This window comes from Amycolatopsis sp. NPDC102522 (assembly GCF_055584485.1).
Genome location: NZ_JBVJLY010000015.1, coordinates 142684 through 197752 on the forward strand (window position 1 = coordinate 142684; position 55069 = coordinate 197752).

At 68.9% G+C, this 55069-nt stretch carries 53 protein-coding genes; 23 read left to right on the forward strand and 30 right to left on the reverse strand.

The window, feature by feature from the left end:
- Positions 1–171 precede the first annotated feature (171 nt).
- The 3 genes from ACZ6YV_RS29825 to cofC are packed head-to-tail and all read right to left on the reverse strand — an operon-like array spanning position 172 to position 4095.
- Positions 172–1107, reverse strand: coding sequence for an NUDIX hydrolase (locus ACZ6YV_RS29825; RefSeq protein WP_465512762.1), 936 nt, complete (start codon positions 1105–1107; stop codon positions 172–174).
- A complete protein-coding gene (locus ACZ6YV_RS29830) occupies positions 1104–3407 on the reverse strand; it encodes an RNA degradosome polyphosphate kinase (protein WP_465512763.1) in 2304 nt (767 codons plus the stop codon). The genes ACZ6YV_RS29825 and ACZ6YV_RS29830 overlap by 4 nt, the downstream gene beginning before the upstream one ends.
- A gap of 58 nt (positions 3408–3465) precedes the next feature.
- Positions 3466–4095: a 2-phospho-L-lactate guanylyltransferase gene (gene cofC / locus ACZ6YV_RS29835; RefSeq protein WP_378241920.1), complete on the reverse strand. Its 630-nt coding sequence runs from the start codon at positions 4093–4095 to the stop codon at positions 3466–3468.
- 66 nt (positions 4096–4161) lie between these two features.
- On the opposite strand from cofC, the gene ACZ6YV_RS29840 reads away from it, so the two are divergent.
- From ACZ6YV_RS29840 to ACZ6YV_RS29850, 3 genes are all read left to right on the forward strand, one after another.
- Positions 4162–4905, forward strand: coding sequence for a lysophospholipid acyltransferase family protein (locus ACZ6YV_RS29840; RefSeq protein WP_465512764.1), 744 nt, complete (start codon positions 4162–4164; stop codon positions 4903–4905).
- Positions 4905–5918 carry an NAD(P)H-dependent glycerol-3-phosphate dehydrogenase gene (locus ACZ6YV_RS29845; protein WP_465512765.1) on the forward strand — a complete coding sequence of 338 codons (1014 nt, stop codon included), beginning with the start codon at positions 4905–4907 and terminating at the stop codon, positions 5916–5918. The genes ACZ6YV_RS29840 and ACZ6YV_RS29845 overlap by 1 nt, the downstream gene beginning before the upstream one ends.
- Before the next feature lie 260 nt (positions 5919–6178).
- Positions 6179–6658 (forward strand): cysteine dioxygenase, encoded by a 480-nt coding sequence (locus ACZ6YV_RS29850; protein WP_378241747.1) that lies wholly within the window; start codon positions 6179–6181, stop codon positions 6656–6658.
- 819 nt (positions 6659–7477) lie between these two features.
- Here ACZ6YV_RS29850 and ACZ6YV_RS29855 read toward each other — a convergent pair.
- The 6 genes from ACZ6YV_RS29855 to ACZ6YV_RS29880 form a co-directional block, all read right to left on the reverse strand.
- Positions 7478–8488, reverse strand: coding sequence for an asparaginase (locus ACZ6YV_RS29855; protein WP_378241746.1), 1011 nt, complete (start codon positions 8486–8488; stop codon positions 7478–7480).
- 88 nt (positions 8489–8576) lie between these two features.
- Entirely contained in the window at positions 8577–9401 is an 825-nt protein-coding gene (locus ACZ6YV_RS29860; protein WP_465512766.1) for a class I SAM-dependent methyltransferase, read from the reverse strand.
- Complete coding sequence (locus tag ACZ6YV_RS29865; protein WP_465512767.1) at positions 9398–9778, reverse strand: VOC family protein; 381 nt, start codon at positions 9776–9778, stop codon at positions 9398–9400. Before ACZ6YV_RS29865 ends, ACZ6YV_RS29860 begins: the two co-directional genes overlap by 4 nt.
- Positions 9779–9820: 42 nt before the next feature.
- Positions 9821–10558 (reverse strand): FAD:protein FMN transferase, encoded by a 738-nt coding sequence (locus ACZ6YV_RS29870; protein WP_465512768.1) that lies wholly within the window; start codon positions 10556–10558, stop codon positions 9821–9823.
- Positions 10555–10974, reverse strand: a complete 420-nt coding sequence (locus tag ACZ6YV_RS29875; RefSeq protein WP_465512769.1) for an FMN-binding protein — start codon at positions 10972–10974, stop codon at positions 10555–10557. Before ACZ6YV_RS29875 ends, ACZ6YV_RS29870 begins: the two co-directional genes overlap by 4 nt.
- 17 nt (positions 10975–10991) lie before the next feature.
- Positions 10992–12347 (reverse strand): ferredoxin reductase family protein, encoded by a 1356-nt coding sequence (locus tag ACZ6YV_RS29880; protein WP_465512770.1) that lies wholly within the window; start codon positions 12345–12347, stop codon positions 10992–10994.
- Between the two features lie 137 nt (positions 12348–12484).
- Here ACZ6YV_RS29880 and ACZ6YV_RS29885 point away from each other — a divergent pair, with 137 nt between their 5' ends.
- Positions 12485–13186, forward strand: a complete 702-nt coding sequence (locus ACZ6YV_RS29885) for a response regulator transcription factor (protein ID WP_465512771.1) — start codon at positions 12485–12487, stop codon at positions 13184–13186.
- Positions 13183–14619, forward strand: a complete 1437-nt coding sequence (locus ACZ6YV_RS29890; RefSeq protein ID WP_465512772.1) for a sensor histidine kinase — start codon at positions 13183–13185, stop codon at positions 14617–14619. Before ACZ6YV_RS29885 ends, ACZ6YV_RS29890 begins: the two co-directional genes overlap by 4 nt.
- Before the next feature lie 76 nt (positions 14620–14695).
- On the opposite strand, the gene ACZ6YV_RS29895 is transcribed toward ACZ6YV_RS29890, so the two are convergent.
- Complete coding sequence (locus ACZ6YV_RS29895) at positions 14696–15349, reverse strand: pyridoxamine 5'-phosphate oxidase family protein (RefSeq protein WP_465512773.1); 654 nt, start codon at positions 15347–15349, stop codon at positions 14696–14698.
- 90 nt (positions 15350–15439) lie between these two features.
- On the opposite strand from ACZ6YV_RS29895, the gene pdxR reads away from it, so the two are divergent.
- Positions 15440–16798: a MocR-like pyridoxine biosynthesis transcription factor PdxR gene (gene pdxR / locus ACZ6YV_RS29900; protein WP_465512774.1), complete on the forward strand. Its 1359-nt coding sequence runs from the start codon at positions 15440–15442 to the stop codon at positions 16796–16798.
- A 33-nt stretch (positions 16799–16831) separates the two neighbouring features.
- Positions 16832–17803 carry a zinc-binding dehydrogenase gene (locus tag ACZ6YV_RS29905; protein ID WP_465512775.1) on the forward strand — a complete coding sequence of 324 codons (972 nt, stop codon included), beginning with the start codon at positions 16832–16834 and terminating at the stop codon, positions 17801–17803.
- Between the two features lie 15 nt (positions 17804–17818).
- On the opposite strand, the gene ACZ6YV_RS29910 is transcribed toward ACZ6YV_RS29905, so the two are convergent.
- Together ACZ6YV_RS29910 and ACZ6YV_RS29915 are read right to left on the reverse strand one after the other, a co-directional pair.
- On the reverse strand, positions 17819–18361 hold the full coding sequence (locus tag ACZ6YV_RS29910) for a DUF3515 domain-containing protein (protein ID WP_465512776.1): 543 nt from the start codon (positions 18359–18361) through the stop codon (positions 17819–17821).
- Between the two features lie 19 nt (positions 18362–18380).
- A complete protein-coding gene (locus ACZ6YV_RS29915; RefSeq protein WP_020630788.1) occupies positions 18381–18614 on the reverse strand; it encodes an Lrp/AsnC ligand binding domain-containing protein in 234 nt (77 codons plus the stop codon).
- Positions 18615–18751: 137 nt separating this feature from the next.
- Here ACZ6YV_RS29915 and ACZ6YV_RS29920 point away from each other — a divergent pair, with 137 nt between their 5' ends.
- The 3 genes from ACZ6YV_RS29920 to ACZ6YV_RS29930 all read left to right on the forward strand — a co-directional run bounded on the left by ACZ6YV_RS29920 (position 18752) and on the right by ACZ6YV_RS29930 (position 21211).
- On the forward strand, positions 18752–19708 hold the full coding sequence (locus ACZ6YV_RS29920; RefSeq protein ID WP_465512777.1) for a thiamine-phosphate kinase: 957 nt from the start codon (positions 18752–18754) through the stop codon (positions 19706–19708).
- A 428-nt stretch (positions 19709–20136) separates the two neighbouring features.
- Entirely contained in the window at positions 20137–20607 is a 471-nt protein-coding gene (locus ACZ6YV_RS29925) for a GNAT family N-acetyltransferase (protein ID WP_465512778.1), read from the forward strand.
- 82 nt (positions 20608–20689) lie between these two features.
- Positions 20690–21211 carry a gamma carbonic anhydrase family protein gene (locus ACZ6YV_RS29930; RefSeq protein WP_465512779.1) on the forward strand — a complete coding sequence of 174 codons (522 nt, stop codon included), beginning with the start codon at positions 20690–20692 and terminating at the stop codon, positions 21209–21211.
- Here the strand turns inward: ACZ6YV_RS29930 and ACZ6YV_RS29935 are convergent.
- On the reverse strand, positions 21208–21468 hold the full coding sequence (locus ACZ6YV_RS29935; RefSeq protein WP_465512780.1) for a hypothetical protein: 261 nt from the start codon (positions 21466–21468) through the stop codon (positions 21208–21210). The two genes, ACZ6YV_RS29930 and ACZ6YV_RS29935, sit on opposite strands and share 4 nt — an antisense overlap.
- 272 nt (positions 21469–21740) lie before the next feature.
- Here ACZ6YV_RS29935 and ACZ6YV_RS29940 point away from each other — a divergent pair, with 272 nt between their 5' ends.
- The gene (locus ACZ6YV_RS29940; protein ID WP_378241730.1) at positions 21741–22418 is read left to right on the forward strand and encodes a uracil-DNA glycosylase; all 678 of its coding nucleotides are present in this window, start codon (positions 21741–21743) and stop codon (positions 22416–22418) included.
- 364 nt (positions 22419–22782) lie between these two features.
- Here ACZ6YV_RS29940 and rpmB read toward each other — a convergent pair whose 3' ends face one another.
- On the reverse strand, positions 22783–22974 hold the full coding sequence (gene rpmB, locus ACZ6YV_RS29945; RefSeq protein WP_007031450.1) for a 50S ribosomal protein L28: 192 nt from the start codon (positions 22972–22974) through the stop codon (positions 22783–22785).
- A 133-nt stretch (positions 22975–23107) separates the two neighbouring features.
- Between rpmB and ACZ6YV_RS29950 the strand changes: the two genes are divergently transcribed.
- The 5 genes from ACZ6YV_RS29950 to ACZ6YV_RS29970 all read left to right on the forward strand — a co-directional run bounded on the left by ACZ6YV_RS29950 (position 23108) and on the right by ACZ6YV_RS29970 (position 29888).
- Positions 23108–24691 carry a DAK2 domain-containing protein gene (locus ACZ6YV_RS29950; RefSeq protein ID WP_465512781.1) on the forward strand — a complete coding sequence of 528 codons (1584 nt, stop codon included), beginning with the start codon at positions 23108–23110 and terminating at the stop codon, positions 24689–24691.
- Positions 24692–24695: 4 nt separating this feature from the next.
- Complete coding sequence (gene recG, locus ACZ6YV_RS29955) at positions 24696–26849, forward strand: ATP-dependent DNA helicase RecG (RefSeq protein WP_465512782.1); 2154 nt, start codon at positions 24696–24698, stop codon at positions 26847–26849.
- 83 nt (positions 26850–26932) lie between these two features.
- Positions 26933–27313 (forward strand): hypothetical protein, encoded by a 381-nt coding sequence (locus tag ACZ6YV_RS29960; RefSeq protein WP_465512783.1) that lies wholly within the window; start codon positions 26933–26935, stop codon positions 27311–27313.
- Entirely contained in the window at positions 27310–29382 is a 2073-nt protein-coding gene (locus ACZ6YV_RS29965; protein ID WP_465512784.1) for a caspase family protein, read from the forward strand. The genes ACZ6YV_RS29960 and ACZ6YV_RS29965 overlap by 4 nt, the downstream gene beginning before the upstream one ends.
- A 2-nt stretch (positions 29383–29384) precedes the next feature.
- On the forward strand, positions 29385–29888 hold the full coding sequence (locus ACZ6YV_RS29970; RefSeq protein WP_465512785.1) for a GNAT family N-acetyltransferase: 504 nt from the start codon (positions 29385–29387) through the stop codon (positions 29886–29888).
- Here the strand turns inward: ACZ6YV_RS29970 and ACZ6YV_RS29975 are convergent.
- Complete coding sequence (locus ACZ6YV_RS29975; RefSeq protein WP_465512786.1) at positions 29878–30285, reverse strand: hypothetical protein; 408 nt, start codon at positions 30283–30285, stop codon at positions 29878–29880. The genes ACZ6YV_RS29970 and ACZ6YV_RS29975 overlap by 11 nt on opposite strands.
- 99 nt (positions 30286–30384) lie before the next feature.
- Positions 30385–31002, reverse strand: coding sequence for a TetR/AcrR family transcriptional regulator (locus ACZ6YV_RS29980; RefSeq protein WP_465512787.1), 618 nt, complete (start codon positions 31000–31002; stop codon positions 30385–30387).
- Positions 31003–31033: 31 nt separating this feature from the next.
- On the opposite strand from ACZ6YV_RS29980, the gene ACZ6YV_RS29985 reads away from it, so the two are divergent.
- The 5 genes from ACZ6YV_RS29985 (at position 31034) to ACZ6YV_RS30005 (ending at position 39066) form a co-directional block, all read left to right on the forward strand.
- Positions 31034–32218 (forward strand): erythromycin esterase family protein, encoded by a 1185-nt coding sequence (locus ACZ6YV_RS29985; protein ID WP_465512788.1) that lies wholly within the window; start codon positions 31034–31036, stop codon positions 32216–32218.
- A gap of 18 nt (positions 32219–32236) precedes the next feature.
- Positions 32237–33172: a S8 family peptidase gene (locus ACZ6YV_RS29990; RefSeq protein ID WP_465512789.1), complete on the forward strand. Its 936-nt coding sequence runs from the start codon at positions 32237–32239 to the stop codon at positions 33170–33172.
- Positions 33173–33260: 88 nt separating this feature from the next.
- On the forward strand, positions 33261–36638 hold the full coding sequence (locus ACZ6YV_RS29995) for a pyruvate carboxylase (RefSeq protein ID WP_465512790.1): 3378 nt from the start codon (positions 33261–33263) through the stop codon (positions 36636–36638).
- A gap of 118 nt (positions 36639–36756) precedes the next feature.
- Complete coding sequence (locus ACZ6YV_RS30000) at positions 36757–37551, forward strand: arginase family protein (RefSeq protein ID WP_465512791.1); 795 nt, start codon at positions 36757–36759, stop codon at positions 37549–37551.
- Positions 37552–37782: 231 nt separating this feature from the next.
- Positions 37783–39066 (forward strand): PucR family transcriptional regulator, encoded by a 1284-nt coding sequence (locus ACZ6YV_RS30005; protein WP_465512792.1) that lies wholly within the window; start codon positions 37783–37785, stop codon positions 39064–39066.
- Positions 39067–39156: 90 nt separating this feature from the next.
- Here ACZ6YV_RS30005 and ACZ6YV_RS30010 read toward each other — a convergent pair whose 3' ends face one another.
- Positions 39157–40536, reverse strand: a complete 1380-nt coding sequence (locus ACZ6YV_RS30010) for a DUF6801 domain-containing protein (RefSeq protein WP_465512793.1) — start codon at positions 40534–40536, stop codon at positions 39157–39159.
- Positions 40537–40605: 69 nt separating this feature from the next.
- Positions 40606–41232 (reverse strand): DUF6801 domain-containing protein, encoded by a 627-nt coding sequence (locus ACZ6YV_RS30015; protein ID WP_465512794.1) that lies wholly within the window; start codon positions 41230–41232, stop codon positions 40606–40608.
- Between the two features lie 345 nt (positions 41233–41577).
- Here ACZ6YV_RS30015 and ACZ6YV_RS30020 point away from each other — a divergent pair, with 345 nt between their 5' ends.
- A complete protein-coding gene (locus ACZ6YV_RS30020; protein WP_465512795.1) occupies positions 41578–42498 on the forward strand; it encodes an RCC1 domain-containing protein in 921 nt (306 codons plus the stop codon).
- 312 nt (positions 42499–42810) lie between these two features.
- Here the strand turns inward: ACZ6YV_RS30020 and ACZ6YV_RS30025 are convergent, their stop codons facing one another.
- The 12 genes from ACZ6YV_RS30025 to ACZ6YV_RS30080 all read right to left on the reverse strand — a co-directional run bounded on the left by ACZ6YV_RS30025 (position 42811) and on the right by ACZ6YV_RS30080 (position 54622).
- Entirely contained in the window at positions 42811–43470 is a 660-nt protein-coding gene (locus ACZ6YV_RS30025; protein WP_378241715.1) for a hypothetical protein, read from the reverse strand.
- Positions 43471–43532: 62 nt separating this feature from the next.
- Positions 43533–44135 carry a hypothetical protein gene (locus ACZ6YV_RS30030; protein WP_465512796.1) on the reverse strand — a complete coding sequence of 201 codons (603 nt, stop codon included), beginning with the start codon at positions 44133–44135 and terminating at the stop codon, positions 43533–43535.
- Positions 44132–44635, reverse strand: a complete 504-nt coding sequence (locus ACZ6YV_RS30035) for a hypothetical protein (protein ID WP_465512797.1) — start codon at positions 44633–44635, stop codon at positions 44132–44134. Before ACZ6YV_RS30035 ends, ACZ6YV_RS30030 begins: the two co-directional genes overlap by 4 nt.
- Entirely contained in the window at positions 44620–45813 is a 1194-nt protein-coding gene (locus ACZ6YV_RS30040; protein ID WP_465512798.1) for an MCE family protein, read from the reverse strand. The genes ACZ6YV_RS30035 and ACZ6YV_RS30040 overlap by 16 nt, the downstream gene beginning before the upstream one ends.
- Complete coding sequence (locus ACZ6YV_RS30045; protein WP_465512799.1) at positions 45813–46868, reverse strand: MCE family protein; 1056 nt, start codon at positions 46866–46868, stop codon at positions 45813–45815. Before ACZ6YV_RS30045 ends, ACZ6YV_RS30040 begins: the two co-directional genes overlap by 1 nt.
- Positions 46868–47860, reverse strand: coding sequence for an MCE family protein (locus ACZ6YV_RS30050; protein WP_465512800.1), 993 nt, complete (start codon positions 47858–47860; stop codon positions 46868–46870). The genes ACZ6YV_RS30045 and ACZ6YV_RS30050 overlap by 1 nt, the downstream gene beginning before the upstream one ends.
- Entirely contained in the window at positions 47857–48846 is a 990-nt protein-coding gene (locus ACZ6YV_RS30055) for an MCE family protein (RefSeq protein ID WP_378241709.1), read from the reverse strand. The genes ACZ6YV_RS30050 and ACZ6YV_RS30055 overlap by 4 nt, the downstream gene beginning before the upstream one ends.
- Entirely contained in the window at positions 48843–49850 is a 1008-nt protein-coding gene (locus ACZ6YV_RS30060; protein ID WP_465512801.1) for an MCE family protein, read from the reverse strand. The genes ACZ6YV_RS30055 and ACZ6YV_RS30060 overlap by 4 nt, the downstream gene beginning before the upstream one ends.
- A complete protein-coding gene (locus tag ACZ6YV_RS30065) occupies positions 49847–51112 on the reverse strand; it encodes an MCE family protein (RefSeq protein WP_465512802.1) in 1266 nt (421 codons plus the stop codon). Before ACZ6YV_RS30065 ends, ACZ6YV_RS30060 begins: the two co-directional genes overlap by 4 nt.
- Complete coding sequence (locus ACZ6YV_RS30070; RefSeq protein WP_378241706.1) at positions 51109–51972, reverse strand: MlaE family ABC transporter permease; 864 nt, start codon at positions 51970–51972, stop codon at positions 51109–51111. The genes ACZ6YV_RS30065 and ACZ6YV_RS30070 overlap by 4 nt, the downstream gene beginning before the upstream one ends.
- Entirely contained in the window at positions 51972–52766 is a 795-nt protein-coding gene (locus ACZ6YV_RS30075) for an MlaE family ABC transporter permease (RefSeq protein WP_465512803.1), read from the reverse strand. The genes ACZ6YV_RS30070 and ACZ6YV_RS30075 overlap by 1 nt, the downstream gene beginning before the upstream one ends.
- 1253 nt (positions 52767–54019) lie before the next feature.
- Positions 54020–54622 (reverse strand): transposase, encoded by a 603-nt coding sequence (locus ACZ6YV_RS30080; RefSeq protein WP_465512804.1) that lies wholly within the window; start codon positions 54620–54622, stop codon positions 54020–54022.
- A gap of 133 nt (positions 54623–54755) precedes the next feature.
- On the opposite strand from ACZ6YV_RS30080, the gene ACZ6YV_RS30085 reads away from it, so the two are divergent.
- On the forward strand, positions 54756–55069 hold a 314-nt coding region (locus ACZ6YV_RS30085; protein ID WP_465512808.1), incomplete at its 3' end, for a transposase.

Genomic DNA, 55069 nt, shown 5'->3' on the forward strand with positions numbered 1-55069 from the left:
GGTGGGTTTTATCATTTTGTGAGCCCCGGGGCCCGGTGTTCCTAAAACCAATTTTGCCAAACCAATAACCCCGCTATTGGGTCTACCCCGACACCCGAAACCGAGTTGCGTCGCCCTTAACGCATGAAGGCCCCCATCCCGAAGGAAGGGGGCCTTCACGCGAATCAAGCGTCAGCGATGCGCCGGAGCGGGCGTGGGCAAAGGCGACGCGAAGTAGTCCGCGGCCACCAGCACCGGCCCGTCCTCTTCGGTCGGAGCCCGGAAGGACAGCACCCAGAACGAGCCCTTCTTCGACGGCACCACACCGCCGCGCGCGGCGGGCAGGTCGACGCCGTCGCGGTCGGCCAGCGCGCTGACCACGTCCGGGATCACGCCGCCCTGGCTGGAGACCACCGGCGTCCCGCCGTCACCGGCGATGGCCAGCAGCCGCGCGACACCGAGCACCGGGTCCGGCCAATAGCCCTCTTCCGACAGCAGCGGCTCGTGCCGGACCTCGGACCCGAGATCCTCGGCGAGCCCGTTCACCGTCTGGACGCAACGAAGCCGCGGCGCCGAGAGCACCCTGTCCGGCGCGTAGTGCCGCAGCAGCGAACGCAGCGCTTCGGCCTGACGCTGACCCGCGTCCGAAAGCGGCCGCAGGTCGTCGTCGCCGTTCCACTCGTCACGCTTACCCGCTTTGGCGTGCCGCACCAGGATCACCGTGGTGAGCGCGGGCGGCAGCGCGGAGAACTCGCGCAGCACCCGGACGTCCCCGGGCCGCGTCAGCAGTTTCTCCGCCACCTCCGCGTCGAGCCAGCGCAGTTCGTCGACTTCCTCGTTCGGCGCGAAAGCGCCGGAAGCCGCGTGCGCGGAGAAGTAGTCGACGGTCTTCGGCGCTCCCGCCACGGTGTATTCGGTCCGCACCAGATACCGGCCGAGCACCGCTTCGAATCCGGTCTCCTCCGCGATCTCGCGGACCGCGGCCTCCGCGATGGTCTCGCCCGGATCCAGCTTTCCCTTCGGCAGCGACCAATCGTCGTAGCGTGGCCGGTGGACCAGCGCGACCTCGATCCGGTCCCCGGCACGGCGCCAGAGGACGGCGCCCGCCGCCCGCACGACCCCGCTCATCCGGCGGCTCCGTGCCGCTTCGCGAGCTCGACCTGGTGATCGCGGACGTCGTCCCCGGACGCGGGGAACGGGGTCCACTCGCCGGTGGCGGCCAGCACCCAGCAGCGGGTGGCCGGGTGCAGCGCGGATTCGAAGATGTAGTCCAGCTGCGCCGTCAGTTTCGGATCCTTGACCCGCACCAGCGCCTCGATCCGGCGATCCAGGTTGCGGTGCATCATGTCCGCGCTGCCGATCCAGTGCGTGCCGCCCGCGCGGAAGTTGAAGATGCGCGAGTGCTCCAGGAACCGCCCGAGGATCGAGCGCACGTGGATGTTCTCGCTCAGCCCTTCCACACCCGGCTTCAGCGCGCAGATCCCGCGCACCACGATGTCGACGGGCACTCCGGCCTGCGAAGCGTGGTACAGCGCGTCGATGATCTGCTCGTCGACGAGCGAGTTGCACTTGAGCCGGATCCCGGCGGTCTGGCCGGCGCGGGCGAGTTCGATCTCCTCGCCGATCGCGCGCACGATGCCGCGGCGGATCCCGTGCGGCGACGTGAGGATGTTGCGGTAGGTGTCCTGGCGGGAGTACCCGGTGAGCACGTTGAACAGGTCCGTCAGGTCCGCGCCGATCGTCGGGTCGGCGGTCAGGATGCCGAGGTCCTCGTACAGCCGCGCGGTCTTCGGGTTGTAGTTGCCGGTGCCGATGTGGCAGTAGCGGCGGATGGTCGAACCCTCCTGGCGCACCACCATCGACACCTTGCAGTGCGTCTTCAGCCCGACGAGCCCGTACACCACGTGCACGCCGGCGCGTTCCAGCGTCCGGGCCCAGGTGATGTTGGCCTGCTCGTCGAACCGTGCCTTGATCTCGACCAGCGCGACGACCTGCTTGCCCGCCTCGGCGGCGTCGATCAGCGCGTCGACGATCGGGGAGTCGCCGGAGGTGCGGTACAGCGTCTGCTTGATCGCCAGCACCTTCTCGTCCGCGGCGGCCTGTTCGATGAACCGCTGGACGCTGGTGGAGAACGAGTCGTACGGGTGGTGCACGAGGACGTCGCCCTCGCGCAGCGTCGCGAACACCGACTTCGGCGTCTCGCGCTCACCGAACGCCGGATGCGTCGCCGGGACGAAAGGGCGGTCCTTGAGTTCCTTCCGGTCGACACCGGACAACTGGTGCAGGCAGGTCAGATCCAGCAGACCGGGGACCTCGACGACGTCGCGCGGGTCGACCTCCAGCTCGCGCAGCAGCAGTTCGAGCATGTGCTCGCTCATGTCCTGCGCCACTTCGAGCCGCACCGGTGGGCCGAACCGGCGCTGGGCCAGTTCGCGTTCCAGCGCCTGGAGAAGGTCCTCGTCCCGGTCTTCCTCGACCTCGAAGTCCGCGTTGCGGGTGACCCGGAAGGCGTGGTGTTCGGTGACCTCCATCCCGGTGAACAGCTCGCCGAGATGGGCGGCGATCAGTTCCTCCAGCGGAAGGAAGGTGGCTGTGCGGACCTCCCTCGGCTGCTGCTCGATGCGCATCAGGCGCGGCACGTTGCTCGGGACCTTGACGCGCGCGAACCGCTCGGTGCCCGCCTCCGGGTCCCGGACGGTGATCGCGAGGTTGAGCGAAAGTCCGGAGATGTAGGGGAACGGGTGCGCGGGATCCACGGCCAGCGGTGTGAGCACCGGGAAGATCTGCTCGCTGAAGTAGTTGGACAGCCGGAGCTGGTCGGCGCCGGTCAGGTCGTTCCAGCCGACGATGTGGATGTCTTCGTCGGCCAGCTGCGGCCGCAGGTGCAGCTCGAAGGCGTTCGTGTGCCGCTCGACCAGGTCCTGGTTGCGCTTGGCGATGTAGGCCAGTTGCTCGCGCGGGGTGAGCCCGTCCGCGCTGCGGACCGGGAGACCGGTCTCGTCGCGGCGCTTCAGCCCGGCGACCCGAACCATGTAGAACTCGTCCAAATTGGACGCGAAGATGGCCAGGAACTTGGCGCGTTCGAGCAGCGGCTGCGACTCGTCCTCGGCCAGCGCGAGCACGCGCGCGTTGAAGTCCTGCCATGACAGCTCACGGTTGAAGTACCGGTCGTCGGGCAGCGTTTCGACGGCGGTGGGTGCCGACGTCACCGCGGGAGGCGCGCCCGGCAGCGAGCGGAACTCCTGGGCGGGACGGCTCGCCGAGCCGCCGCGGGTCGCCCGGATGGCCGCGCGCGGGGCCGAGCTGTTCGTCTTTCTCACCCGGGACGGTTTCGCCGTGCCGTTGTCCGGTTCCGGTTTCGCGGCGGAGGTCTTCCGCTTCCTTGCCGAGTTCGAGGTGCCGCCGTCGTTTGTGCTCACGGGCTTCATTGTTCACCACTCGGCGCGATTATGTGCGCCGCGCGCGGGTCCGCGGGGTGAACTCTCGTCACATCACCACGCAGGGTGTTCCCAACAGCGTTGAAGTGCGCTTTCCGACACCGAGGGTGCGGACGTGAGCGAGATCATCCGAGGTGTCCACGTCCGCGCGGAGTGATTCCGCGGCGATGGTGAGCGGGGTCGCACCGGACGCGGTGTGCGCCCGCGCGGAACCCTCGCCGAACCGGGGTGCCAGCGCGCGGCCCGCCCCCGCGAGCAACAGCGTCGTGCCCGTTCCCTGCCGGTCCGCGGCGAACGCGCGGCGTCCGGCGGCCTCGGCGAGGGCGGCGGTGAGGTCTTCGGTCCGCAGCGCGGGCAGGTCGGCCTGCAGGGCCCCGACGAGACCGGACGGCGTGTCCCGGCGTAGCAGCTCTTCGCCGTACCGCAGGGCCGCGTTCAATCCGCCCCCCGACGGCTCGGTGACGATCTCGACGCCCAGCTCGGTGAGCTCCGCCACCGACGCCGGGTCGGCGGCGACCACCAGCACCCGGCGGACCCCGTCCGCCGAGGTCGCCGCGGACAGCGTGTCGTAGGCCAGCGCCAGCACCAGTTCGGCGTGCCGCTCGGGCACGACCGCGCCGCGAAGCCGCGACTTGCCCTGCGCCGGGCGTTTCATCGGCACGATCAGGTCGGTACCCACACTGTCCACATCTGCATTCTTACCCGACCCTCCCTGGACCGCGCTCGCGTGCGCGCGGCAGGATCAGTGGCCTGGGACGACACGTGTGACTTCGAGGAGGACGAATTGGCCCGGCGTGAGAAGGGCGGCATCTGGGTGGGCATCGCCGCCGCACTGTTCTACCCGGCGACGGCCATCGGCAAGCGGGTCTACCGCAACGCCGGCCGGATCCCCCGCGAAGGCGGCGCGCTGCTCCTGCTCAACCACGTGTCCCACATGGACCCGGTGGTGGACGCGGTGTTCGTGCACCGTCAGAAGCGGGTGCCGCGTTTCCTCGGCAAGGAGAGCCTGACCAGGACGCCGCTGTTCGGCAAGATCTTCGTCGGGGCGGGGCAGATCCCGGTTTCGCGGGGTTCGAAAGCCGCGGGAGACAGCCTCAAGGCCGCTCACCAGGCGCTGGCGGACGGCAAGATCGTGGTGATCTACCCCGAGGGAACGATCACCAAGGACCCGGACGGCTGGCCGAAGAAGCCGTTCACCGGCGCCGCGCGGCTCGCGCTGGAGACCGACGTGCCGGTGATCCCGGTCGCCCGCTGGGGCACGAACCACATCTTCAACGGCTACACGAAGAAGTTCACGCCGTTCCCGCGCAAGAAGATCACGCATCTGGTCGGTGAGCCGATGGACCTCTCGGCCTACAAGGACGGGTCCACGCGCAGCGCGTCCAAGCTGCGCGAGGTCACCGAACTGATGATGACCGACATCACCGCCCTGCTCGCGGACATCCGCGAGGAGGAACCGCCCGCGAAGAAGCCGGGGGAAGACGCCTGATGGCCGAGGTCCAGCGGGTGACCGTGCTCGGCGCCGGATCGTGGGGGACGGCGTTCGCCAAGGTGCTCGGCGACGCCGGACGTGACGTGACCATCTGGGCCCGTCGGCCCGAGGTCGCGGCCGAAATCCGGGATCGGCATCTCAATTCGTCCTATTTACCCGATATCGAACTGCCGGAGCGGATCACCGCGACGGCGGATCCGGCCGAGGCTCTCGACGGCGCGCAGGCCGTGGTCCTCGCGGTGCCGAGCCAGACGTTGCGGACCAATCTTTCGGAGTGGTCCGGTCTGTTGCCGTCCGACGCGATCCTGGTGAGCCTCGCGAAGGGCGTCGAACTGGGCACGCTCAAGCGGATGAGCGAGGTCATCGCCGAGATCGCCCGGGTCGACGACGGGCAGATCGTGGTCGTGTCCGGGCCGAACCTGGCGAAGGAGATCGCGCTGGGGCAGCCGGCGGCGGCGGTGCTCGCCTGCACCGACCACGACAACGCCAAGGCGATCCAGCAGGCGAGCTTCAACCAGTACTTCCGGCCGTACACCAACACCGACGTCGTCGGCTGCGAGCTGGGCGGGGCGTGCAAGAACGTCATCGCGCTCAGCTGCGGCATGGCGGCGGGGCTGGGGCTGGGCGCCAACACCGCGGCCACGCTGATCACCCGCGGGCTGGCCGAGATGGCCAGGCTCGGCGCGAAACTCGGGGCCGACCCGCTGACCTTCGCCGGGCTGGCGGGCGTCGGCGATCTGGTGGCGACGTGCTCGTCGCCGTTGTCGCGCAACCGGACCTTCGGCGAGCGGCTCGGCCGGGGCGAGACGCTGGAGCAGGCGCTGGCGGCCACCGGCGGTCAGGTCGCCGAGGGCGTCAAGTCGTGCACGTCGATCCGGGAGCTTTCGCTGAGCCTCGGCGTCGACATGCCGATCACCGACGCGATGCACCGCGTCTGTTACGAAGGGGTCGACCCACGGCGTGCCGGAGCCGAGCTGCTCGGACGGTCGCAGAAACACGAGTGGTCCTAGAGGAAGACCGCAGGATCGCGACAGACGGCGTCCGATTCGTGCTGCGAGCATGGATCGCGGGTGCAGAACTCACGGTCCACGGTGTGAGATCGGTTGACCGCCGGGCTCCGCACTGGTTCGCTGAGGGCATGTTCGCACGTGGGATGACTGTGTCGCGGGGCCTCTCGGGTCTTGGTGCGGTCGCGTGCGCGTGTCTCTGTTGTCGGTGAACCCCGCCCCGGCCCAGATCGACACCTTCTTTCCTTTGCGAGGACTCCTTCATGTTCGCCGTCCCGGACAACACGCTCGTCATTCCCGAAAACCCCGCCCTGCGCCACCCGGTGCGCGTCGCGCTCGAATTCGCCGCGGATCGTGACCGCTGGCGGCACCTGCTGCGCTACGACCCCGAGGAGCGTTTCTCCGCCCTCGTCGAGGCCGACGAACTGCAGGAGATCTGGCTGATGAGCTGGCTGCCCGGCCAGTACACCGACCTGCACGACCACGAATTCGCCGCGGGCGCGTTCACCGTGGTCGGCGGAAAGCTGAGCGAGACCGTCGCCCGGCGCGCGTCCGACGGCCGGGCGGTGACGGAGCTGCATTCGCTGTCGGAAGGCCAGTCGCGCGTCTTCGGTCCGGGCTACATCCACGAAGTGCGCAACGACGGGCCGGACCCCGCCGTGAGCGTGCACGTCTACCGGCACCAGCCGCGCACCATGCGCCCGTACCACCTGGACCCCATCACGGGCCCGATCCGGGACTGACCCCTCCCTTCCCGCGTTTCGTCCTCTGAATGCGGTCCTTGGAGCGGCTTTCGCGATCCTCGGCCGTGTCGCGAAAGCCACTTTCGGGACATCAGACGTCGCGAAAGTGGCTTTCGCGACGCGCCTCACTCACGGACTGGGGCTGAAGCGCGCGTCGGTTGAGATGGTCGTGAGTGGCGATTCGGTCTGGAGCCAAGGATGTCTTAGGTACCTACTGGATTCTGGCTGCGGTCGAGCGCTGGCTTGCGGATCGCCACATGCGCCCCACGCGCACCAGCAGTCACGAAGGCTGCGCGTGAAGGCCCCCTTCCCTCGGCTCAGCCGAAGAAACTCGACCTTCACGTACTGCAGGCGACCAAAGCGGCGGTGAGGCGTGGGTCGGGGTGGTCGTGAGTGGCGATTCGGGTTAGGGCGGACCGGTATTTGCCTACCTGCCGCCGACCTGCGCGAAGGTGACGATCCCGGCGGACGCCCAGATCGACGGTGAAGGATTTGGGAGGTTCAACGTCCCAAATCCTTCACCGTCGCGAAGTCACCCGGCCATGGACCTCAACCCCTGCGGCCGACAACCGAGCAGGGAAGGTTCCGGCCATTCAACGTCCGGAACCTTCCCCCGTCGCCCACACCGACATCCAGCACGAGCCCCACCAAGGACACCGAGACGCGATCCGGGCCCAGTGGGCAGGCAAATACGGGTCCGCCAGAACACGAATCGCCACTCACGACCACCTGGACCGACCGCCCCCTTCCCGCTTTTCGTCCTCTGAATGCGTTCCTTGCGCGTGCGACTACCGCATCCAGAGGACGAAACGCGGGGCTTCAGGCGAGGTCGCCGCGCAGCCGGAATTCGGCCTCGACGCGGTCTCGCGAGGCACCGGTGGCGAGCAGGGTGTGCAGCAGGAGCCGCGATTTGCGCGGGTCCAGCCAGCCCGCCATCGTCGCGCCCATCGCGATCAGGTCGGACTCGGAACCGCGGAAGCCGTAGGTACCGCGGAACGTCGGCCCCGCACCGGTCCGGCCGGCGACCACGATCGGCACCTCCGGCAGCACGCGCTCGATCACGTCGGCGGACCCCGCCGAAACGTGCCCGGCGCCGTTCGCGGCGAGTACCACTCCCTTGACCCCGGCCTTGACCAGCGTCTCCAGGAGTTCGCCGGTGTCCTCGACGCCGCTCTCGACGATCGGCACCAGCCCGGAGAAGTCCGCGTTCTCCAACGGCAACGCCGCCGGGCGGGCGGCGACCGGGTGGAAGTAGTGCACCAAACCTTCGCTGACCAGCGCGAGCGGCCCGGCGGGATTCGAAGAGAACGCCTCGACATGGCTCGAATGCGTCTTGCGGACCCAGCGTCCGGCGTGGACGTCGTCGTTGAACACGACCAGCGAGCCGCGGCCCCGGCTGCGGGGATCGGCGGCGACGGTCAGCGCCGCGAGCAGGTTCCCCGCGCCGTCCGCGCTGGGCAGACTGGGGTTGCGCATCGCGCCGGTGATCACGATCGGGGCCTCGGAAGCCCACGTCAACTCGAAGAAGTACGCGGTCTCTTCGAGCGTGTCCGTGCCCTGGACCACGACAACGCCTTCAGCGCCTTCGTCGACGGCTCGGGCAGCCCAGTCGCGGGTCCTGATCAGGGTCGCGAAGTCCATCGACGCGCTGGAGATTCCCGCGAGCGTCTCCGCGCGGACGTCCATCTCGAGGTTCTCGCCCAGGTCGCCGAGCAGGTCGGCGGCGGTGAGCCGGGGGACGGCGTGGTCTTCACCGTCACCGGGGACCATGGAGATGGTGCCGCCCAGGGCGGCGACGGCGACCAACGGCCGTCGGGGATCACTCGACATACGGTCCATTCTCGTAGGTACGGCTCTAATCACGCGAGATCCGCCTCTAATCACGCGAGTGCGGGGTCTGATCACGCGAAATCCGGGCTCAAGCTCTCTTCACGGCCTCGATGGTGAAACTGGCCGCCAGCCGCTGCGGATTCTCCGAAAGCCGCCATTCCTCGGTCGCCTCGACCGGTGTCATGAACCCGGGCAGCGCGTTCCACGGCACGCTGTCGTGTTCCACCAGCCGCGTCAGCGTCAGTCCCGCGTCGAGCAGCGAAGTGACGATCTGGCCCAGCCCGTGGTTCCACTCGTGCGTCCGGGTGTTCTCGAACGCGACGTCGGTGTCCACATAGGTCCCCTGCTCGTCGAACACCAGCGGTTCGGCCTGCTCGAAGTACGGGTAGTGCGGCGTGATCCGCGGCTGCGTCTCGTCGAGGGTGCCCAGCATCGGGTGTATGTCCCGGATGAACAGCCGTCCGCCCGGCCGCAGCAGCTTCCCGACGACCTGCCCCCAGCGGGCGATGTCGGGCAGCCAGCAGATCGCGCCGATTCCCGTGTAGACGAGGTCGAATTCCCCGGCGCCCAGCACGTCGGCGGCACTGTACACATCGGACTCGTGGTAATCGATCTCCGCGCCCGTCTCGGCCGCGAGCCGTCGCGCGATCTCCAGCGAGGTCGGGGAGAAGTCGAGTCCGGTCATCCGCGCGCCGAGGCGGGACAGGGAAAGCGTGTCCGTGCCGATGTGGCACTGCAGGTGCACCCCGCGCGCACCGGAGACGTCGCCGAGCAGCGGTCGGTCGAAGGTGACCACGCCACTGAGGTGCGCGGGATCCGCGACGAACCGCTCGTAGCCGTAATCCGCCGAAGCGGCGTGGGCCGGCGCGCGTTCGTCCCAGTTCGCGCGGTTGACGGCGACGTAGTCCGTCACGAGGTCGCGGCCTTTTCCGCGGCGCTGCGCAGCACGCAGAATTCGTTGCCTTCGGGGTCGCCGAGGACGGCCCAGCCGGTGCCGTCCGGCTTGCGCCGGTCGTGCAGCAGGGTCGCGCCGAGCTTCAGCAGGCGTTCCACCTCTTCGTCGCGCGGGATGTCGGGTTCGAGGCAGAGGTGGATGCGGTTCTTCGTCGTCTTCGGCTCGGGGACCTGCCCGAAGAACAGCGTGACACCGTTGTCCAGCAAGATGATCGCTTCGGGATCGCCGGGTACGTCGTCGTCGGCCATCGGTTTGCCGACGACCTCACTCCAGAACCGCCCCAGTTCGTAGGCGTCGGCGCAGTCGAAGAAGAAGTTTTGCACTACAGAAGCCATGAGTCCGCAGTCTGCCCGAGCCCGCGAGCCCCTGCCACCGTTTTAGCCCAGCCGAAGGCCCGGCGACCGGTGCACCTGCCGGTTCGCGTCGACGATCAGTACCTGACAGTCCGGCTGCGACGCGATCCAGGCGATCCCCTCGGTTCCGAGCGCGAAAGCGGCCGTGGCCAGGGAATCCGCCGCGACGAGGTCGTCGGCGGCGACAGTGACGCTCAGCAGCCCGGTGGCCGGGCGCCCGGTCCGGCCGTCCAGGATGTGCGCGCCGCGCTCGTATTCCGCCGAAGTCGCGACGGCGCCGCCGGACGACTCCACCACCGCGCAGATCGCGTCGAACCGTTCGGGATGCCGGATGCCGACCCGCCACGCGCGGCCGGGTTCCGGTTCGCCGGAGGTGACCACGTCGCCGCCCGCGTTGACGCAGAAGACGTCCAGGCCCTCGGCCAGCAGCAAGGACGCCGCCCGCTGCACCGCCCAGCCCTTGACCACGGCGTTCGGGTCGAGCCGCCGTCCGGGGAGCCGGGCGCTGAACGCCCCGCCGGACAGCCGTTCGTAGTGGTCGCACAGCGAAAGCACTTCGAGCAGGTCGTCGCTCAGCTCCGAAGGCGCGAGTTCGCCACGGTCGTAACGGCAGACTTCACTACCGGCCTTGAAGGGACTGAACCGGGCGTCGACCTCCCGCAGCCAGCCGAAGACGCCGTCGATCGCGTGGTCGACGAGTTCGCCGCCCGCGCGGACGTCGACCGAGACCGGCAGCCCCATCACCTGCTCGACACGGTTCATCTCGCGTCCAGTGCCGCCTGGAGCGATTTGACGTACGACTCGCTCGTCGACGTCGCCCCGGAGACGGTGTCGATGTCGGCGCTCTGCGCGGTCAGCGTCTCCTCCTGCAGGACCGGGATCGCGTCGACGCCGCGCCCGCTGACCGGCCGCCGCAGCAGGCGGACCTCCGAGATCTTGTCCTCGGCCGAGATCACCAGCCGCACCTGCACGGTGCCGTAACGGTTGCTCTCCACCGAACCGTCGACGGTGCGCTCGGCGCCTTCGGACGCGCCACCGTCCGAAGAGGACACGGTGGACGGGGCGGGCGCGGCGACGGCCACGGTCTCGGAACCGAGCGGACCCGGTTCGTACAGCCAGACCCCGAGGAAGCCGAAGGTCGAAAGGGCGACCGTGGCGGCGACGATGGTCTTCTTCATGATCGGGACTCCCTGGTTCAGGCGGCGAGACTGAAGCGTTCGGCGTGGACCTGACTGCTCGGCACCCGCAGCTCCCGCAGGCTGCGTAGCGTCGCCGACGTCATTCCGGGCGGGCCGCAGACGAAGACGTCCCTGTCCTCGATGTCCGGCACCATCAGCCGCAGGCTGTGCGCGCCGAGCACCGGCCCGTGGGGACCGGCCTGATCGGACGGTCCACTGAGGACGTGGACGACGGCGCCGCGCGCCTGCGCCAAGCCCCGCAGCTCCGGCAGGAGGACGGCGTCGAGCTGGGTGCGGACGCGGTAGAGCACCACGACATGGCCGGAGATCTCCTCCAGCAGCGCGCGGATCGGGGTGATCCCGACGCCGCCCGCGACCAGCAGCGCGTCCGGTTTCTGTTGGTGCATCGTGGTGAACGCGCCATACGGACCTTCGGCGAACACCTTGGTGCCGACCTTCAGCGACCGCAGCGACGCGCTGCCGTCACCGGCGGCTTTCGCGGTCAGCCGCAGGGTGTGGCCGTCCGGCGCGGCCGAAAGCGAGAAAGGATTGGCCTGCCACCAGCGATCCCGGGTCATGAAGCGCCAGAGGAAGAACTGGCCCGCCCTCGCGGGCATCTTGTCGAGGTGCTTTCCGGTGATGTACACCGAGACGACGTCGTCGGATTCGGGGACCACGGCGACGACCTTCAGCCGGTGCCGCAGATTCCGCGCCAGCGGCAGCACCACGCGGCCGGCGAAGACCGAGCCGAGCGCGACACCCCACACCGCCCACCAGTAGGCCTGGGCCCCCGTCGACGAAGCGAACGATCCGCCCAGCGCGATCTGGTGGCTGAACGCCAGAACGACCGCCGCGTAGGTGTAGAGGTGCAGGAAATGCCAGGTCTCGTACGCCAGACGACGGCGGGCGAACCGCGCGGAAACGGCGCCGACGAGCAGAATCAGCGCGAGCGCGACGACCGCGCGCAGGATCCCCTCCAGTTTGGTCACCATCGTGACGAACTCGTCCACGACGCCGTTGTCCTCGACCTGCGAGTAGCCGAAGACGATGAAGACGAAGTGGGTGAGCAGTGTCCACAGGAGGCTGAACCCGGTCCAGCGGTGCCAGACGGTGAGCCGGTCCATGCCGAGGCGGCGGTCGAGCCACGGGAGCCGGGCGACCAGCAGCAGCTGGAACGCCATCGCCAGCGCCCCGTACAGCCCGGCGAGCCTGCCGACGCTGATGAGGACGTTGTCGGACGGCCCCGCGGCGAAGAAGAGCGCGGTCACGGCGGCCACGTTGGCCCCGATGAAGGTGAAGAGCCCGGCGCGTGCGGCGATCCTGGGACGGATCGCCGGGCGCGGTCTCACGGCGGTCTGCGTCATGGTTGTCACACGTGGTCCCTTCCTGTCTGGTTCAAGCGCCGAGCCTGCTGTGCCAACCTGTGACCTTTCTTGGCGGAACCTGTCGGCTTCCTGTCGTCTGCGCTCCCGCCTCGCTCTCGCGCGCGCGTTAACGGAGGATGGGCCTGGTGAACACCGAGAACCCCGTTCGCCTGCTGGTGGTGGACGACGAGCCGCATATCGCCGACCTGGTGGCCACCGTCGCCCGCTACGAGGGCTGGCAAGCCGTCACAGCCGGATCAGGCGAGGCCGCGCTCGCCAGGGCGGCCGAATTCGGGCCCGACATCGTCGTGCTCGACCTGATGCTGCCCGGTATCGACGGGTTCACCGTGCTGGACAGGCTCCGCGAGTCCGGGACGGCGGTCCCCGTCGTCTTCCTCACCGCGAAGGACGCGACAGCGGATCGCGTCGCCGGGCTCACCCGAGGCGGTGACGACTACCTCGTCAAACCGTTCTCCGTCGAGGAACTGATGGCGCGGTTGCGCGCGGTGCTGCGGCGAAGCACCAGCAGTCAGGCCAGGGCGGCCGCTCTGCTGCGGGTCGGCGATCTGACCATGAACGAGGACACCCGCGAGGTCGCCCGCGACGGCAGGCCCGCCGAGCTGACGCCGACCGAGTACGAACTGCTGCGCTACCTCATGCGGCGTTCGCCTTCGGTGCTGACCAAGGCGCAGATCCTCGACCACGTCTGGGAATACGACTTCGGCGGCCGGTCCAATGTGGTCGAACTCGTCATCTCGCACCTGCGGCGCAAACTCGACGCGGGCAAAGAGCCGCTGATCCACACCGTGCGCGGGGTGGGCTACGTGGTCCGGCAGGCCGCGAGATGACCGTGCTGCGCCGGTGGTACGACGCCTGGCGCCGCTCGAGGCTCGGGACCCGGCTGGCGCTCGGGCTCGGCGTGCTGGCGCTGGTGGTGTTCGCCGTCGTCGGCACCGTGATGGTCGGCATCATGAAGGGCTATCTGAACGACAGGCTCGACGAGCAGCTCGCCAAGACCCAGATCAGCCAGGTGCCGTCACTGCGCACCACGCACGGCGGGAAACCTCAGCAGGCCTACGGCTGGTTTTCCGCCGTTTTCGCGGTGCGGAACGGGGACGCGCTGGCGCAGGACGGCGGTTCCCTGCCGCCGGACACGAAGGAGCTGGCGAAGGTCGCCGAGGACGCGACGCGGACCGAGGTGCTGCGCACCGTCTACATCGAGGACAAGGGCACCTACCGCGTCCGGGCCTGCCCGATCGAGCCGAGCCGGAACATCGTGCTGGTCAGCGCCGCACCGCAGGCGGATCTGGACCGGACGGTCAGCCAGCTGGTGATGGTCGAGGTCGTCGCGTTCCTGCTGGCGCTGGCGGTGCTGGTGATCGCCGGACGGCTGGTGCTGCGGCGCGGATTGCGGCCGCTGAGCGACATGGCCGGGACGGCGCACGACATCGCGTCACACGACCTGACCACGAACGCCGATCTGCCGGTGCGCGCGCAGGCGAGCGGCGGCGGCGCCGAAGTCGAGGAGCTGCGGACGGCGTTCAACCTGATGCTGGCGCACCTGGATTCCTCCCTGGTCGCGCGCCGGGAGGCGAACGAACGGCTGCGGCGGTTCATCGCCGACGCCTCCCACGAACTGCGCACGCCGCTGACGTCGATCCGGGGATACGCCGAGCTTTTCCGCTACGCCGCGGCGAACGAACCCGCCGAACGCGAGGCGCATCTGTCGAAGATCCGCGAAGAGACGCAGCGGATGAGCGTGCTCGTCGACGATCTCCTGCTCCTCGCGCGTCTCGACGCGCCGGAGACCGAAGCGCCGCTGCGGCTGGTCGACGTCGACCTCGCCGAGCTGATCACCGACGCGGGGGAGGCCTTCACCGCCGGCCGTCCGGAGCATCCGCTGACCGTCGGCCCGCTCCCGGAAGGCGTTGTCCTGCAAGCAGATCCGGTGCGCCTGCGGCAGGTGCTGGACAACCTGCTCGCCAACGCCGCGGTGCACACGCCGCCCGGGACACCGGTCACGGTTTCGGCAGAGGCCACAGGGGCCGAGGTCGTCCTGCGGGTGAGCGACGCCGGGCCAGGGATCCCGCCGGAAGCGCGGGAGCGGATCTTCGACAGGTTCTTCCGGGTCGACACCGCTCGCACGCGTGGCAACGGCGGGACCGGGCTCGGGCTTTCGGTGGTGCTCTCGCTGGTCTCCGCGCACGGCGGGACCATCGAGGTTTCGAGCGTTCCGAGGGCGACGACTTTCACCGTGCGGCTGCCGCGAACGCACCCGTAATCGCCTTCCGGCGTGTTATGAATGGGACTTTCATCGCAAAATTTGCGATGAAAGTCCCATTCATAACACTGGAGACCTACCCGGCCCGCCCCTTCACGTGGTCCGGCACAGTCCACTCCGAAGCCAGGTCCACCGACGGCTCCGGCTCCCCGAACACCGTCCGTACCGGCAGCACCCCGGCCCACGCGAGATCGTCCGCGACCTCGTCCTCGGGATCGTCGGGACCTTCGCCGCGCATCTTCACCGACGCCTCGGTGAGGTCCAGTTCCAGCACCGAAACCGACGCGAACTCCTTCGCGTTGACGTCGCGCGCGTGCTCCCACGAGCCGGGCGCGAGGTGATCGGTCAGCACGCGGAGGCCGTGCATCTTCCGGTCGGCGTCGGTGACCGCGGCCGCCTTGCCCAGGATCACGGCGCTGCGGTAGTTCATCGAGTGGTTGTTGATCGAGCGCGCGTAGACGATGCCGTCGAGCAGGGTCACCGTGACGCAGATTTCGACGCCGTCGGAGTCGCGCATGCTCTTCGCCCCGGTGGATCCGTGCAGGTAGAGCGTGTTCCCGTCGCGGCCGTAGCCGGTCGGGATCACCAGTGGGACACCGTCGCGCACGACGCCGAGATGGCAGATCAGGCCCTCGTCGAGCACCGCGTACAGCGCCGAGCGGTCGGTGAGCGCGCGGTTCTTCTTACGGCCGAGGGTGGTCCGGTCGGTGGGAGAGAGCGGGGTGGACATGGGAGTAGTCTCACCCACGAGAGTGGCCTGTAATAACGGCCAATTCTCCTATACTTGAGAAGGCCACTTGTCGAGAGGGCGGAGCACATGATGTCCGACACCGCTCTGCCGGTCAGCCTCGACCGCGATTCGCTCGTCCCGCTCGCGGTCCAGCTGGCCGACGCGTTGCGCGCGGCCGCCGGCGACGGGCATCTGCGCGGCGGCGACAGGCTGCCCTCGACCAGGGCGCTCGCGAACCGGCTCGGCGTCAGCCGAACGGTGACATCGGCGGCGTATGAGCAGCTTCACGCGGAGGGCTGGATCGCGGGCCGCCACGGCTCCGGCACCTTCGTCACCACGACACCGCCCGCGGACAGGCCGTCGAAAGGCCTCGCGCCGGGCAAGCCGGCCGCTCCGCCCACGCTGATCGACCTCACGCCGGGAGTCCCGTGGGCCGACGGCGTCGAGAGGGCCGCCTGGCGCCGCGCGTGGCGGGCCGCCGCCGATCCGCGCCCGACCTATCGCGAGGACAGGGCCGGCCTGCCCGCGTACCGGGACGCGGTGTCCGAGCATCTGCTGCGTCACCGCGGGCTCGCCGCCGGAACGGTGCTCGCCACCGGCGGCACGACGGCGGCCGTGATCGAGCTCGCGGGCTCGGTGCTCTCGCGCGGCGACCGGGTCGCGATCGAGGAGCCGGGCTATCAGCGCGCGGTGCAGGCGTTCCGGCGGGCGGGGATGGAGGTCGTGCCCGTTCCGGTCGACGAGGAGGGCCTGCGCCTGGACGCCGTCCCCACCGACGTCCGCGCGGTGTACTGCTCGCCCGCGCATCAGTACCCGCTCGGCAGCCGGATGAGCGCGTCCCGCCGGGTCGAACTGGTCGAACTCGCCCGCGCCGAGGGCATGCTGGTGATCGAGGACGACTACGACGGCGAGCTGCGGTTCGACGTCGCGCCGCTGCCGCTGCTGGCCGCGCTCGCGCCCGACGTCGTCGCGCATCTCGGGACCACGAGCAAGATCCTCACCCCGGCGCTGGGCGCGGGCTGGATGGTCGCGCCGTCACCGGTCGCGGCCGCGGTGCTCGAATACCGCGAAGCGACCGGGACGCGTCCGTCGCCCGCGGGACAGCGGGTGGTCGCGGAACTCGCGCGGCACGGCGATCTGGGGCGGCACCTGCGAAAGCTGCGGAGGGAGCTTTCGGAGCGCCGGTCCCTGGTTTCGGCCACGCTGACGTCGGCGGGGATCCCGGTGCTCGGCGACGACGCGGGCGCGCATCTGGTCGTCCCCTGTGGATCGGCGGACGAGGAAGCGGCGCGGCTGGCGGCGGCGGAACGCGCCGGGATCCGGCTCGACGGGCTGGTCCGGCACTTCGTCGGGACGCCGACGGTGTTCGGGAACCTCATCGGTTACGCGGGTTGTTCGAGGGAAACGCTCCGATCCGCGCTCAAACCGCTGATCCCCGTGCTCGGTTGACCTCCAGCGAACTGGAGGTCCTACCTTGCGATCATGCGTGCGATCACAGTGTCCCGATTCGGCGATCCCGATGTCCTCGAACAGGTCGAACTGCCCACCCCCGAGCCCTCGGACGGCGAACTCCGCGTCGCGGTGACGGCGGCCGGAGTCGGCTGGCTCGACGCCCTCATCCGGCGGGGTGACGGTCCCGAAGTGTTCGCGGTCGAGCCGCCGTACGTGCCCGGTGGCGCGGTGGCGGGCACGGTCGACGCGGTCGGCGCCGGAGTCGACGAGACCTGGCTGGGCAAGGCGGTCATCACCCACGCGCCCGGTGGCTACGGCGGGGGATACGCGGACACGGTCGTCGCGCTGCCGGACGACACGTTCCCGATCCCGGCCGGTCTCGATCCGCGGCACGCGGTGGCCCTGTTCGACGACGGCAGTACCGCGCTGGCACTGCTGGAGAAGACCCCGGTCGCGGCCGGGGAACGGATTCTGGTGGCGCCGGGCGTCGGCGGTCTCGGCAGCCTGCTGGTGCAACTCGCCCGCGCGGCCGGCGCGACGGTCATCGCGGCGGTCCGCGGCGGCGAAAAGGCGGCGATCGCCCGGAAACTGGGGGCCGAGCCGGTCGACTACTCGGTGGCGGACTGGACCGGCGAGGTCCTCGCCCGCACCGGAGGCCACCGGCTGGACGTGGTCTTCGACGGCGTCGGCGGCGAACTGGGCGCGGCCTCGCTGGCGTTGCTGAAGAACGGCGGCCGGTTCTCGGGCTACGGCATGTCCAGTGGCGCGGAGACGGTGATCGGTGCCGCCGACCGCGCCCGGCTGTCCCTTGTGGACATGGCACAACTGGTCGGTTTCTGGCCCGACAATCCGCGCCGGGTGCGGGAAGTGCTGCGGCAGGCGGCCGAAGGGACCCTGACGCCGGTCATCGGCCGGACGTATCCGCTCGCCGAGGCGGCCGCCGCGCACTCGGACATCGAGGCGCGGCGGTACACCGGGAAGAGCCTGCTGGTCGTGCCCTGAATCAGAACCGCGGGGTCAGAAACGCAGGGGCACCGCGGGGAGATTGGCGCCGATGACGTCCGAAATGGTCTGGAGCGGCCCGGTTCCCGCGGTGTCCGGCACGGTGAGCGCCGTGTAGACGGGCCTGTCCACCACGAACCACGTCGCGGTGCCCTCGCCCTCGACCTGCAGCCACTGGACGTTGTTGATCGTCCGCAGCTGCGAGGTCCGGGTGAGCTCCGGCGGCTTGCCGAGCCCGCACCGCAGGACCACCGGATCGCCGGTGCCCCAGCCGACCGTCGCCTCGGGGGCGGGGTCGGCCAGCTTCCGCCGCACCAGCGTGTTCCCGGACGAGGTGAGCTCGTGCGGGAGCGCGCCGACGAGCTTCGCACAGTCGGGTGATCCTGACTGAGGCGCCGGGACCGGGACGAGCGGGAGCGGGCCGTCCGCGGCCGGGGCCTCGGGCTCCGCGCCGCGGGTCAGCCCGAAGACGGCCACGCCCGCGACGAGCAGCACCGCGAGGCAAGCGGCCGCGATCAGCAGTGGTTTCGGGGGAGCGCCCGTGTCCGTGTCAGCCACCGGACCACTACACCACCTCTTACAGATGCACGACCGGGCAGGTCAACGTACGGGTGATGCCCTCCACGTTCTGCACCTTGGCGACCACCAGCTGGCCGAGCTGATCGACGGTCTCGGCCGCGGCCTTGACGATCACGTCGTAGGGGCCGGTGACATCCTCCGAACTGGTGACACCCGAGATGGTGGAGATCTCCGCGGCGACCGCGGCGGCTTTGCCGACCTCGGTCTGGATGAGGATGTATGCGTGGACCACGGCGCGCCCCTTCGTCTGTCTTAGTCGGCTCAAGGTAGGAACGTTGTAGCAACGTATCGCCAGCCTCGGGAAAAACCTAGGGCTTCCGACTATCGGTGATCGACATTTGTCCGGACAAGGGAAAGTGGAGGTGACGGGTGTCACCGAACGACGGCACGGTCGCCGGTACCGGTGAATTCCGGTTGATCGAAGCGGTGACGGCAGGCCGGAAACAGCCGGAGTCGACGCTGCTCGGACCGGGGGACGACGCGGCCGTCGTGGCCACCCCGGACGGCCGGACGGTGGCCACCACCGACGTCCTCGTGCAGGGGGTCCACTTCCGCCTCGACTGGTCCAGCGCCGAACAGGTGGGGCGCAAGGCGGTCGCGGTGAACCTCACCGACATCGCCGCCATGGGCGCCCGTCCGACGTCCGTCCTCATGGGATTCGCCTGCCCGCCGGACACCGAGACTTCGCTTGTCGCCGAACTCACCCAGGGCATGTGGATCGAAGCCGACCGCGCGGGGGTCGGGATCGTCGGCGGCGACATGGTCCGCGCCGACCAGATCGTGATCAGTGTCACCGCGCTCGGCGACCTCGGTGGCCGGGAACCGGTGACGCGGTCCGGCGCCCGCCCCGGCGACGTCGTCGCGGTCTGCGGACGGCTCGGCTGGGCGGCGGCGGGACTCGCCGTGCTCGGGCGGGGTTTCCGCTCACCGGTCAGCGTGGTCAACGCGCAGCGCTGCCCCGAACCGGACTACGAGGCGGGCATCCGCGCGGCCGACGGCGGCGCGACGTCGATGATCGACGTGTCCGACGGGCTCCTGTCCGACCTCGGCCACATCGCCACGGCCTCCGGCGTCGGGATCGACGTGCGGACGGCGGATCTCGACGTGTCGAGCAGGCTGACCGAGGTCGGCACCGCACTCGGCGCCGACCCGCTGAAATGGGTGCTCACCGGCGGCGAGGACCACGCTTTCGCGGCGACCTTCCCCGCTTTCGCCGACCTGCCGGAGGGCTGGAGCGAGATCGGCGTCGTGACCATGCCGGATTCGGGTGTGACGGTGGACGGGAAGCGGTACGGACACAAAGGCGGCTGGGAACATTGGCGCTAGGAGCGACGAACACGGCGACCCCCGGCTGCCCGAGCAGGGCCGTGGGGAACATCTCACCCGCGCGGTAGGGCTCGAACCGGGAGATTTCGAAGCCCGCGATCACCGCGCGTTCGGCCGCCCGCAGGTCCGTCTCCGCGTGCACCCGGGCCACCTCCATCGCGGGTTCGGCGACGGGCGCGGGCGGGCGCAGCATGACGGGCATCCGCCGGCTGCGCATCTCCCCGAGATGGCTCAGATCGGTGACGCTGAAGGGATCCTCGGCGTCCACCGGACCCTTCGCCCGCGCGGCCGGCTCGGTGATCTCCGCCAGCTCGTCGGCGGATCACCTCGTGGCCGCGGGACGGCTCCGGCGACAGTGCCGATCACGCCACATCCGCTTGGGCCAATTCTGCTTTCCCACGACAGGGCCGCTCGCTAATCTCGCGCTCATGGACCTTCGTGTGCTGCCCTACGACCACCCCGACGCGGTGAAGCTGCTGGCCGAGGCCCAGCTCGAACTGACCGCCCGGTACGGCGGCGAAGACGAGACACCGATGGACGGGGCGCAGTTCGCCTCGCCGAAGGGCTTGTTCGTGGCCGCCTACCTCGACGACGTCCCCGTGGGCTCGGGTGCCTGGCGGGCGCACGACGGGCCGGACCCCCTGCTGCCCGGCGACGCCGAGATCAAGCGCATGTTCGTGATGGCTTCGGCGCGGGGACGAGGGATCGCGCGAGCGATCCTCGCCGACCTGGAACGGACGGCCGCCGAGGCCGGACGGCTGCGTATGGTGCTGGAAACCGGTGACAAACAGCCGGAGGCCATCGCGCTGTACGTTTCGGCCGGCTACCGGGAGATGCCGGGTTTCGGGTACTACAAGGACGAAGCGGGAAGCGTCTGCTACGGCAAGTCACTGGTTTAGGCCGTGTCCGGTAAGTCTGTCCGCGGTCTTCGCGCCCAGGTGGCCATCGGACAGACTTACCGGACACGACCTAGGAGAACGCATGCCGATCTACGCACTGGGCGACCTCGAACCCTCGATCCACCCCGACGCCTACGTCCACCCCGACGCGACGGTGATCGGCGACGTCCGCATCGCGGCGTTCGCGTCGGTGTGGCCGCAGACGGTGCTGCGCGGCGACCACGGCTACATCGAGATCGGCGAGCGGTCCAACGTCCAAGACGGCTGCGTCCTGCACTGCACCCGCAGGGAGCCGACGGTGATCGGGAACTCCTCCGCCGTCGGGCATTCCGTGCACATCGAGGGTGCGCGGATCGGCGAGGGCTGCCTGATCGCGTCGGGATCGGTGGTGCTGAACGGAACCGTCGTCGAGGACGGCGGGATGGTCGGCGCGGGCGCCGTCCTCTCCTATGGGTCGCATGTGGACAGTGGGCACATCGCGCTCGGCGTCCCGGCGAAGACGCGGCCGAACACGTCGTTCGGGCCGGACATGATCAAGCTCGTCGTCGACGGTTATGTCGAGCGTGCGGCCAGGTTCCGGGTCGAACTTCGGCGGCTGGACTAGGACTTCTTCTGCTCGTCCGGCGGTCCGGCGTCCTCGGGCTGACCCGATTCGACGTGGTAGAAGGGCAGCCTGATCTTGAACGGGGCACCCTTGCCGTTGTGCAGCTGCTGGCGCTGGGTCAACCAGCCCGCGAGGAAGATCAGCAGGAGGATCCCGGCGGTCACCAGCAGCGCGGGAACGGACATCCCGAGCAGACGGACGAAAAAGCTCTCGAACGGCACAGCCCAGCCCTCACCTGCCGACGAGTCCCGAGGCATACCCACCAGCCGGTCAGGGTTGGTGTGCGGTCTTGCGTGGTCCTGCTCGGGCGTTCCGGCCTCGGGTGACTGGTAGCCAAGTCAGGCGGAACACCGCGTCTCGCAAACCTGCTAGACCGGGCAGGCGGCCGACGGGAGTTTCGCGACATCGCCTTCCCGCACGACGTCGTTCTCCGCTGGGATCAGGATACGACAAGTCGCACACGCTTGTGACCGCTGTCTCAACCCACCGGAAGAACGGGCCTCGACCGGCCTGAGTAAGCTCGCACGCCGTGACCGCACGACCGCTGCAGGACATCGTCGAAGCAGGCTGGGCGCAAGCCCTCGAACCGGTGGCGCCGCAGGTCGCCGCGATGGGGGAATTCCTTCGCGCGGAGATCGCCGCAGACCGGACCTATCTCCCGGCAGGGGAACACGTGCTGCGGGCTTTCCAGCAGCCGTTCCACGACGTCCGGGTGCTGATCGTCGGGCAGGACCCGTACCCGACGCCCGGCCACGCCGTCGGGCTGAGCTTCTCGGTGGCGCCGGACGTCCGGCCGATTCCGAAGAGCCTGATCAACATCTACAAGGAGTACTGCGAGGACCTCGGGCACCCGTTGCCGTCGAACGGTGACCTGACGCCGTGGGCCGACCAGGGCGTCCTGCTGCTCAACAGGGCGCTGACGGTGCAGCCGGGCAAATCGAACTCGCACCAGGGCAAGGGCTGGGAAGACGTCACCGAGCAGGCCATCAAGGCCCTCGCCGCGCGGGACGAGCCGATGGTGGCGATCCTGTGGGGCCGCAACGCGCGGAACCTGAAGCCGATGCTGGGGAAGGTGCCGTGCATCGAATCGGCTCACCCGAGCCCGCTCTCGGCGCACGCCGGGTTCTTCGGGTCGCGTCCCTTCAGCCGGGCGAACCAGCTGCTCGCCGACCAGGGCGCCGGCCCCGTGGACTGGAAGCTCCCCTGACCTTCAGCCGCCGCAATTAGTCCTCTACTTGCGTTCAAGTACGTGAAGGCCCCCTTCATTGCGCCTAGCGCAATGAAGGGGGCCTTCACGTACTTGGGGGAGCGAGGCGCGAAGCGGGCGCGGGGTGGAGGCGGGGTGAGCGTGGCTGGCGGGCGTCCGGTCCCGGTGGTCGTGAGTGGCGATTCGTGTTCTAACCCCACTTGCCACTCACGACCACCCCGACCCTCCACACTCACCTCAAACGCGTGACAACAGTGGCCGGTGTGACTCCTGAGGTGACGCCAAAGTTCGTGAAGGCAGCCACCACGGCCATAAAAAATGGCGGGTGCTCCGAAGAGCACCCGCCATTCCCCAAAAATCCGGCTCAGCCGCGAACGACCTTGCCCGCCTTGATGCACGAGGTGCAGGCGTTCAGGCGCTTGCGCTGGGAAAGACCGATCTTGGCGTGAACGGTCTGGATGTTCGGGTTCCACCGGCGGTTGGTACGCCGGTGGGAGTGCGAGACCGACTTGCCAAAGCCCGGTCCCTTGCCACAGACGTCGCACACGGCAGCCACGTCGAACTCCTCTGGATCTGGGACAAAGAATGATGCGCCCAGCATGCTGGGCAACTCGACCATAGTAACCAGTGGCTCAGAGCCCTCAGGCACCGGGTCGATACCCTCGCTGGAACAGCTAGGAGGTCATGGCGTGCGGGTGCTGGACGTGGCGGCGGTGTCGGCTTGGTCGGCGGCCTGTGTGCGCAGTCTGTCGGTGCTGCGACCGGCGATCGACGGCATCAACGTCTACCCGGTCGCCGACTCCGACACGGGCTCCAACCTGCTGTTCACCATGACCGCGGCCCGCGAGGCGCTGGCGGAGGCCGAGCCGGGGACCACCGCCGAGGCGCTGGCGGTCTTCGCGAAGGGCGCGGTCGCGGCGGCCAAGGGCAACTCGGGCGTGATCATGTCGCAGGTCGTGCGCGGGATCGCCGAGTCGGCGGCCGCGAGGGAGCTCGACGGGCCAGGTCTCGCGGAGGCGCTCGGCTGCGCGGACAGGGCCGCCACGGGCGCGGTGAGCCGTCCTGTCGCCGGGACCATCCTGACCGTGCTCCACACCGTCGCCGCGACAGTCCGCGACGCGACAGGGTCGCTCGAAGAGGTCGCCGCCACCGCGGCGAGCGTCGCCGCCGAAGCGCTCGAAGAGACCCCTAAGCAGCTGCCCGTCCTGGCCGTGGCCGGGGTGGTCGACGCGGGTGCCCGCGGCCTGGTCGCGGTCCTCGACGCCCTGGCGGGCGTGATCTCCGGCAGCCTCACCGAGCCGGAACACCCGCTCGAAGCGCATCACCACCACACCGTCGACGCCCCGACAGCCTGGGAGGTCATGTACCTGCTCGACGGCGTCGACGAAGGCAGCCTCCCCGCGCTGCGCAAGACCCTCAGCGGCCTTGGCGACAGCGTCACGGTCGCGGGGGACGGCGCCGGCGCGTACGCCGTCCACGTGCACTGCGCGGACATCGGCGCGGCGCTGGAGGCCGGGATCGAGCTCGGCCGTCCCCGCAGGGTCCGGGTCGAGCCGCTGATCACGCCCACACCGGTCGAGGTCGGCGGCGGTATCGACCGGTCGGTGGTCGCCGTGGTCCACGGCGGGCAGCTGGCCGAGCTGCTGCGGGCCGAGGGCGTCGCGGTGCTGTCCGTGCCGCCGGGCGTCTCGCCGACGGTCGAGGAGATGCTGGGCCTGATCAACGAGGCCGCCGGGCATCACGTCACCGTCCTTCCCGGCGGTCACCAGTTGACCGCCGCGGCCGACGCGGCGGCCGGTCACGCGATGGCCGCGGATCGCGACGTCGTCGTCATCCCTTGCGTGTCACCCGTCCAGGTGCTCGCCGCGCTGGCCGTCCACGACAAGGACCGCCGCACCAACGACGACGTGGTCGCGATGGCCGAAGCGGCGGCCGCCACCAGGCGTGGCGAACTGCGGATCGCGCACGAGGAGTCGCTAACCTGGGTGGGCCGGGCGCAGGCCGGTGACGTCGTCGGCCTCGTCGACGGCGAGGTCGTGCTGATCGAGCCCGCGCCCGCCTCGGAGACGAGCCTGGTCGCGGCGGCGGTCGGCGTGCTGAACCGGATGCTGGCCCTCGGTGGCGAGCTGGTCACCGTGCTGACCGGCGTCGACGTCCCGGTCCGGTTGCCCGGTGAGCTGGCCGATCAGCTGCGCCTGGAACATCCTGAGGTCGAGTTGACGAGTTACGCCGGCGGCCAGCCCGACGCCGTGCTTCTGATGGGGGTGGAGTGACCGCATGACCAACCTGCGCGCGGACCTGAAACTGGTCGTGGGCGCGGCGACGGCGAAGGCACTCGCCAAGGGCCTCAAGATCGAGACGGTCAGCGACCTCCTGCGCCACTACCCCCGCCGCTACGCCGAGCGAGGGCAGCTCACCGACATCGCCGGGCTCGAACTCGGCGAGCACGCGACCGTGATGGCGCGGATCGAGCGGGTCAACAAGCGCCGGATGAAGGCGCGCAGCGGCACCTTGCTCGAAATGGTGATCACCGACGGCAAACGCCGCCTGCAGTGCACCTTCTTCAACCAGGCCTGGCGCGAAAAGGACCTCGTGCCCGGCAAGAACGGGCTCTTCGCGGGCAAGGTCACCGCTTTCCGCGACGTCCTGCAACTGGCGAACCCCGAGTACGAGCTGTTCGAAGCGGATCGGGAAGCCGAGGCGATGGACGACTTCCTCGCCGAGATCATCCCCGTCTACCCGGCGGCGCAGGGGATCCCGACGTGGGTGATCGCCAAGAGCGTGCGCCAGGTGCTCGACGTGCTGGAGGTCGACGAGGACCCGATGCCGATGGAGTTGCTCGCCCAGTACGGCTTGCCCGACCTGGAAAGCGCGCTGCGCGGCATCCACCGCCCCTCGAGCTGGGACGCGCTGAACTCCGCGCGCCGCAGGCTCAAATGGGACGAAGCCATGGCGGTGCAGCTGATTTTCGCGCAGCGACGGCATTCCCTCGTCTCCCGGCCCGCGAAAGCCAGCCCGCACACCGAAGGCGGCATCCTCGACGCCTTCGACAAACGGCTCCCGTTCGCGCTGACGTCCGGCCAGCAGGAGATCGGCGAGGAGATCTCCCGCGATCTGTCCACCGAGCATCCGATGAACCGGCTGCTGCAGGGCGAGGTCGGTTCCGGCAAGACCGTGGTCGCACTGCGCGCCATGCTGCAGGTCGTCGATTCCGGGCGGCAGGCGGCGCTGCTCGCGCCGACGGAGGTCCTCGCCGCGCAGCACGCCCGGTCGCTGCGCGAGATGCTCGGCGACCTCGGGCAGGGTGGTCAGCTCGGCGGCGCGGAGAACGCGACACGGGTGACCCTGCTGACCGGTTCGATGGGCGCCAAGGAACGCAAGAAGGCACTGCTGGAGACGGTCAGCGGCGAGGCCGGGATCGTCGTCGGCACCCACGCGCTGATCCAGGACACGGTGTCCTTCGCGGATCTCGGCCTGGCCGTGGTCGACGAGCAGCACCGTTTCGGCGTCGAGCAGCGGGACGCGCTGCGCTCCCGCGGCGCCGACGAGACCAGCCCGCACGTGCTCGTCATGACGGCGACACCCATCCCGCGCACGGTCGCGATGACCGTCTACGGCGATCTGGAGATCTCCGCGCTGCGCGAGATGCCTGTCGGCCGATCGCCGATCAAGACGTCGGTGGTGCCGGTCGCGGAGCGGCCCGCGTGGCTGGACAGGGCTTGGCAGCGGGTCCGCGAGGAATGCGGCAAGGGACACCAGGCGTACATCGTCTGCCCGCGCATCGGCGACGAACCGGCGTCGGACAAGGGCGACAAGCGGCCCGCGCTCGCCGTCCTCGACGTGGCACCCGAGCTGGTCGAAGGACCGTTGAAGGGCCTGAAGATCGCGGCCCTGCACGGCCGGATGCCCGCCGACGACAAGGACGCCGTGATGCAGGCGTTCTCCAAGGGTGAGCTGGACGTGCTCGTCGCGACCACCGTGATCGAGGTCGGCGTGAACGTGCCGAACGCGACCGCGATGGTGATCATGGACGCCGACCGGTTCGGCATCAGCCAGCTGCACCAGCTGCGCGGCCGCGTCGGCCGGGGCAGCGTGCCGGGACTGTGCCTCCTGGTCACCGAAACCCTCGACGGGACGACCACCCGCGAGCGGCTCGCCGCCGTCGAGTCCACGACGGATGGTTTCGAACTGTCCAGAATGGACTTGGAACTGCGCCGGGAGGGCGACATCCTCGGTGCCGCGCAGTCGGGGAAGAAGTCGACCCTGAAATTGCTGTCGCTGCTGCAGGACGAGGAAGTCATCGCCGAGGCGAGGGCGCGGTCGCTGGAAATCGTCGAGAAGGACCCGGCGTTGGGGAACTACCTCGGGCTGGCGCACATGATCGCCGACGTCGTCGACGAAGATCGTGTGGAGTACCTGGAAAAAAGCTGACGTGAACATCTCTGCCCGATCGGACCTTGTCGCAGGACGGGATGCGAGGTTTCCTCGTTCTGCAGGGGCGAGGGAGGCCGGGGATGACGTCATCGGTGCGGGTCCAGCTCGGTGAGGACGGGGCCGACGCCGAGCGGGTCGACCAGCTCGCCGGGTACCTCCGAGGGGAACTGATCGAACGCGGGGTCGCCGACGTCAAGGCGCTTCCCGCCGGCGAGGCGCCGCCCGGCTCGCGCGGGTTCGACGTGGCGACGGCGGGCGGTCTCCTGGTCACGGTGGGGAAGTCCGCCGACGGGCTGCGTTCGGTGGTGGCCGCCGTGCGGGAGTGGCTTTCGCGCGGCGGACGGGTGAAGCGCACGGTGCGGCTGGAGATCGACGGCGACGTGCTGGAGCTGTCCGAAGCGACCCTCTCCGATCAGGACAAGCTCGTCGACCTGTTCGTGAGCAGGCATTCGCCGTCATGACCGGCGAGCGGCGTGCCTTGATCATCGCCAACGGGGAGTACGACAACCCCGGGCTGAGCGCGTTGCGGTCTCCGGCGGCCGACGCCGAGGCGCTCGCCGAGGTCCTCGCCGATCGCGACATCAGCGACTTCGACGTCCAGGTGGTGCGCGACGAGACCGCGCACGTCATCGCGAGCCGCGTCGAGGACCTGTTCGCCGACAGCGCGCCGGACGACGTCCTGCTGGTGCACTTCTCCTGCCACGGCTTGAAAAGCGAGTCGGGAGACCTGTTCTTCGCCGCCAGGAACACCCGGCCGGAGCGGCTGGCGTCGAGTGCCGTTCCCGCCGACTTCGTCCAGCGCTGCATGCGGATGAGCCGATCGCGGAGCATCGTTCTCCTGCTGGACTGCTGCTACGGCGGTGCTTTCAGCCAGGGGGTCGCGGTGCGCGCCTCCGGTGAGGCCAACGTGCTCGACGCTTTCCCCGGCGGCGGTTTCGGCGGCCGCGGCCGTGCGGTGATCACCGCGTCGAACTCCATCGAGTACGCCTTCGAGGGCGATCACCTCGCCGACGACCAAGTGCGGCCGTCGGTGTTCACCTCGGCACTGGTCGACGGTCTCCGGACGGGCGACGCGGACCGTGACGAAGACGGCTGGATCGCGCTCAGCGAGCTTTACGACTACCTGTTCGACAGCGTCCGCGAGCGGAACCCGAACCAGACGCCCAGCCGCGACATCGAGATGCAGGGCGAGCTGTACCTGGCCCGGAGCAGGCGCCGCCGCATCAAACCGTCGCCGGTCCCGGCCGATCTGCGCGCGGCGAGCGAGGATCCGAACATGTTCACCCGCCTCGGCGCGGTGACGGAACTGCAGCGGCGCCTGACGAGCGAGAACCTCTCCGTCGCCATCGGCGCGCACGAAGTCCTCGCCACGATGGCGCAGACCGACATCCAGCACATCGCCGAGGCAGCCGAACTCGCGCGGCGGGAATCGTGGGTGCGCACCGAACCCGAGGTGGTGAGCTTCGGCGAGGTCGTCCGGGGAACGCGGCCGGTGGCGCGGATCCGGCTGGCAGGGCCGCCGATCGCGCGGGCCTGCCGGTTCGCGTCGTCGCATTCCTGGCTGCGGGTGACCGAAGTCGACGGCGGGGCCGAGATTTCGCCGGACCTGGTGGAGATCGGGGTGTTCGACGCGCGGGTCACCGTGACCGGGCCGACCGGTGAGGTGGTGGTGCGAGTCGAGGGCCAGGTCGTCGAGGAACCGATGCCCGAATCCCCGCCCGCACCGGCGCCTCCGCCTCCTGAGCCCGTGCGCGCGCCTTCGCCGGTGCCCGAACCCCCGCCGCCGGCGCCGCCCGTCGAAACCGCCGCTCCACGGCCGAAGCCCGACCCGTTCGCTGCCGCCGCCGGCGTGTTCGCGTTCGTGGCGGCGGTGTACCTGGTGATCATCGCTTTCCCGCTCAGCAGCGGTTTGGAGGATTTCTTCGAGGACGGTGGCTGGATCGTCGTGCCGCTCATCGTGTTCGCGGTCGGCGCGGGGATCGCGATCTCCCTGCCGCGGACGCGCCGGACGGTGGGGCCGGGAGCGCTGTGCGGGCTGGCGCTGCTCTCGGCGATCCCGTACGGCCCGGCCGTCCTCGTGCTCGCCGACGGCTGCCTGCTCGCCGGGGCCGTCTGCGCGCTGATCTCGGTGCGGCGCGACCGGAGTTTCCGGCTCAGACTGGGGAAACCGCGTGACGCCTTCGCCGTCGTGGCACTCGTGGCCGGGATCGGCGGCGTGGCCGGTCTCTCGGTGGAGGCCGGCGAACTCTTCGCATACTCGTCGAGCCGGGCCGACGAGGGCGCGCTCTACCTCGTGGTCGCGGTGATGCTCCTGATCGGGACCGTGCTCGGCGCGCTCCTGCGTCCGGCGGCGTTCGGGATCGCCTTCCACGGTGGGGTGGCGGGCGGTGGCATCGTCATGGTGTGCGCGCTGTTCTACGCGCTGCCGAGCAGCTCGCGCGTGACCGGCGCGGGCTGGGGGATCGCGCTGGGAATGGTGCTCTCGCTGGCCATCGTGACCGGTTTCGCGGCCCGCAAGGCGAAAGGCTGACGATGCCCACGATCCGCCCCGCGACCGTCGAGGACGCCTGGCCCATCGCGGAGGTGAACGTCCGGTCGTGGCAGTCGGCGTACCGGGGCCTGCTGCCCGAGCTCTACCTGCGCGATCTTTCGGTCGAGGGCAGGGCGGGCCGCTGGCAGCGGATCCTCGCGGATCCCGCCAACCGGGGCGACGTCCTGGTCCTCGTCGAGGACGGTTCGCTCCTCGGCTTCACCGCCGTCGACCGGGAACGCGGGGAACTGCGCGCGATCTACCTCGAACCGGCTCGCTGGGGCACCGGATTGGGCAGGCTGCTGCTCGACACCGCCGTCGCCGCGCTGCGGGATTCGGGGCATCGCGATGCGACGCTGTGGGTGCTCGATTCGAACGAGCGCGCCCGGCGCTTCTACTCGGCCGCGGGATGGACGCCGGACGGGGCCGAGAAAACCGACACCATGCCCGGCGAAGACGTCCCGCTTTCCGAACTGCGCTACCGGATCGACCTCGTCAGCGAGTGAACCAGGCGCGTTCCTCGGGTTTGTTGAGGACGACGATGATGCCGATGGCGATGCCCATCCCGATCAGCTGGGTGATCGCCCCGCCGCTGAACAGGCTGATCACCCCCAGGACCACGGACAGTCCTTCGACGCCGATGACCGTCGGCCGCACCCAGGCCGAACCGCGGGAGATCCTGATCGCGCACGCGATCAGCACGAGGGAGACCACGAAGCCGAGGAGCGCCAACGCCAGGGCGAGTCCCGCTTCTTCATCACCGTGGTCGAGTGCGTTGATCGCGAGGGCGGTCACGAGCGCGCTGACGAGGAGATTGAGGACCGCCTGTATCCACAGGAAGACGCGGACCGTCTTGAGCTGGCGCGGCATCTCCGGCGCCTTGTCGCGGACTTCCTCGGTCATGACGGGCTCCCTCTCTCGGCACGGAGAGACCAGTGTGGGTCCGGAAGTCCTTGGCGCTGACGGTAAAACTGTCCTCAGCGCGTGACCAACCTCCCGCGTTCAGTCCTCTGAATGCGGGGCGGGTACGAAGGCGCCGTTCCGCGCGGCGGCAGCCACCGCTCGCGCCGTGACCCGCGCGTCCGCCACCGTGACCCGTTCCCGGGACAGGAACAGCCGGTAGAACATCGGCCCGCACACCGCCCGCACCAGTTCGTCGCCGTCCGTCCCGGGCGGGACCTCGCCCCGCGCGACGGCCCGTTCCGCGATCGGCGCCATCCGCACGTGCCGGTCCGCGTAGAAGTCGTGCAGCGCCTCGGCCGCTTGAGGTGACTGGAAGGCCGCCAGCACCGACGCCGTCGGCAATTCCTTGAGCGCGGGTTCGGTGAAGTACCGCACGACCTCCGCGGCCACTTCGTACAGATCGTCCTCCAGCGACCCGGTGTCGGGCGCCTTCCAGTCGTCCTCCGCGCCCATCGGCAGCGCGGCGGCGACGAGACCGTCCGGTGAGGACCAGCGCCGGTACACCGTGGTCTTGTGCACTCCGGACCGCTCGGCGACGGCGTCCACGGTCAGTTCGCCGAATCCGTGTTCGGCCAGCAGGTCGAGGGTGGCGTGCAGGACGGCCTGGCGGGTGCGTTCGGTCCGGCCGCCTGGCCGCTGGGTACCGGAGGTTGCCAACTGCTACTCCTGTTGCGTTAGTGTGGTCAGTATGTCAGACCCCGCGAAGATCGCCGAACTCATCGGGGACGCGAAGATCGTCGCCATCGGTGAGAACAACCACCACGTCCACGAGTTCGGAGACCTGCGCAATCGTTTGCTCCAGCACCTCGTCGAGCACCAGGGCTTCCGTGTCGTCGGTTTCGAATCCGGTTTCGCCGAGGGCGAGCTCGTCGAAGACTGGCTGAACGGAGCCCCCGGGGACGTCGCCGACATCGGCCGCGACGGCTTCACCTTCTCGCTCGGCGAGTCGCCCGAGGCGCACGAAATGCTGACGTGGCTCCGCGAGCGAGGCGACGTCCGGTACTTCGGTCTCGACGTGCCGAGCTCCGCGGGCTCGCCCGTGCCCGCGCTGCAAGCGGTCCGCGCCTACCTGTCCACTGTGGACGCGCCTGCCGTGAGCCTTGTCGACACCGCGATCGAGGCGACCGAGGGATACGCGTCGATCAGCAGCGCGGAGGCGCCCGCCAAGTACGCCGCCCTCGACACTGTGACAAAAGACAAGGCGACCGCGGCGCTCACCCGGCTCAAGACGCACCTCACCGCGTTGCGTCCCGTCTACGGGGACACAGCCGTCGCCGAGCACCACGTCGAAGGCGCGCTCCGCGTCGACGCCTACCTCGCCGAGGTGGCCGCGATGATGTCCGGCACCGCGCCCGCCCTGCAGGGCGGTTCGCGCGACGCGTACATGGCCGAGAGTGTCCGCCTGATCCGACGGCTCCACGGTGACGACACGAAGATCGTCGTGATGCTCCACAACGGACACCTCCAGCGGGTGCCGTTCTCGCCGTTCCCCGGGCTCACCTCGCCCTCGGCGGGAACGCATCTGGCCGCGGAATTCGGCGACGACTACTTCGCGCTGGCGCTCACCGCTGTCGAGGGCGAGACCACCGGCCTCAAACCGGATCCGGCCGCGCGGCTCGGGTTCACCGTGTACCGCCAGGATCTGGACGCACCCGCGGAAGGCAGCGTCGAAGCCGAAGGCCCCGGCCTGGTGGACCTCCGCTCGCGACGCGGAACGGAGGGACCCCAGAGCATCCGTCACGCGCACCTGTTCAACCCGGTCGACGTCGTCAACGCCTTCGACGCGCTGGTCTGCTTCCCGAAGTCGACGGTCAGCGGGCACCTCCGACCGGCCCCAGCCGATCGGGTGGTTGAGGTTGCCACTCGCGGGTGACAGGCGTAGGCCCGAGGCATGATCATGCGACTGGTACGAGGAATGGGCGCACTGGCCTGCTCGGCGCTGCTGGTGACCGCCGTGGCCCAGCCCGCCTCCGCGACGGAAGTCCAGCAGAACCCGCCGAACTGGGGACTGGACCGGATCGACCAGCGAACGGGTCTCGATCAGCTCTATCACTACGAGACCGACGCCAAGGACGTCACGGTCTACGTGATCGACAGCGGTGTCGACGCGGCGCATCCGGACTTCGGCGGCCGGGTGAAGCCCGGTAAGGACTTCCTCAACGGCGGCACGGACACCTCCGACACCAACGGTCACGGCACGTACCTGGCCGGCGTCGCCGCGTCGAGGAGCTATGGCGTCGCGAAGGCCGCGCAGATCGTCCCGGTCCGGGTGATCGACGCGCAGGGCGGCGGAGCGACGGACAAGATCATCGCGGGTATCGATTGGGTGACGCAGAACGCACACCAGCCCGCCGTCGCCGTCCTCGGCATCGGCGGCACCGCCAACGACCAGCTCGACGCCGCCGTCCGCGCGCTCGCGGCTGTCGTCCCGGTCGCTCTCCCGGCCGGTGGCGAGGCCACCGACGCGGGGCAGTTCTCACCCGGCCGGGTCACCGAAGCACTCACCGTCGGCTCGACGGACGCGAGTGACCAGGTCGGGTCCACGTCGAACTACGGTGAGGTCGTTGACCTGTTCGCACCCGGCGTGGACGTGCCGGGACCCAACGCCGGGGGCAGCGGCGGCCGGGTGCTCAGCGGGACGTCGTCGGCCGCCGCGCACGTCGCCGGGGTGGCCGCGCTGTACCGGGCCCTGCACCCCACTGTCTCGGCGGCGGACGTCGCGAAGACGCTCGTGGACCTCGCCGCGGTCGACGTGCTGACCGGCGTCCACGCGGGCACCGCGAACAGGTTGCTCCAGACCCCGGGTACGCAACTCAAGCGGGGATGACGTCCATCACCTGGGCAACAACTCCCGCCCTGCGGGACCTAACAGGTAACGTGCCTCACCTACCGATCCGATGATGGGAAGGACCGGCATGTTCCGCAAGGTACTGGTCGCCAACCGGGGTGAGATCGCCATCCGCGCGTTCCGCGCCGGATTCGAGCTCGGCGCGGGCACGGTGGCTGTGTTCCCGCACGAAGACCGCAATTCGCTCCACCGGCTGAAGGCCGACGAGGCCTACGAGATCGGCGAACCCGGTCATCCGGTGCGGGCCTATCTGTCGGTCGAGGAAATCGTGGCGGCCGCGAAGAAGGCGGGCGCCGACGCCGTTTACCCCGGCTACGGCTTCCTCTCCGAGAACCCGGACCTCGCGCGCGCATGCGAGGACGAAGGCATCACCTTCGTCGGGCCGAGCGCGGACATCCTCGAGCTGACCGGGAACAAGGCCCGCGCGGTCAAGGCCGCGCGCGAGGCCGGGGTGCCGGTGCTGGGATCTTCCGAACCGTCCTCCGACATCGACGCGCTGATCGCCGCCGCCGAGGAGATCGGCTTCCCGGTCTTCGTCAAGGCCGTCGCCGGCGGTGGCGGACGCGGTATGCGCCGCGTCCTGGAGCCCGCGCAGCTGCGCGAGTCCATCGAGGCCGCCGCGCGCGAGGCCGAGTCGGCCTTCGGCGACCCGACGGTGTTCATCGAGAAGGCCGTCGTCGAGCCGCGCCACATCGAGGTCCAGATCCTCGCCGACGGCGAGGGCAACGTGATCCACCTCTACGAGCGCGACTGCTCGGTCCAGCGGCGGCACCAGAAGGTGATCGAGCTGGCCCCGGCGCCGAACCTGCCGTCCGAACTGCGCGACCGGATCTGCGCCGACGCGGTGAAGTTCGCCCGCCAGATCGGCTACCGCAACGCCGGCACCGTCGAGTTCCTCCTCGACAAGGACGGCAACCACGTCTTCATCGAGATGAACCCGCGGATCCAGGTCGAGCACACGGTGACCGAGGAGGTCACCGACGTCGACCTCGTCCAGTCGCAGCTGCGCATCGCCTCCGGCGAGACGCTCGACGACCTCGGGCTCTCGCAGGACAAGGTGTACCTGCGCGGCGCCGCCCTGCAGTGCCGCATCACCACCGAGGATCCCGCCAACGGCTTCCGCCCGGACACCGGGATGATCAGCGCGTACCGCTCGCCCGGCGGTTCCGGTATCCGCCTCGACGGCGGCACCGCGTTCTCCGGTACCGAGATCAGCGCGCACTTCGACTCGCTGCTGGTGAAGCTCACCTGCCGCGGCCGCGACTTCAAGACCGCCGTCGGCCGCGCGCGCCGCGCCGTCGCCGAGTTCCGGATCCGCGGTGTGGCCACGAACATCCCGTTCCTGCAGGCCGTCCTCGACGACCCGGACTTCCGTGAAGGCCGCGTCACGACGTCGTTCATCGAGGAGCGCCCGCATCTGCTCACCGCGCGCCACTCGGCGGACCGCGGGACCAGGCTGCTGACCTACCTCGCCGACAAGACGGTCAACAAGCCGCACGGCGAGCGTCCGCGCACCCTCGAACCGCAGGTCAAGCTGCCGAAGCTGCCCAAGGACCTCGAACCGGCGCCCGGCTCGAAGCAGAAGCTCACCGAACTCGGCCCGGACGGTTTCGCCCGCTGGCTGCGGGAGTCGCCGACCATCGGCGTCACCGACACCACCTTCCGTGACGCGCACCAGTCGCTGCTCGCCACCCGCGTGCGGACGAAGGACCTGCTCGCCGTCGCGCCGATCGTCGCGCGCACCACGCCGCAGCTGCTCTCGCTGGAGTGCTGGGGCGGCGCGACCTACGACGTCGCGCTGCGGTTCCTGGCGGAGGACCCGTGGGAGCGGCTGGCGAAGCTGCGGGAAGCGGTGCCGAACATCTGCCTGCAGATGCTGCTGCGCGGCCGCAACACCGTCGGCTACACGCCGTACCCCACCGAGGTGACCAACGCCTTCGTCGAGGAGGCGACGGCGACCGGCATCGACATCTTCCGGATCTTCGACGCGCTCAACGACGTCGAGCAGATGCGCCCGGCGATCGAGGCCGTCCGCGAGACCGGATCCGCGGTCGCCGAGGTGGCGCTCTGCTACACCTCGGACCTGTCGGACCCGGCCGAGAAGCTGTACACGCTGGACTACTACCTCAAGCTGGCGGAGCAGATCGTCGGCGCCGGGGCGCACGTCCTGGCCATCAAGGACATGGCGGGCCTGCTGCGGGCGCCGGCGGCGGTGCGGCTGGTTTCCGCGCTGCGCAAGGAGTTCGACCTCCCGGTGCACATCCACACACACGACACCGCGGGTGGCCAGCTGGCGACGTACCTCGCCGCGATCCAGGCCGGGGCGGACGCCGTCGACGGTGCCGTCGCGTCCATGGCGGGCACGACGTCGCAGCCTTCCCTGTCCGCGCTGGTCGCGGCAACCGATCATTCGGACCGGCCGACCGGGCTGGACCTGCAGGCCATCGGCGACCTGGAGCCGTACTGGGAGAGCGTGCGCAAGATCTACGCGCCGTTCGAGGCGGGTCTCGCGTCGCCGACCGGACGCGTGTACCACCACGAGATCCCCGGCGGGCAGCTGTCGAACCTGCGCACTCAGGCGATCGCGCTCGGCCTCGGCGAGCGGTTCGAGGACATCGAGGCGATGTACGCGGCCGCGGACCGGATCCTCGGTCACCTGGTGAAGGTCACGCCTTCGTCCAAAGTGGTCGGTGACCTCGCGCTGCACCTCGTGGGCGCGGGTGTCTCGCCGGCGGACTTCGAGGCGGAGCCGAACAAGTTCGACATCCCCGACTCGGTGATCGGTTTCCTGCGCGGCGAACTGGGCGACCCGCCCGGTGGCTGGCCGGAGCCGTTCCGCACCAAGGCCCTCGAAGGCCGCGCGCAGCCGAAGCCGGTGCAGGAACTGTCCGAAGAGGACCACAAGGGACTGGCCGAGAACCGTCGCCAGACGCTGAACCGGCTGCTGTTCCCCGGGCCCACGAAGGACTTCGAGGCGCACCGCGAGCAGTACGGTGACACGTCGGTCCTGCCGTCCAAGGACTTCTTCTACGGGCTGCGCCCGGGCGAGGAGTACTCGGTCGACCTCGAACAGGGTGTCCGGCTGCTGATCGAGCTGGAGGCCATCGGCGAGGCCGACGAGCGCGGGCTGCGCACGGTGATGTCCACGCTCAACGGCCAGCTGCGCCCGATCCAGGTCCGCGACACCTCGATCGCGTCGGACATCCCGGCCACGGAGAAGGCCGACAAGGGCGACCCGAAGCAGATCGCCGCGCCGTTCGCGGGCGTGGTCACGCTGCAGGTGTCCGAGGGCGACGTGGTCGAGGCCGGTGCGACGGTCGCGACCATCGAGGCGATGAAGATGGAGGCGTCGATCACGGCGTCGGCGGGCGGCAAGGTGTCGCGGCGCGCGATCAACGCCGTCCAGCAGGTCGAAGGCGGAGACCTGCTGCTCGTCCTGGAGTAGCGCGGACTTGCGCATCTTGAGGTACATGAAGGCCCCCTTCATTGCGCTAGGCGCAGTGAAGGGGGCCTTCATGTACTTGGATCAAGCGCATCCTTGCGGCCGCCGCTAACGTGGACCGGTGCTGATCCACGCCGTACCCCAGTTCCAGGGCGCGCTGACCGACCGAGCGCCGGAGATGCCCGAAGGCTGCGTCGCGCTCGCCGAGCTGGCGGGCCACGTACTGGGCGTCCCGGTGCACCACATCCGGCAGACCCGCGAGACCTCGCCTGTGGTCGACGGGATCGCCAACCGTGAGGTGCTGACCGGCGCCAACCGGGCCGCGCAGCTCGCCGCGCTGGAGGCGCCGGGAGGGCCGGTGCTGACCATCGGCGGGGACTGCGGGGTCGAGCTGATCCCGATCGGGGTCGCGCGCTACCGCTTCGGGCCGGGTCTCGGCGTCGCCTGGTTCGACGCGCACGCGGACCTCAACACCGCGGAGACGTCGCCGTCGGGCGCGTTCCACGGCATGGTGCTACGGTCGCTGCTCGGCGAGGGCGACCCGGATTTCGCCGCGAACCCGCCGGTCGAACCCGGTCGCGCCGTCCTCGCCGGGACAAGGGTGTTCGACGACGCCGAGCGTGCCGCGATCGATCGCGGGCTCGTCGTCGAATCGGCCGACGTCGCCGCCGGGCTGGCCGGCTCGGACAAGGTGTACGTCCACGTCGACCTCGACGTGCTCGACCCGGCGGAGTTCGACGGGCTGAACTGCCCGGAGCCCGGAGGCTTGACGATCGAGCGCCTTGTAGCGATGCTTCGCGGGCTGAGCGGCTTCGAAGTCGTCGGCGCGGGGATCACCGAATGTGTCGGCACCGAGGTGCGCCCGCTGGAGCCCGTGCTCGAAGTACTCGGTGAATTGCTCACCGAAAAGCAGTGACACTCCGTCACAGCGAGGCTCGCTTCGGCCGTTCGTACGTACCGTGCGAGCCGTTTGCCGGGCACTTGTCATCAAAATTCAGGGATGAACCGTGATTTTGTCACGAAGGTGACAAGAAATCGGTTTCTTCTGCGAAAGGTGACACATTCACGAGCGAGTTTGCGATGTGTTCGTTGTCACCTCACGACGATCGTGGGATGTCAGGACGCTGGGCGGAGCAAAGGAGCTGCGATGTCGGTGGAGCGCGGGATCGAACACGCTGCGCAGTCCCCTGCAGCACTGCCTCGCAAGCTCGCCGATATTTTGCGACCGGAACTCGGCAGTCTCGCCAACGAGATCGTCGACGAGATCCGCGCGACCATCCCCGCCTACGCGCGCCCGCTCGACGGGCCCTACGGCAAGTCGATCCGCGCCGGCGTCGAGTACGCGATCACGCTGTTCGTCGCCCAGATCGCGGATCCCTCCGTCTCCAAAGAACAGTCGCACGAGGTCCACCATCGCCTGGGGCAGAACGAGATGCGGGAAGGCCGCAGCCTCGACACGCTCCAGTCGGCGTACCGGGTCGGCGCCCGGGTCTCGTGGCGGCGCATCATGCGCGTCGGCCGTCGCAGCGGGCTTTCGTCCGCGGTGATGTCGCAACTGGCCGACGCGATGCTCGCGTTCATGGACGAACTCGCGTCCGTCGCGCTGGACGGCTACCTCGAAGCGAAGGCGCGCACCGCGGGGGCGCTGGACACGTGGCGCCGCAAACTGCTGCACCTGGTGCTGGAAACCCCGCCCGCGCCGTCGAAGGCGATCGCGGAACTCGCGCAGCTGACCGGCTGGCCGGTGCCCGAGCGCGCGACACCGGTGGTGCTGCACCCGCTCAACGACGCCGTCAGACCCCGGCGGCACAACGCGGTGGATTCGGACGTGCTGGCCGAACTCGACTGCGCTGAGCCGCGTCTGCTCGTCCCCGGCGAGATCTCCGGCGCCCGGCTGGCCACCCTGCAGGCCGCGCTGCCGGACTACCGGCTCTCGATCGGCCCGTGCCGTCCGCTGGACTCCGTCGCCGATTCGCTGCGCTGGGCGCGTGACGCCCTGCATCTCTCCGAACGCGGGATCATCCAGGCCCGCCGCGTGATCCGCGCCGAAGAACACCTCGCGACCCTGCTCGTCAACGCCGACTCCGTGCTGACCTGCCAGCTGCGCGACCGCCTGTTCGCCCCGCTCGCCGAGATGACCGGGAAACAGCAGGAACGGCTGCTCGAAACCCTCCGCGCCTGGCTCGACAGCCAGGGCAACGTCGTCGACATCGCAGAGCGCCTCCAGGTCCACCCGCAGACAGTCCGGTACCGCATGCGGCAGCTGCAGGCGACCTTCGGCGAGTACCTGCGCGACCCGGGCGCGCGGTTCGAAATGGAACTCGCGCTGCGGGCCGGCGTCACCCCTTCCTCGGCGCCCGCAGGCTTCGCGCTGCCGGAGATCCTTCCGGCGCCGCGCAAGAGTACACAGTGGACACCGAGCGGATCTTGACCCGGAGTGCGATGAAGGGTCTTCAGGACCAAAGTGTCCTGAAGACCCTTTATCGCACGTTCGTGATCGAAACCTGGACCAGAAAGGCGCTCAGCGGCGCGCCACCGGCGGATCGACGTTGGGGCACTTGCGTTCCGGCGGCACCGGGGATCCGTCGAGCGAGACCTGGCTGACGCCGACGCACGCCTGGTTCCCCGGTCCCGACGACATTCCACTCAGGAGCGAATCGAGGTTCTCCTTCACCCCGCAGCCGGAGAACTTCGGCAGCGTGAACTCCCGGTAGGCGGGATCCGCGGCGTTCGGATCGGTGCGCAGCACACCGCCGTTGAACATGTCGTACTTCTCCCCGCGGAGGTTGAGCACGAGCGGTCCGGCGGTGAGACAGCTGTCGCCGACGTCGAGAGCGACGCCGTTGATGGTGACACCGCTCAGTTTCGCGAAGACTTCGATGCGCGTGGTGACCGTCGAGGAGCCGTCCGGTTCCGAGATCACCGTGCCGTTGATGTCGATGATGTGGTTGCCGGTCCGGTGATCCGGTGGCAGCAGTTCCATCGTCGCGGTGATCGGGGCGAAGCCGAAGCCGAGGAACGTCACCTTGCTCGGGGGCATCATCGTCGTGCCGGTGATGCTGCTCGGCGGGTCGGGCGGGACGATCCAGAAGGCGTTGAACATGAACGCCTGGGTGAGCCGCGCGAAAGCGCCGAGCTTGGCGATCGTCGACGTGCCTTGCACTTCGAAGGGCTGCAGGGGGAACACGAGGACGTTCGGGTCCGGTTCGTCGTTCGTCGCACGGGTGCCGGGCTGAGGCTTCCGCTCGCCAGGTTTGCCGCTGTCCGGTTTCGTGACACCCATCGCCAGCAAGGCGACACTGCCGAGAGTGGCGTCCTGGCCAGGGTTCTGGGTGCACGTGATCGGCTTGAGCGGGGTCTCGGCCGAGGTCGAGGCCAGTGCGAGAGACGGGGCGCCGGTGGACAGCCGGAGTTCGCCGGGGACGGTCATCGCGATTTCGGGCACCTTGCCCGTCGCGACCAGCTTTACTTCGCCGGTGGCGGGGACCTTGGTCGCCGGGATCGTGAGGGTGACCGGCACCGGTGTCTTCTTGTCTTCGCGTGTGGCCGTGAGCTCGACGGTCGCGCCACCGGCGACTTCGGTGACCTCGCCGAGCGTGCCCTCGGCGAGGCTGAAGGTCAGCGAGAAGTCCTTGACCTGCAGCGGTTTTCCGGTTTGGACGACCTTCGGCAGGGTGGCGGAGGTCTCCATGACGACCGGTCGTTCGCCGACGGGGTCCGGAAAGACGCAGGTGTTGTTCAGGGTCTGCCGCGCGGTGGCGGCGCCCTGAAGCGGCGGGGACGGCGGCGTCGTCGGATCGGTCGTCGCCGAGGAGGCGAGTGCGCCGTTCACGCCCGCGAGCAGGATGACGCCCGCCAGAACGGGAAACCTCCCGAGTGCCCGGCGAACCTGCTGCGTCATACGGGTTCCTCTCGTGTCCGGTGTGGAGCCCGTGCGGGGCGGGGCGCCCCGCCCCGCACGGAGGGTTCATCAGGTGATCGGGATCGCCGGGCTGAACGCGCGGTTCTGTGCCGGGTTGGTGTTCTTCACGGTGCAGTTGAAGTTCCAGGTGGTCCAGGAACCGTCCTTCTTGTGGAAGTCCAGCGGCGCGTTGATCGTGGTGCCGAGGGACGCGGTCGCCGAGCCGGGGGCGCCGGCGGTGAACGTCGGGACACCGGTGCCCGCGTCCTGGACGATGTTGAACGACCGGGGACCGGGCACGTACGGGTTGATCTGCGTCGGGACGTTCAGGTTCGTCACCGTCGCCGACGCCGGGGTGGCGTTGGTGATGGTGATCGGCATGTTGGCCTTGCCGCGGACACCGTCGTAGTTGGCGGCGTTGAGCAGGGCGTTGATGGAGGCGTTGATCGTGGCGGTGCCGCCGACACTCGACGGAGTCGCGGTGGCCCCGGAAGCGATCGAGTCCGGCCCGACGAAGCTCGCCTTCACGTCCAGCTGCTGCTGGCCGATGCCGGGGAAGTTGCACATGTACGCGACAGTGCCGGTGGAGTAGGTGGTCGCGGCGGCGGCCGTGCCGGCGGTGAGCACGGCGACCGCGCCCAGCACGATGCCGGTGGTGGCGACGCCTGCTGACAACTTGCCAAGTCTACGGGACATACCTGTCATCTCCTTTGATCCAGTTTACGTCTCGGGCGGCTTTCCCCATGCGCCTTTCGGCGGATTTTTCTGATCAAATATGCTCGACCTGAGCGGCCTTCTCGGTGGTGGGGTAAACCGAGGTTACCCGCGAGTTATGTACGTAACAAGGATTCATGTCGACATGTTTCGGAGTGGGTGAGCAGCCTGTTCGTTCTTGTCAGTGCGCGCTGAATGCGATTATGAAGTTTGTGCGACGATGACAAAGGCGCGGCCGATCGGCGGAACCGGGTTAACATTCGCCGCATGGCTTCAGTCAATCGACTATCCACGACACGGCGCGTGACGACTACCGCGATAGCCGTAATGATCGCCACGGTTTCCCTTTCCGGTATCGCCGACGCCGCGCCTACTGGTGAGGCGCGGCCTTGGGGAAGCAACGACTACGCGCAGGGACAGGGCAACGTACCCGCCTCGGCGCTGGGCGCGAGCGCCGTTTCGGCGGGCGCGATCACCCATCTGGCGCTGAAGGACGGCGGCGTGATCGCCTGGGGCAACAACAACTACGGCCAGGCCACCGTGCCCGCCGCGGCGACGTCGGGGGTCACGGCGATCGCGGCGGGGTGGGCGCACGAACTGGCGCTCAAGAACGGCGGCGTGATCGCCTGGGGCAACGGCTTCTACGGCCAGAACGTCGTCCCGGCGGCCGCCACCTCGGGTGTCACCGCCATCTCCACCAGCGCGTACTTCAACCTCGCGCTGAAGGCGAACGGCAGCGTGCTGAGCTGGGGTTCGAGGACGGCCGTGCCCACGACGGTTTCGTCGGGGGTCACCGCGATCTCGGCGGGCGGTGACCACGGGCTCGCGCTGAAGAACGGCGGCGTCGTCGCCTGGGGCAGCAACGGGAAAGGCCAGATCACCGTACCCGCGGCGGCGACGTCGGGGGTGTCGGCGATCTCGGCGGGGTTCCGGCACAGCATCGCGCTGAAGAACGGTGGCGTCATCGCGTGGGGCGACAACACTTCCGGGCAGGCCACGGTTCCGCCGGAAGCCTCGTCCGACGTCGTCGCCATCGACGCCGGCTACAACCACAACGTCGCGCTCAAGTCCGACGGGAGCGTTTTCGCCTGGGGCAGCAATGTGAAGCAGGAAAGCCGGGACACCAGCACGGAACCGCCGACGGACTACTGGAAGTTCTCCGGCGTCTGCGCCCCGGTCTACGCCATTTCCGCAGGTGACAGCACCGGCGTCGCACTGGTCGACCCGACCGCGCCGTACTTCTGCTGAGGCTGCGAGGCCGGTCTCGTGAGTGGTAAGGACGGTTCTAGCGGACCCGTATTTGCCTACCCACTGGGATCCGGTGTCTTCGTGGTGGGTGGAAGGTGTGACGGGGGAAGATTTCGGACGTTGAATGTCCGGAATCTTCCCCGCTCGGCTGTCGGCCGGGGTGTCCTCGCGACGGTGAAGGATTTGGGACGTTCAACGTCCCAAATCCTTCACCGTCGATCGGGCATACGCCGGGATCGCCACCTTCGCGCAGGTCAGCGGCAGGTAGGCAAGTGCCGGTCGGTTCTAACCGTCCTTACCGCTCACGAGCTTTCAGGACAGGTTCGACTTCATGTTCAGGTTGATCGTGTTGCCCGGACCGGAGATCAACGCGCCCAGCGCGAGGTCGTTGATGAAGCAGTCCTTGAACTCGGGGATCGTGAACACGCCCGAAGACGGGATGGTCTCCGCGAACAGGTCGACGTTCTTCGACACCAGGGTCAGGTCCAGCGGCTTGACCGTCTTGCAGGCGTTCGGCACCGTCGGGAGTGGGATGACCGGCCAGAACAGGCCGACGACGATGTTGTCGATCAGCATGTTCGCCTGCGAATGGGTGGTCAGGTCGCCGTTGGCCAGCGTGCCGGTGACCGGGCCGGTCGGCTCGATCCGCACGCGGGCCTTGATCTTGAAGACACCCGAGACCAGCGAGATGTTCGCCGTCGAGGGCGGCAGGGACAGATCGCCGCGGATCCCGACGTTGTCACCGTCGATGACCAGGGCGCCGTTGAGCTGGCCCGGGCCGAGGTCGAGGCTGCCGCCGGTCTTCTTCACCACGGTCTTCCCGGTGACGGTGTAGGACACCGGGATCTCCACCGGGTCGTCCGCCAGGGCCGGGGTGGCGGCAAGGGAGCCCGCCATGGCGGCCGCGGCGGTGAGTGCGACCACCGTGCCGAGACGGCGACGGACGGTTTTCGGGCGCGTTCGACCGAACATGGGTTTCTCCTCGTTTTCTCTCGTGTTTTATACCGCTCGAAAAATGAGAAATGGCTTGTTTGTCACCGGGGAACAAGGTCGGTGATGACCCAATTGTCGCCTTCGCGTTCCGCGGTGATCGAAAGCTGGGCCGCGGCCGTCGTCGACGAATTGTTGTCGGCTCGCGTCGCCGCTTGATCGAGGAATACCAGCAGTCGCGCTTTTCCGTCGCCGAGTTCCTGGACGGCGGAGGAGGAGACGCGGGTCGTGAGGACGAGTTTCTGTACCGGAGCCTTTTCCCTGACCTGTGCGAACAACTGGTTGTACGACTCCAGCGCCTTGCCTCTCAGCGCCGAAGTGGCTGCTTTTTCGGTGACGTCCGTCCGATCGTAGGAATAGGAGAAGACCTTGTTGAGCGCCACCGTCACCGCGGAGTTCACCTCGGCGCTCGCCCCGACGTCGGTGAGCGCCGTGTTGGCCGCCGCAGGAGCCGACGAGATCGACCTCGCCTGCAGCGTGAACCACACCCCCGCCGCCACCAGCACGGCCGCCGCGACCAGCAGGATCAGCGGCAGCTTCGGCCGGCGGGACGGCTGTTCGGCGGTCTCTTCGGCGACGGGTTCGGCCGTGGCCGTGGTCTCGGTTTCGGTCTCCGTGACATCGTCGGTGTCGGCCGTGGCGGTCATCGCGCACCCACCGGGAGCTGGTCGAGCGCGCTGAGCTTCCAGCCCTCGCCGGTCCTGGTCAGCCCGGCGGCGAACCGGTTGCGCTTCGTCGTCGGCGCCGCGCCTTCCTTCGCCATCGTGATCTCGACCGAAGCCAGCATCTTGGCCGTTCCCGCGTGGTCGTCGAGTTCGCTGATCGCCGCGTCGAGCACCTTGCCCGTCGAGACCGTCGCGTTCTTGGTGAGCGTCTGCTTCGTCGCGTCGTCGGTCTTGCCCAGCTGATCGCGCAGGGGACCGGTCGACGCGGCCAGCCAGTCGGCGATGCCCTCCTCGACACGGTGGTGGTCGAGGCTGGTCAGCCGGGCGACGAGCTCACGCCCGGTCTTCAGCGCGTCGTCGCGCGAGTTGCCGTAGGCCACGGCCTCGGAACCCGTCGCGGTGAACCAGGTGTACCCGGCCCATCCGGCGAACGCGCAGGCCGCGGCGAACACGGCGATCGCGATCTTCAGTGGCGCAGCCATAACATCTCCTCGAGGCTGGTGGACGTCGGCTGGCCGTCGGCGCCGAACCCGCCGGGGATGGAGGCGGGCGGGACACCGCCCTTCGGCGCGTTCTGCGAGCCGCGGACCGAGCTCGGGTTGCCCTTTTCGAGCGTGCACGCGGCACCGGTGTTGAACGGCAGCGCCGAGAGTTCCGCGCTGCTGCGGATCTTCGTGCCCTCGTAGCCCTTGGTGCACGGCATCGGGTCGAAGAAGGTCAGGGTCAGCCCGACCTTCCCGGACTCGCCGTCGATGGCCGCGTCGACGGCGGAGACCGCCTTCGGGGTGTTGATCAGCAGCTGACGAAGGCCGTCGGTGCGCGTGGAGAACACGTGCGACGTGGTGAGCAGGTTCGCCAGCAGGATCGGCAGACCGGGCTCGTTGTCCCGCAGCAGCCCGGAGAGCTGGGTCGCCGCGCCGGGCGCGGTCGCGATCAGCTGGCGCAGGTCACCGTCCGAACGGGCCAGTTGCTGGGCGAACTGCCTGGCGTTGTCGCTGAACTGCCGCCACGCCAGCGACGAGTCGACCTGGGTCTTCAGCACGGTCGAGCCGTCGGTGAGCAGCTTCTCCGTCTGCGGCAGGTGGTTCGCGGCCTGCTTGGTGAAGTCGGTGGTGGAGTCGAGCAGCACCTGGAGGTTCGCGCCGGAACCGCGCAGGGCGTTGTCGAGTTCGTCGACGACGGTCCGCAGATCCTCGGTCGGCACGGACGCGGTCAGCGAGTCCAGGTCGGTCAGCAGATGCTGCACCGGCAGCGGAACACTCGTCGCCTCGCGAGGGATGACCGAACCCTCGGCGAGGAACGGCCCGTCGCCGGTCCGCGGCTGCAGGTCGACGAACTGCTCGCCGACCGCGGACCGGTTCGCCACGACCGCCCGCGAGTTCGCGGGGATCGACGGCGCGTCGTCGTCGATCAGCAGATCCGCTTCCATGCCCCCGGCGGTGAGCCGGAGTTCGCCGACCCGGCCGACGGCGACGCCGCGGTAGGTCACCTCGCCGTTGGTGAACAGGCCTCCGCCGTCGGTCAGCGCGAGCTTCACGGTGAACCCGTTCGCCCCGAAGAGCCGGCCGAGCCCCGCGTAGTTGGCCCCCACGAACGCCGTCGTCGCCAGCGCGATGATGACGAACGCGATCACCTGGATCCGGACACGGGTGGTGAGCATCAGCTACCTCCGGAGGACGGCAGCGGAAGGGTGGGGAGCCCCGGCGGGACCCCTTCGCCCGGGGGAGGCAGTTCGACGCCCGGCGCGGGGACCATCGAGGCGTAGACGTTCAGGTAGTCGCCCTTGATCCCGTCGCGGACGGCGTCGGTGAACGGGAACGTCGGCAGGATCTCCAGCGACTTGGGCAGGTTCTCGCCGGCGTCGGCCAGCCGCTTGAGGATCGGCGCGAGCGCGGTGAGATCGGCGACGAGATCGGCCCTGGTCTTCTTGATCACGTCGACGCTGACCCCGGAGAGCCGGTCCAGCGCCTGCAGCATCGAGACGAGCTGGGTGCGCTGTTCGGAAAGGCTCTTCAGACCGGGGGTGAGGTCGGTGAGCGCGCCTTCGACCTGCGTCTTCCGGTTCGCCAGCGTCGTCGAGAGCTGGTTGAGGCCGTCGAGCGCCGAGGTGATGTCGGAGCGGTGCGTGTCCAGGTTGGACACCAGTTGCTCCACAGTGGACAGGAAGGAGCGGATCTCCTCCTCGTTGCCGTCCATCACCTTCGACAGCTCGCGGTTGATGGTCTGCAGCTGGCCGATCCCGCCGCCGTTGAGCAGCAGGGACAGCGCGCCGAAGATCTCCTCGAACTCCGGGTTGCGGTTCGTGCTCGCGACGGGGATCACCCCGCCGTCGCCCAGCCTGCCTTCGGCCTTCGCCGCGCTCGGGGCGAGTTCGATGAACTTCTCGCCGAGCAGGCTGGACTGCCGCAGCCGCGCGATGGCGTTGGCGGGCAGGCGGACGTCGCCGTTGACGGCCAGGACGGTTTCCGCCGTCCAGCCGTCTTCGCCGAGCTTGATCGTCTCGACCCGGCCGACCGGGACGTCGCCGACCTTCACCGCGGCCTGGGGGACCAGGTCGAGCACGTCGGCGAACTGCACGGTCACCCGGTACGGATGGTCGCCGATGTCCGCGCCGCCGGGCAGCGGCAGGTCGTAGACACCCTTGAAGTCGGAGGAACACGCGGTGAGCGCGAGACAGCACGCGGCGAGTACCGCGATCGTCCGTTTCGTGGTCATCAGCGGCCCCCGGTGTAGGTGTCGCCGGAGACCGGAAGCGGCAGCGGGGCGTAGTCGAGCAGGAGGCCGCGACCCTGCAGCTTCCCGGTCTTCGAGTCGACGGCTTCGAGCACGTTCGTCACCGCCAGCGGGATCGTGTCGAGGGTCTCGGCCAGCGCGGCGCGTTTGTCGACCAGCGTCCCGGTGGTCACCGCGAGCTTGTCCACATTGGACTTGATCAGCGCGCGGTTGTCCCGGATGAACTGCTGGATCTGCGCCAGCGCGCCGCCGAGGCCGTTCAGCGCGCGGGCGAGCTCGTCCTTGTTCTGTGCCAGCGTCCCGGTCACCGAGGCGAGCTGCTTGTTGATCTCGCTGACGTTCCGGTCGTTCGTCGCCAGCATCGAGGTGAACCGCTGCAGTTCGTCGACGGTGGCGAACAGGTTCTGCGAGTTCCCGGACAGCGTCCTGGCGAGGTCGGCGAAGTTGCGCACCGACTCGTTGAACGGCTTCCCGTTGCCCTGCAGGTTCTTCGCGCCGGTGCGAAGCAGATCCGAAAGGGCGCCGTCGGCGTTCGCGCCCTTGGGACCGAGGGCCTTGGCGAGCGTGTCGAGGCTGGAGTAGAGCTGGTCGAGCTCCACCGGCGTGCCGGTGCGTTCCATCGGGATCGTCGCGCCGTCGTTCAGCCTGTTCCCGGAGCGGGTGAGCTTGGTGAACTGGACGTACCTGTCGGCGACCACGCTCGGCGCCACGACGAGGACGTTGGTGTCGGCGGCGATCGGCGTCGAGCCGTCGACGGTCAGGACGACCTTGACCTGCTCGCCCTCCGGGGCCACCGATTCGACCTGGCCGACCCGGACGCCGAGCACCCGGACGTCCGATCCACTGTAGACACCGACGGCACGCGAGAAGTAGACGGTGACGCGGTCGAGCCCGCTGCCGGAGAAGATCCACCAGAGACCGCAGACGACGGCCAGCGCGAGTACGAGCGCCAGGGTGACGAACCTGCTGGTCATCGGCCACCTCCGGGAATCGGCGGGGTGCAGGGATCCCGGTTTTCCGGGATGAGCCCGCACAGGTAGCTGTCCACCCAGCGCCCGTTGCCGAGCGAGTTGTTCACCACGCGGAAGTACGGCGCGGCGAGGTCGAGGCTTTTGGCGAGATTGTCGTTCTGCCGCTGCAGGATGTCGGTCACCTCTCCGAGCTGGCTGAGCGCGCCGCCGAGCTGCTCCTTGTTGTCCTGCACCAGGCCCGAAAGCTGGGTGGCGAGGTCCTTGGATCCGGTCAGCAGGTCGTGGATCGCCTGGCGCCGGTTGTCCAGTTCGGTCAGCAGCAGATTGCCGTCCGAGAGGAGCTTGGCGAAGTCTTCGTTCGAGTTCGCGAGCGTTGTGGTGAGGCCGTGCGCGTTCGACAGCAGGCTGGCGAGTTCGGTGTCCCTGGAGGACACGGTCTTCGACAGCGACGTCAGCCCTTCCAAGGCCTTCCGGATGTGGTCGGGCGAGTTCTTGAACGTGTCGGACAGCGTGGTGAAGCTCTCCGCGAGCTGATCGGTGTCGATCGCGCCCGCGGTGTCGGCCAGCCCGTTGAAAGCCTCGGTGACGTCGTAGGGCGTGACGGTCCGGGTGCGCGGGATGACCTGCTTCGGGTTCTGCACCGTCTCGCCGGTCGGGCGCAGCGCGAGGAACTTCCGGCCCAGCAGGGTCTTGATCTTGATCTCGGCGGCGGTCCGGTCGCCGAGCCAGGCGTCCTTGACCCGGAAGCTCACCACCACGTGGTCCTCGGCGAGCTGGACGTCGCTCACCTCGCCGACCTTGATCCCGGCGATCCGGACCTCGTCGTCGGCCTGCAACCCGGCCGCTTCGGAGAACTCGGCCTGGTAGGTGGTCCCGGAGCCGATGATCGGGAGGTTCTCGTAGTTGAGCGTCGCGGTCAGCAGCGCGGCCGCGACGGCGCTGCCGACGACACCGATGACGATCGGGTTCCGCTCCTTGAAGGGTTTCACGACGCGCACCTCTCCGCCGTCGCCGGGACCCCGCGGGGAGGATTGCTCCGGAGGACGGCCGAGCACAGGTAGAAGTTCATCCAGGATCCGTACGAGCTGATCCGGCCCAGGTCGTTCAGCTTTCCCGGAAGCTCGGTGAGGACCCGTTCGACCTCGGGCTTGCCCTGGTCGGTCGTCAGCGCGCCGGAGAGCAGGCCGAGTCCCTCGATGCTGTCCTTGAGCGGTTCCCTGCCCTGTTCGAGCAGACCGGCGGTGGCGGTGGTGAGGTCCGCGAGCCCGGAGACGGCCTCCCCGATCTCGGCGCGGTCACCGGCCAGGCCGGACACCAGCTCCCTCAGTGTGGAGACCAAAGTGGACAGTGCGTCACCCTTGCCGTTGATGGTCTTCAGCACCGTGTCCAGGTTCGTGATCACGTCGCCGATCACCTTGTCGCGGCCGGCGAGCGTGGTGGTCAGCGAACCGGTGTGCGCCAGCAGGCTTTCCACCGTGCCGCCCTCGCCCTGCAGGACCTGGACGATCTCGCCGGAGAGCTGGTTGACGTCCTTGGGGGACAACGCCTGGAACAGCGGTTTGAAGCCGTTGAACAGTTCCGTGAGATCCAGTGCGGGAGTCGTGCGTTCCAGTGGGATCTCCGCCCCCGGCTCCAGAAGTGCGCGGGTGCCCTTGCCGCGTTCGAGGGCGATGTAGCGCTGGCCGACCATGTTGCGGTACTTGATCACCGCGCTCACGTCGGCGGGCAGCTTGCGCTGGGAGTCGAGTGAGAACCGGACCCGGGCCAGGCTGTGGTCGGCGATCTCGAGTTCTTCGATCTGGCCGACCCGCACGCCGGAGATCCGGACGTCGTCGCCGACGTTCAGCGAAGTCGCGTCGAGGAATTTGGCGCTGTAGGTCTTGGTGTCGCCGAGGCCGGTGTTCGTGATGGACACCGCCAGCAGCACCGTCGCCAGTGTCGTGATGACGACGAAGATCAGCCCCTTGATCAGCGGGCTCACGAAGTTCCTCATCGCAGGGTCACCTCCGTGCCCCGGTAGAGCGGCCCGACGAGCACACTGCCCCACGCGGGCACCTGGTTGACCGGGACACCGGCCGACGGCGCGACCAGCGTCGAGATCAGCTGCTGTTCCTGCGGCGAGTTCGCCAGGCCGAGGTCGCCCTGCACGCCCGGGAGCGCGGCGGTCTTCTCACCGGTCGCCACGATGCCCTGGCCCATCATGCTGTTCGACGGGTAGCAGCGTGGTTCACCGGTGGCGTTGTAGACCGGGTCGTCCTTGCCGGGCACGTATTTCGCGCGGGGCTGGGTGATGGTGATCTCCGCGTGCAGGCCGGGTTCGTCGGTGCCCTTGCCCAGCACCTTGTCCATCTGCGGCTTCAGCTTGGCCAGCGCTTCGATCGTGCAGGCGAAACTCGGCGAGTACTTCGCGGCGACTTCGAGCGGAGCCCGGCTGTCGGCGGCGAGCGCGATGATGTTGGCGCGGTTGTTGGCGAGGAACGTCGTGACCTGCTGGGAAGACGACGTCACCTGCTGGTACACGGTCGCCAGTTCGGCACGTTTCTCCCGGACGGTGTCGAGGGTGACGGCCGAGGCGCTCAGCGAGTCGAGCAGATCCGGCGCGATGTCGCCGTAGAGCCTCGAAACCGTCGCGAGGTCGCGGATGTTGTCGTTCAGCGCCGGGAGGTTCGGGTTGAACTTCTTGAGATAGTCGGCGGCGGTGGCGAAGGTGTCGCCGATCTGCTCGCCGCGGCCTTCCAGCGCGGTGGCGACCGTGGTCAGCGTGGTGGCGAGCTTCTGCGGCTGCACGGCCTGGAGCAGCGGCAACAGGTTGTCGAAGACCCGTTCCAGCTCGATCGCGTTGGCCGAGCGGTCCTGGGTGATCAGGTCGCCCGAACTCAAGGGTTCGGCCGTCGATCCGTCCGGAATGGACAGCTGCACGTACCGCTCACCGAACAACGTCTTCGGCACGAGCAGCGCGGACACGTTCTTCGGCAGCTGGGAGACCTTGCCGGGCTCCATGGCCAGGTCGATCTCCGCGCCTCCCGGCGTGGCGCGGACGCCGCGGATCTCGCCGACCACCACGCCGCGTGCCTTGACCTGCCCGCCCGCGCGCAACTGGTTGCCGACGCGGTCCGCCTGCAGCGTCACCGGGACCGACGTGACGAAGTCCTTCTGGTAGATCTTGATCGACAGCAGCACGAGGGCGGACATCACCACGAGGAACAGCACCCCGGCCGTCCGGACCCCGGCCTTGCGCAGCCCGCGCCGGCTCATCCGGCCACCTGCACCGTCGTGGTCGCGCCCCAGATCGCGAGGCTGAGGAAGAAGTCCAGCACGCTGACGGCCACGATCGCCGTCCGCACCCCGCGGCCGACCGCCACCCCGACGCCCGCCGGCCCGCCGCTCGCGCGGAAACCGTAGTAACAGTGGGCGAGCACGATCACGACACTGAACACCAGCACCTTGCCGAACGACCAGAGCACGTCGCCGGGCGGCAGGAACAGCAGGAAGTAGTGGTCGTAGGTGCCCGCGGACTGGCCGTAGAACCAGACGGTGATCTGGCGTGAAGCGAGATACGAGGTCAGCAGGCCGATCGCGTACAGCGGGATGACCGCGAGGAAGCCCGCGATGATCCGGGTGGTCACCAGGTACGGGACGCTGGGGATGCCCATCACTTCGAGCGCGTCGATCTCCTCGGAGATCCGCATCGCGCCCAGTTGCGCGGTGAACCCGCAGCCGACGGTGGCCGAAAGCGCCAGCCCGGCGACGAGCGGCGCGATCTCGCGGGTGTTGAAGTACGCGGAGACGAACCCGGCGAACGCCGACGTGCCGACCTGGTTGAGCGCCGAATAACCCTGGAGCCCGACGACCGTGCCGGTGAACACGGTCATCCCGATCATCACGCCGATCGTGCCGCCGATGACCGCGAGCGCGCCGCTGCCGAAGCTGACTTCGGCCAGCAGGCGGGTGATCTCGCGGAGATAGCGGTGCACCGCGCGCGGCACCCAGGCGAGCGCCTTGAGGAAGAAGAGGATCTGGTCGCCGAGCGTGTCCAGGAAACCGAACCGGCGGTCCACCGCCTCGCGGACCCGCGTGGCCCGGGTGCTCGTGGGGGGAGGTGTCGTCGTGGTCATCAGCTGCCCTTCGCCGGGACGAGCTGCAGGTAAAGCGTCGTCAGCACGAGGTTCAACAGGAACAGGAGCAGGAACGTGATCACCACGGATTGGTTCACCGCGTCACCGACGCCTTTCGGGCCGCCTTTCGGATTGAGCCCGCGATAGGAGGCGACGATCGCCGCGACGAAACCGAAGATGACCGCTTTGATCTCGCTGATCCAGAGGTCCGGAAGCTGCGCGAGAGCGGAGAAACTGGCCAGATACGCACCCGGTGTCCCGTTCTGCATGATGACGTTGAAGAAATAGCCGCCGAGGACGCCGACCACGCTGACCATTCCGTTGAGGAACGCGGCGACCCCCATCGCGGCGAGCACCCGCGGCACGATCAGGCGCTGGATCGGGGAGACCCCGAGCACCTCCATCGCGTCGATCTCCTCGCGGATCGTGCGGGACCCGAGGTCCGCGCACATCGCCGACCCGCCGGCGCCCGCGATCAGCAGCGCCGTCACGATCGGGCTCGCCTGCTGGATGATCGCCAGCACACTGGCCGCGCCGGTGAAGGACTGCGCGCCGATCTGCGCGGTCAGCGAACCGATGTGCAGCGCGATGACCGCGCCGAACGGGATCGCGACCAGCGCTGTCGGCAGGATCGACACACTCGCGATGAACCAGAACTGCTGGATCAGCTCGCGGGCCTGGAACGGCCGCCGGAAGGTCAGGCGGAGGACGTCGAGGCCGAGTGAGTAGAGCCTGCCGGTCTCCCGGAGCGCACCCGCGCCGGGGAATGAGGGTGCGTTAGTCCGGACGCCCACGCCGACCCTCCCGTTTTCCGGGCACGGCGAATACACCCCAGCTTGCGCAATTCCTTTGCTCCGAATGGCGGAACGGAATCGTTGAATAAGATCAACGGGGTGTTACCGTGCTGTTTGCTACTGGTCGGTACGCTAATCACGCGCCTGCCTGGTGACAAGAACTTCGGTGTGATCAAGACGTCACGTCCTGGTAACCGGTGAATTCTTGTCCCTATCTGACAAAGGCGGACGGGGATCTTGTCCGTTCTTTCGTGTTCGGCGGCGCGCTGGGTCACCACGGTGAGTGGTGACCCGATGGTCACCCGCTTGGCGGTTCGATCGGCCCTCGAGTCGCTTGTCCGTGAAGGCCCCGGTTGGGTGCAGAGCAGGGCAGGGCGGGGGCTTGGCGGGGCGGGAGCTAGCGGGGCGCGGGTCTGGTGGGGCGCCTTGGCGTGTCGCGAAAGCCACTTTCGCGACGTTGTCGGTGGGTAGGGCAAACGTGTCATGTCGTTGAGGCGTGCCCCCAATGTGGCGTTGGGGACGTTGGGTGTCCCCAATGCCACATTGGGGACGTTCCGGGGTCGGTGTGGGCTCGGTGTCGTGTCGTGAAGGGCCCCTTGGGGACGTTCAACGTCCTGAAGGGCCCCTTCAGGACAGTGACGTAGGGCGACCTGGGGCACCGGAACTCGGCGGGATGAGGTGAAGGGAACCTTCCCCGCGTGCGATGCGGCGAAAGTCCCCTTCGCCAGCCCGACACGGCCGCCTTACCTCTCAATAGATGTCCCGAAAGTGGCTTTCGCGACATGGCCACTGGGTCGTGAGTGGCGTTTCGGGTTATTGAGGGGTAAGGCAAACCTGGCGTGTTTGTGGACGGTGTCGGTGACTCTGCGCGACACTGGGTCGTTGACCTCGACTGTGTGTGGATTTTGGTGCGTTGGATGACCAGAAATCCACACAGTCCTGTCGTGGTCGGACCGGTCACGACAGTCGGACAGGGGGGTGTGTGGAAATAGGGACGTTGAGCCTGGATCCACCGATGTGTTTGTCTGTTGATCTTGTCTGCGGTTGTTGATCAGGTGTCTGGTTGGTGGGCGTGGTGGGTCACCGGCCGTCGCATCCGGTGTGTCCACTGTGGTCTGGTTGTCGGGGCGAGGGTCAGGCTGTTGAGTGTGTTGCGGCGAAGAGGCTCTGGTAGGCGGCTTGCCAGGGCCAGTTCGTTGGTAATCGCAGGGTGATGCGGCGGGCGGTGCGGGTGATGCGGGCGGGGATGGCGATCAGCTGTTTGCGCAGCGTTCCGGTGCGGGCTTGGCGTGAAACGTGCTGGTGAGGCAGCCTGTGGCGCGGAGGAGGTTGTGGGTGAGGCAGGCCAGGATCAGCCAGGCGTGGTTGGCGGGGAACCGGCCGGAGGGGAAATGCGCGAGTGCGGAGTCGTTGAGGTCGGCGAAGATCTGTTCGATGATGGCGTGCCGGCGGTGATGTTCGTCGGCGGTGTGCAGGTCGAAGTCGGTGTCGGTGAACACGGCGTGGTGGTTCCAGACGCGGAACAGCTCGCCTTGGTCGTTCCGCTTGAACCTCGGGGTGCGGCGGACGAGTAGCCGGGCGGTGACCTGACGGCCGGGGTTCTGGCTGGTGTTGACGAACGCGGTCAGGGTGGTGTCGGCGATCTCGGCGTGTGTGATCGACTCGCCGGTCAGCGGGTCGGGGATCGGGTGCCGGTAGGCGATCGTGGTCCAGGCGTCCTCGCCGATAGCGTTGATCGCAGCCTGGGTGGCCACGTTTTTCTGGGCGGTGACCGAGAAATAGGCGCCCGCCGCGCGGATCGCCGCGATGATCGGGCCGGTGAAGAACGCCGAATCAGCTCTCACCGGCCGTGTCATGACAACCGTGTAAGCCATGGATGGACCAAGATCGGGTCGTCGAACGCGACCCAGAAGGGCTCCATCTGTGACCGAGAACACATCGTCCGATCGGGCTGCGGGTCCCGCGGCCGGCGAGGCACTCGCTCGTGTGTTGCCGCCGGAAACGCTGGATGCGTTGGTGAAAGACGCGTATGCGAATGGCGGGGCGCTGGGCGCGCAAGAATTGCTGAACGAGATGACCAAGGCGGTGCTCGAGCGGGCGCTGGACGCCGAAATGACCCATCATCTCGGATACGAGAAAGGAGACCCTGCCGGGAACGGTTCCGGGAATTCCCGGAACGGCAGGTCCCCGAAAACCGTGTCCACCACCAACGGTCCGGTCGAGCTGGATGTGCCGCGCGACCGGAACGGTTCGTTCGAACCGGCGATCGTGCCGAAACGCTCACGCAGGCTGGGCAATATCGA

Coding starts and splice junctions, on each gene's coding strand:
- ACZ6YV_RS29890 (WP_465512772.1), top strand. CDS start 13,183: ATGACCGTGCTGCGCCGGTGGTACGACGCCTGGCGCCGCTCGAGGCTC.
- ACZ6YV_RS30020 (WP_465512795.1), top strand. CDS start 41,578: ATGATCGCCACGGTTTCCCTTTCCGGTATCGCCGACGCCGCGCCTACT.
- ACZ6YV_RS29930 (WP_465512779.1), top strand. CDS start 20,690: ATGCCGATCTACGCACTGGGCGACCTCGAACCCTCGATCCACCCCGAC.
- ACZ6YV_RS29875 (WP_465512769.1), bottom strand. CDS start 10,974: ATGAAGAAGACCATCGTCGCCGCCACGGTCGCCCTTTCGACCTTCGGC.
- ACZ6YV_RS29895 (WP_465512773.1), bottom strand. CDS start 15,349: ATGTCCACCCCGCTCTCTCCCACCGACCGGACCACCCTCGGCCGTAAG.
- ACZ6YV_RS30060 (WP_465512801.1), bottom strand. CDS start 49,850: ATGAGGAACTTCGTGAGCCCGCTGATCAAGGGGCTGATCTTCGTCGTC.
- ACZ6YV_RS30080 (WP_465512804.1), bottom strand. CDS start 54,622: ATGACACGGCCGGTGAGAGCTGATTCGGCGTTCTTCACCGGCCCGATC.
- ACZ6YV_RS29925 (WP_465512778.1), top strand. CDS start 20,137: ATGGACCTTCGTGTGCTGCCCTACGACCACCCCGACGCGGTGAAGCTG.
- ACZ6YV_RS29870 (WP_465512768.1), bottom strand. CDS start 10,558: ATGAACCGTGTCGAGCAGGTGATGGGGCTGCCGGTCTCGGTCGACGTC.
- ACZ6YV_RS29830 (WP_465512763.1), bottom strand. CDS start 3,407: ATGAAGCCCGTGAGCACAAACGACGGCGGCACCTCGAACTCGGCAAGG.
- ACZ6YV_RS30065 (WP_465512802.1), bottom strand. CDS start 51,112: ATGAGCCGGCGCGGGCTGCGCAAGGCCGGGGTCCGGACGGCCGGGGTG.
- pdxR (WP_465512774.1), top strand. CDS start 15,440: ATGTCCGACACCGCTCTGCCGGTCAGCCTCGACCGCGATTCGCTCGTC.
- ACZ6YV_RS29855 (WP_378241746.1), bottom strand. CDS start 8,488: ATGTCGAGTGATCCCCGACGGCCGTTGGTCGCCGTCGCCGCCCTGGGC.
- ACZ6YV_RS29975 (WP_465512786.1), bottom strand. CDS start 30,285: ATGACCGAGGAAGTCCGCGACAAGGCGCCGGAGATGCCGCGCCAGCTC.
- ACZ6YV_RS29850 (WP_378241747.1), top strand. CDS start 6,179: ATGTTCGCCGTCCCGGACAACACGCTCGTCATTCCCGAAAACCCCGCC.
- ACZ6YV_RS30010 (WP_465512793.1), bottom strand. CDS start 40,536: ATGACGCAGCAGGTTCGCCGGGCACTCGGGAGGTTTCCCGTTCTGGCG.
- ACZ6YV_RS29960 (WP_465512783.1), top strand. CDS start 26,933: ATGACGTCATCGGTGCGGGTCCAGCTCGGTGAGGACGGGGCCGACGCC.
- ACZ6YV_RS30025 (WP_378241715.1), bottom strand. CDS start 43,470: ATGTTCGGTCGAACGCGCCCGAAAACCGTCCGTCGCCGTCTCGGCACG.
- ACZ6YV_RS30070 (WP_378241706.1), bottom strand. CDS start 51,972: ATGACCACGACGACACCTCCCCCCACGAGCACCCGGGCCACGCGGGTC.
- ACZ6YV_RS29865 (WP_465512767.1), bottom strand. CDS start 9,778: ATGGCTTCTGTAGTGCAAAACTTCTTCTTCGACTGCGCCGACGCCTAC.
- ACZ6YV_RS29970 (WP_465512785.1), top strand. CDS start 29,385: ATGCCCACGATCCGCCCCGCGACCGTCGAGGACGCCTGGCCCATCGCG.
- ACZ6YV_RS29825 (WP_465512762.1), bottom strand. CDS start 1,107: ATGAGCGGGGTCGTGCGGGCGGCGGGCGCCGTCCTCTGGCGCCGTGCC.
- ACZ6YV_RS29995 (WP_465512790.1), top strand. CDS start 33,261: ATGTTCCGCAAGGTACTGGTCGCCAACCGGGGTGAGATCGCCATCCGC.
- ACZ6YV_RS29845 (WP_465512765.1), top strand. CDS start 4,905: ATGGCCGAGGTCCAGCGGGTGACCGTGCTCGGCGCCGGATCGTGGGGG.
- ACZ6YV_RS30050 (WP_465512800.1), bottom strand. CDS start 47,860: ATGACCAGCAGGTTCGTCACCCTGGCGCTCGTACTCGCGCTGGCCGTC.
- ACZ6YV_RS30005 (WP_465512792.1), top strand. CDS start 37,783: ATGTCGGTGGAGCGCGGGATCGAACACGCTGCGCAGTCCCCTGCAGCA.
- ACZ6YV_RS30045 (WP_465512799.1), bottom strand. CDS start 46,868: ATGACCACGAAACGGACGATCGCGGTACTCGCCGCGTGCTGTCTCGCG.
- ACZ6YV_RS29935 (WP_465512780.1), bottom strand. CDS start 21,468: ATGCCTCGGGACTCGTCGGCAGGTGAGGGCTGGGCTGTGCCGTTCGAG.
- ACZ6YV_RS30015 (WP_465512794.1), bottom strand. CDS start 41,232: ATGTCCCGTAGACTTGGCAAGTTGTCAGCAGGCGTCGCCACCACCGGC.
- ACZ6YV_RS30035 (WP_465512797.1), bottom strand. CDS start 44,635: ATGGCTGCGCCACTGAAGATCGCGATCGCCGTGTTCGCCGCGGCCTGC.
- ACZ6YV_RS29965 (WP_465512784.1), top strand. CDS start 27,310: ATGACCGGCGAGCGGCGTGCCTTGATCATCGCCAACGGGGAGTACGAC.
- ACZ6YV_RS30040 (WP_465512798.1), bottom strand. CDS start 45,813: ATGCTCACCACCCGTGTCCGGATCCAGGTGATCGCGTTCGTCATCATC.
- ACZ6YV_RS29905 (WP_465512775.1), top strand. CDS start 16,832: ATGCGTGCGATCACAGTGTCCCGATTCGGCGATCCCGATGTCCTCGAA.
- ACZ6YV_RS29985 (WP_465512788.1), top strand. CDS start 31,034: ATGTCAGACCCCGCGAAGATCGCCGAACTCATCGGGGACGCGAAGATC.
- ACZ6YV_RS29990 (WP_465512789.1), top strand. CDS start 32,237: ATGATCATGCGACTGGTACGAGGAATGGGCGCACTGGCCTGCTCGGCG.
- ACZ6YV_RS30030 (WP_465512796.1), bottom strand. CDS start 44,135: ATGACCGCCACGGCCGACACCGACGATGTCACGGAGACCGAAACCGAG.
- recG (WP_465512782.1), top strand. CDS start 24,696: ATGACCAACCTGCGCGCGGACCTGAAACTGGTCGTGGGCGCGGCGACG.